Origin of the sequence: Amycolatopsis sp. NPDC051372 (assembly GCF_040682095.1) — a bacterium.
GTDB lineage: Bacteria > Actinomycetota > Actinomycetes > Mycobacteriales > Pseudonocardiaceae > Amycolatopsis.
Map to the genome: position 1 here is coordinate 1 of NZ_JBFBAF010000054.1, position 45,966 is coordinate 45,966.

The 45,966-nt window shown below is 71.7% G+C and carries 49 protein-coding genes and 1 pseudogene; 39 read left to right on the top strand and 11 right to left on the bottom strand.

Annotated features, from left to right (window positions below; genetic code table 11):
• Positions 1 to 314 precede the first annotated feature (314 nt).
• The 4 genes from AB0M56_RS47265 to AB0M56_RS47280 form a co-directional block, all read right to left on the bottom strand.
• Complete coding sequence (locus tag AB0M56_RS47265; protein ID WP_364189238.1) at positions 315 to 1,130, bottom strand: serine hydrolase domain-containing protein; 816 nt, start codon at positions 1,128 to 1,130, stop codon at positions 315 to 317.
• A gap of 198 nt (positions 1,131 to 1,328) precedes the next feature.
• Positions 1,329 to 1,598 carry an HPr family phosphocarrier protein gene (locus AB0M56_RS47270; RefSeq protein ID WP_364189241.1) on the bottom strand — a complete coding sequence of 90 codons (270 nt, stop codon included), beginning with the start codon at positions 1,596 to 1,598 and terminating at the stop codon, positions 1,329 to 1,331.
• A 31-nt stretch (positions 1,599 to 1,629) separates the two neighbouring features.
• Positions 1,630 to 2,868: a PTS transporter subunit EIIC gene (locus AB0M56_RS47275; protein ID WP_364189244.1), complete on the bottom strand. Its 1,239-nt coding sequence runs from the start codon at positions 2,866 to 2,868 to the stop codon at positions 1,630 to 1,632.
• On the bottom strand, positions 2,865 to 3,674 hold the full coding sequence (locus AB0M56_RS47280; RefSeq protein WP_364189246.1) for a GntR family transcriptional regulator: 810 nt from the start codon (positions 3,672 to 3,674) through the stop codon (positions 2,865 to 2,867). Before AB0M56_RS47280 ends, AB0M56_RS47275 begins: the two co-directional genes overlap by 4 nt.
• A 165-nt stretch (positions 3,675 to 3,839) precedes the next feature.
• Between AB0M56_RS47280 and AB0M56_RS47285 the strand changes: the two genes are divergently transcribed.
• Both AB0M56_RS47285 and AB0M56_RS47290 read left to right on the top strand, forming a co-directional pair.
• On the top strand, positions 3,840 to 4,151 hold the full coding sequence (locus tag AB0M56_RS47285; protein ID WP_364047580.1) for a PTS glucose/sucrose transporter subunit IIB: 312 nt from the start codon (positions 3,840 to 3,842) through the stop codon (positions 4,149 to 4,151).
• Complete coding sequence (locus AB0M56_RS47290) at positions 4,148 to 4,603, top strand: PTS glucose transporter subunit IIA (protein ID WP_364189249.1); 456 nt, start codon at positions 4,148 to 4,150, stop codon at positions 4,601 to 4,603. Before AB0M56_RS47285 ends, AB0M56_RS47290 begins: the two co-directional genes overlap by 4 nt.
• 78 nt (positions 4,604 to 4,681) lie before the next feature.
• Here AB0M56_RS47290 and AB0M56_RS47295 read toward each other — a convergent pair whose 3' ends face one another.
• The gene (locus tag AB0M56_RS47295; RefSeq protein WP_220238452.1) at positions 4,682 to 5,119 is read right to left on the bottom strand and encodes a Rieske (2Fe-2S) protein; all 438 of its coding nucleotides are present in this window, start codon (positions 5,117 to 5,119) and stop codon (positions 4,682 to 4,684) included.
• A gap of 128 nt (positions 5,120 to 5,247) precedes the next feature.
• Between AB0M56_RS47295 and AB0M56_RS47300 the strand changes: the two genes are divergently transcribed.
• From AB0M56_RS47300 to AB0M56_RS47345, 10 genes and pseudogenes are all read left to right on the top strand, one after another.
• A complete protein-coding gene (locus AB0M56_RS47300; protein WP_364189252.1) occupies positions 5,248 to 5,652 on the top strand; it encodes a hypothetical protein in 405 nt (134 codons plus the stop codon).
• Between the two features lie 42 nt (positions 5,653 to 5,694).
• Entirely contained in the window at positions 5,695 to 6,180 is a 486-nt protein-coding gene (locus AB0M56_RS47305; protein ID WP_364189255.1) for a sigma-70 family RNA polymerase sigma factor, read from the top strand.
• Positions 6,177 to 6,332 (top strand): annotated as a pseudogene (locus tag AB0M56_RS47310) (zf-HC2 domain-containing protein); the annotation flags it as partial. The gene AB0M56_RS47305 and the pseudogene AB0M56_RS47310, both read left to right, overlap by 4 nt.
• 1,891 nt (positions 6,333 to 8,223) lie before the next feature.
• Positions 8,224 to 8,976, top strand: a complete 753-nt coding sequence (locus tag AB0M56_RS47315; protein ID WP_364189258.1) for a prepilin peptidase — start codon at positions 8,224 to 8,226, stop codon at positions 8,974 to 8,976.
• Between the two features lie 45 nt (positions 8,977 to 9,021).
• Positions 9,022 to 10,209, top strand: a complete 1,188-nt coding sequence (gene aroC / locus AB0M56_RS47320; RefSeq protein ID WP_220238453.1) for a chorismate synthase — start codon at positions 9,022 to 9,024, stop codon at positions 10,207 to 10,209.
• The gene (locus AB0M56_RS47325) at positions 10,206 to 10,730 is read left to right on the top strand and encodes a shikimate kinase (RefSeq protein WP_364189261.1); all 525 of its coding nucleotides are present in this window, start codon (positions 10,206 to 10,208) and stop codon (positions 10,728 to 10,730) included. The genes aroC and AB0M56_RS47325 overlap by 4 nt, the downstream gene beginning before the upstream one ends.
• Before the next feature lie 57 nt (positions 10,731 to 10,787).
• Positions 10,788 to 11,897, top strand: a complete 1,110-nt coding sequence (aroB, locus tag AB0M56_RS47330; RefSeq protein WP_364189264.1) for a 3-dehydroquinate synthase — start codon at positions 10,788 to 10,790, stop codon at positions 11,895 to 11,897.
• Positions 11,894 to 12,325 (top strand): type II 3-dehydroquinate dehydratase, encoded by a 432-nt coding sequence (aroQ, locus tag AB0M56_RS47335; RefSeq protein ID WP_364189267.1) that lies wholly within the window; start codon positions 11,894 to 11,896, stop codon positions 12,323 to 12,325. The genes aroB and aroQ overlap by 4 nt, the downstream gene beginning before the upstream one ends.
• Positions 12,322 to 13,245: a GNAT family N-acetyltransferase gene (locus tag AB0M56_RS47340; RefSeq protein WP_364189270.1), complete on the top strand. Its 924-nt coding sequence runs from the start codon at positions 12,322 to 12,324 to the stop codon at positions 13,243 to 13,245. The genes aroQ and AB0M56_RS47340 overlap by 4 nt, the downstream gene beginning before the upstream one ends.
• Positions 13,246 to 13,266: 21 nt before the next feature.
• Positions 13,267 to 14,796: a beta-xylosidase gene (locus AB0M56_RS47345; protein WP_364189272.1), complete on the top strand. Its 1,530-nt coding sequence runs from the start codon at positions 13,267 to 13,269 to the stop codon at positions 14,794 to 14,796.
• Here AB0M56_RS47345 and AB0M56_RS47350 read toward each other — a convergent pair.
• Positions 14,720 to 15,313: a B-4DMT family transporter gene (locus AB0M56_RS47350; protein ID WP_364189274.1), complete on the bottom strand. Its 594-nt coding sequence runs from the start codon at positions 15,311 to 15,313 to the stop codon at positions 14,720 to 14,722. The genes AB0M56_RS47345 and AB0M56_RS47350 overlap by 77 nt on opposite strands.
• Positions 15,314 to 15,449: 136 nt before the next feature.
• Here AB0M56_RS47350 and AB0M56_RS47355 point away from each other — a divergent pair, with 136 nt between their 5' ends.
• The 3 genes from AB0M56_RS47355 to nusB are packed head-to-tail and all read left to right on the top strand — an operon-like array spanning position 15,450 to position 17,613.
• On the top strand, positions 15,450 to 16,547 hold the full coding sequence (locus AB0M56_RS47355) for a Xaa-Pro peptidase family protein (RefSeq protein WP_364189277.1): 1,098 nt from the start codon (positions 15,450 to 15,452) through the stop codon (positions 16,545 to 16,547).
• A gap of 44 nt (positions 16,548 to 16,591) precedes the next feature.
• Positions 16,592 to 17,155, top strand: a complete 564-nt coding sequence (gene efp, locus AB0M56_RS47360; protein ID WP_364189280.1) for an elongation factor P — start codon at positions 16,592 to 16,594, stop codon at positions 17,153 to 17,155.
• Entirely contained in the window at positions 17,155 to 17,613 is a 459-nt protein-coding gene (gene nusB, locus AB0M56_RS47365) for a transcription antitermination factor NusB (RefSeq protein ID WP_364189283.1), read from the top strand. The genes efp and nusB overlap by 1 nt, the downstream gene beginning before the upstream one ends.
• Positions 17,614 to 18,004: 391 nt before the next feature.
• Here the strand turns inward: nusB and AB0M56_RS47370 are convergent, their stop codons facing one another.
• Positions 18,005 to 18,493: a helix-turn-helix domain-containing protein gene (locus AB0M56_RS47370; protein ID WP_003096372.1), complete on the bottom strand. Its 489-nt coding sequence runs from the start codon at positions 18,491 to 18,493 to the stop codon at positions 18,005 to 18,007.
• 261 nt (positions 18,494 to 18,754) lie between these two features.
• Between AB0M56_RS47370 and pyrR the strand changes: the two genes are divergently transcribed.
• From pyrR to AB0M56_RS47440, 14 genes are all read left to right on the top strand, one after another.
• Positions 18,755 to 19,372, top strand: a complete 618-nt coding sequence (gene pyrR / locus AB0M56_RS47375) for a bifunctional pyr operon transcriptional regulator/uracil phosphoribosyltransferase PyrR (protein WP_364189286.1) — start codon at positions 18,755 to 18,757, stop codon at positions 19,370 to 19,372.
• Entirely contained in the window at positions 19,369 to 20,304 is a 936-nt protein-coding gene (locus AB0M56_RS47380) for an aspartate carbamoyltransferase catalytic subunit (protein ID WP_364189289.1), read from the top strand. Before pyrR ends, AB0M56_RS47380 begins: the two co-directional genes overlap by 4 nt.
• A 69-nt stretch (positions 20,305 to 20,373) precedes the next feature.
• The gene (locus tag AB0M56_RS47385) at positions 20,374 to 21,660 is read left to right on the top strand and encodes a dihydroorotase (RefSeq protein ID WP_364189292.1); all 1,287 of its coding nucleotides are present in this window, start codon (positions 20,374 to 20,376) and stop codon (positions 21,658 to 21,660) included.
• Positions 21,660 to 22,175 (top strand): transporter, encoded by a 516-nt coding sequence (locus AB0M56_RS47390; protein WP_364189294.1) that lies wholly within the window; start codon positions 21,660 to 21,662, stop codon positions 22,173 to 22,175. The genes AB0M56_RS47385 and AB0M56_RS47390 overlap by 1 nt, the downstream gene beginning before the upstream one ends.
• Positions 22,172 to 23,305: a glutamine-hydrolyzing carbamoyl-phosphate synthase small subunit gene (carA, locus tag AB0M56_RS47395; RefSeq protein WP_364189297.1), complete on the top strand. Its 1,134-nt coding sequence runs from the start codon at positions 22,172 to 22,174 to the stop codon at positions 23,303 to 23,305. The genes AB0M56_RS47390 and carA overlap by 4 nt, the downstream gene beginning before the upstream one ends.
• Positions 23,305 to 26,619, top strand: a complete 3,315-nt coding sequence (carB, locus tag AB0M56_RS47400; RefSeq protein WP_364189300.1) for a carbamoyl-phosphate synthase large subunit — start codon at positions 23,305 to 23,307, stop codon at positions 26,617 to 26,619. Before carA ends, carB begins: the two co-directional genes overlap by 1 nt.
• Positions 26,616 to 27,461 (top strand): orotidine-5'-phosphate decarboxylase, encoded by an 846-nt coding sequence (pyrF, locus tag AB0M56_RS47405; protein WP_364189303.1) that lies wholly within the window; start codon positions 26,616 to 26,618, stop codon positions 27,459 to 27,461. The genes carB and pyrF overlap by 4 nt, the downstream gene beginning before the upstream one ends.
• Before the next feature lie 107 nt (positions 27,462 to 27,568).
• The gene (mihF, locus tag AB0M56_RS47410; RefSeq protein ID WP_003096398.1) at positions 27,569 to 27,886 is read left to right on the top strand and encodes an integration host factor, actinobacterial type; all 318 of its coding nucleotides are present in this window, start codon (positions 27,569 to 27,571) and stop codon (positions 27,884 to 27,886) included.
• Complete coding sequence (gene gmk / locus AB0M56_RS47415; protein WP_364189305.1) at positions 27,883 to 28,545, top strand: guanylate kinase; 663 nt, start codon at positions 27,883 to 27,885, stop codon at positions 28,543 to 28,545. The genes mihF and gmk overlap by 4 nt, the downstream gene beginning before the upstream one ends.
• 23 nt (positions 28,546 to 28,568) lie before the next feature.
• Positions 28,569 to 28,820, top strand: coding sequence for a DNA-directed RNA polymerase subunit omega (gene rpoZ / locus AB0M56_RS47420; RefSeq protein WP_220247522.1), 252 nt, complete (start codon positions 28,569 to 28,571; stop codon positions 28,818 to 28,820).
• Positions 28,813 to 30,051, top strand: a complete 1,239-nt coding sequence (gene coaBC, locus AB0M56_RS47425; RefSeq protein ID WP_364189308.1) for a bifunctional phosphopantothenoylcysteine decarboxylase/phosphopantothenate--cysteine ligase CoaBC — start codon at positions 28,813 to 28,815, stop codon at positions 30,049 to 30,051. Before rpoZ ends, coaBC begins: the two co-directional genes overlap by 8 nt.
• An 81-nt stretch (positions 30,052 to 30,132) precedes the next feature.
• On the top strand, positions 30,133 to 31,335 hold the full coding sequence (gene metK, locus AB0M56_RS47430) for a methionine adenosyltransferase (RefSeq protein ID WP_364189311.1): 1,203 nt from the start codon (positions 30,133 to 30,135) through the stop codon (positions 31,333 to 31,335).
• 207 nt (positions 31,336 to 31,542) lie between these two features.
• On the top strand, positions 31,543 to 33,681 hold the full coding sequence (locus AB0M56_RS47435) for a primosomal protein N' (RefSeq protein WP_364189314.1): 2,139 nt from the start codon (positions 31,543 to 31,545) through the stop codon (positions 33,679 to 33,681).
• A 586-nt stretch (positions 33,682 to 34,267) separates the two neighbouring features.
• A complete protein-coding gene (locus tag AB0M56_RS47440) occupies positions 34,268 to 34,822 on the top strand; it encodes a GNAT family N-acetyltransferase (RefSeq protein ID WP_364189317.1) in 555 nt (184 codons plus the stop codon).
• A gap of 1 nt (position 34,823) precedes the next feature.
• Here the strand turns inward: AB0M56_RS47440 and AB0M56_RS47445 are convergent, their stop codons facing one another.
• Both AB0M56_RS47445 and AB0M56_RS47450 read right to left on the bottom strand, forming a co-directional pair.
• Positions 34,824 to 35,951, bottom strand: a complete 1,128-nt coding sequence (locus AB0M56_RS47445; protein ID WP_364189320.1) for a hypothetical protein — start codon at positions 35,949 to 35,951, stop codon at positions 34,824 to 34,826.
• A gap of 1 nt (position 35,952) precedes the next feature.
• On the bottom strand, positions 35,953 to 37,017 hold the full coding sequence (locus AB0M56_RS47450; protein ID WP_364189323.1) for a helix-turn-helix transcriptional regulator: 1,065 nt from the start codon (positions 37,015 to 37,017) through the stop codon (positions 35,953 to 35,955).
• 251 nt (positions 37,018 to 37,268) lie between these two features.
• On the opposite strand from AB0M56_RS47450, the gene AB0M56_RS47455 reads away from it, so the two are divergent.
• From AB0M56_RS47455 to AB0M56_RS47470, 4 genes are all read left to right on the top strand, one after another.
• Positions 37,269 to 37,898 (top strand): hypothetical protein, encoded by a 630-nt coding sequence (locus AB0M56_RS47455; protein WP_364189326.1) that lies wholly within the window; start codon positions 37,269 to 37,271, stop codon positions 37,896 to 37,898.
• A gap of 19 nt (positions 37,899 to 37,917) precedes the next feature.
• The gene (locus tag AB0M56_RS47460) at positions 37,918 to 38,580 is read left to right on the top strand and encodes a Crp/Fnr family transcriptional regulator (protein WP_364189329.1); all 663 of its coding nucleotides are present in this window, start codon (positions 37,918 to 37,920) and stop codon (positions 38,578 to 38,580) included.
• 84 nt (positions 38,581 to 38,664) lie between these two features.
• Complete coding sequence (locus AB0M56_RS47465) at positions 38,665 to 38,994, top strand: hypothetical protein (protein WP_364189332.1); 330 nt, start codon at positions 38,665 to 38,667, stop codon at positions 38,992 to 38,994.
• A complete protein-coding gene (locus tag AB0M56_RS47470; RefSeq protein ID WP_364189335.1) occupies positions 38,991 to 39,212 on the top strand; it encodes a hypothetical protein in 222 nt (73 codons plus the stop codon). The genes AB0M56_RS47465 and AB0M56_RS47470 overlap by 4 nt, the downstream gene beginning before the upstream one ends.
• A gap of 146 nt (positions 39,213 to 39,358) precedes the next feature.
• On the opposite strand, the gene AB0M56_RS47475 is transcribed toward AB0M56_RS47470, so the two are convergent.
• Positions 39,359 to 39,814 (bottom strand): GatB/YqeY domain-containing protein, encoded by a 456-nt coding sequence (locus AB0M56_RS47475; protein ID WP_364189338.1) that lies wholly within the window; start codon positions 39,812 to 39,814, stop codon positions 39,359 to 39,361.
• A 95-nt stretch (positions 39,815 to 39,909) separates the two neighbouring features.
• Here AB0M56_RS47475 and fmt point away from each other — a divergent pair, with 95 nt between their 5' ends.
• From fmt to AB0M56_RS47490, 3 genes are read left to right on the top strand one after another with little or no spacing between them, the layout of a single operon-like run.
• Complete coding sequence (fmt, locus tag AB0M56_RS47480; protein ID WP_364189341.1) at positions 39,910 to 40,836, top strand: methionyl-tRNA formyltransferase; 927 nt, start codon at positions 39,910 to 39,912, stop codon at positions 40,834 to 40,836.
• Entirely contained in the window at positions 40,833 to 42,257 is a 1,425-nt protein-coding gene (locus AB0M56_RS47485) for a transcription antitermination factor NusB (protein WP_364189343.1), read from the top strand. Before fmt ends, AB0M56_RS47485 begins: the two co-directional genes overlap by 4 nt.
• Entirely contained in the window at positions 42,254 to 42,757 is a 504-nt protein-coding gene (locus AB0M56_RS47490) for a flavoprotein (protein ID WP_220238481.1), read from the top strand. Before AB0M56_RS47485 ends, AB0M56_RS47490 begins: the two co-directional genes overlap by 4 nt.
• A gap of 48 nt (positions 42,758 to 42,805) precedes the next feature.
• On the opposite strand, the gene phoA is transcribed toward AB0M56_RS47490, so the two are convergent.
• Positions 42,806 to 44,191: an alkaline phosphatase gene (gene phoA / locus AB0M56_RS47495; RefSeq protein ID WP_364189346.1), complete on the bottom strand. Its 1,386-nt coding sequence runs from the start codon at positions 44,189 to 44,191 to the stop codon at positions 42,806 to 42,808.
• Positions 44,192 to 44,361: 170 nt separating this feature from the next.
• Here phoA and rpe point away from each other — a divergent pair, with 170 nt between their 5' ends.
• From rpe to AB0M56_RS47510, 3 genes are all read left to right on the top strand, one after another.
• Positions 44,362 to 45,048, top strand: coding sequence for a ribulose-phosphate 3-epimerase (gene rpe / locus AB0M56_RS47500; protein ID WP_220238483.1), 687 nt, complete (start codon positions 44,362 to 44,364; stop codon positions 45,046 to 45,048).
• Positions 45,049 to 45,140: 92 nt separating this feature from the next.
• The gene (locus tag AB0M56_RS47505) at positions 45,141 to 45,746 is read left to right on the top strand and encodes a riboflavin synthase (protein WP_364189353.1); all 606 of its coding nucleotides are present in this window, start codon (positions 45,141 to 45,143) and stop codon (positions 45,744 to 45,746) included.
• Positions 45,747 to 45,776: 30 nt separating this feature from the next.
• Positions 45,777 to 45,966: 3,4-dihydroxy-2-butanone-4-phosphate synthase (locus AB0M56_RS47510; RefSeq protein ID WP_364189350.1), on the top strand; the 190-nt coding region annotated here is incomplete at its 3' end.

A 45,966-nucleotide genomic window follows, 5' to 3' on the forward strand; every position in this document is an offset into this window, starting at 1 on the left:
GGTGACGTGTTGTCAAGGCGGGAAAGCGTGCCTTGACAACACGTCGCCGGCCGCAAGGAGGCTTCGGATCGGGGTGCCGGGGTGGGGCTGGGTGCGGGTTCCGTCGCGTGGGTGGGTGGCGGTTGCGGGGGTGGACGGGGCCTGGGTGGGGGGTGAGTCGGGCAGGTGGGTGGCGGTGGAGAGGTGTGCGCCGGGCCTGCGTGGGTGGTGAGTTGGGTGCGCGGCCGGCGGTTGGATGGGGGCCAGAGCGGCCCGATGTGGCGTTGGGTGCGTCGAGCGCCAACGAATGCAGCTTTGGGTGCGTTGGGGGTGTGTCAGGCCTTCAGTTCGGCCAGCACCGCATCCGTGAACGGGGGCCACACCTCGGCCGCCCACGGGCCGAACGAGCGGTCCGCCAGGGCGACGCAGGCGTGGCCCGCTTCAGGGTCCACCCAGAGGAAGGTGCCGGACTGGCCGAAGTGGCCGAAGGTGCGCGGGGAGCTCGCGGAGCCGGTCCAGTGCGGGGACTTGTGGTCGCGCAGCTCGAAGCCGAGACCCCAGTCGTTGGGTTTCTGGTAGCCGAAGCCGGGGAGGACGCCGTTCAACCCCGGAAACGCGACGTCCGTGGCGGCGGCGAGGGTGGAGGGCGCGAGCAGCTTCGGGGACTGCAGCTCGGCGGCGAAGCGCAGTAGGTCGTCCACAGTGGACGCGGCGCCGGAGGCGGGGGAGCCGTCCAGTGCCGTGGCGGTCATGCCGAGCGGGTCGAGCAGGGCTTCGCGCTGGTAGTCGGCGAAGGCGATGCCGGAGTGTTCGGTGAGGGTTTCGGCCAGGACCTCGAAGCCGGCGTTGGAGTACAGGCGCCGGGTGCCAGGCGGGGCCATCTCCTTGTGCGCGTCGAAGGCGAGGCCGGAGGTGTGGGCGAGCAGGTGCCGCACGGTCGAGCCCTCGGGGCCGGCGGGCGTGTCCAGCTCGACCACGCCCTCCTCGAGCGCGATGTGCGCCGTGTACGCGGTGAGCAGCTTGGTCACCGACGCCAGCCGGAACACGCGGGCGGAATCGCCGCGGCGGTCGCGCACCGCGCCGTCGGCGGAAACCACCCCGGCCGCGGCGTGGTCCACCGGCCACTTGTCGATGAGGCGCAAGCTGTCCATGCCCCCACCTTACTGTGCTGCTTGTTGCCGATCCGACCACAGTCACGGCGGAAACCGTTGGCAGGCGCGGTGACTTCCGGTTGGGTGTCCGCCTCCTTTTGGTCGGATCGGCAAGCACCATGGAAACGCGCGAAGGGGCCACCCGGCGCCGGTTTCCCGGCGACGGACGGCCCCTCGCGGCTGCCCCTGGAGCGGTACCTACTGAGCGTCGAGATCCGTGGCGACGAGCTCCGCCACCGCGTCGATCGCGGCGTCGGCGCCCTCGCCCTCGGCGCTGATGACCACCTCGTCGCCGAACCCGGCGGCGAGCGTCATCAGGTTGAGCACGCTGCCGGCGGCCACCGGGTCGCCGCCGGCCTTGGCGATGGTCACCGCGACGGATTGCGCCGCGGCCGCCTTGGCGACCAGCGCGGCCGGCCTGGCGTGCAGGCCCACCTTGCTGGCCACGGTGACTCGTTTCTCCGGCATGGTCGTCCTCTCTCGGTTTCTGCTGGTGAGCTTACTTCGCGGCCGTGCGGTCGAGGTCGGCCTCGATCGTGTCGTCCTCACGGCCCGGGGTGCGCATGTTCCACTTCGTGATCACGAACCGGAACACCACGTAGTAGATGACGGCGAAGACCAGGCCGATCGGGATCAGCAGCCACGCCTTGTGCGCGGTGTCCAGCGACGAGTTCAGGGCGAAGTCGATCGCACCGCCCGAGAACGAGAAGCCGAGGTGGATGCCCAGCGCGTTGCACACGGCCAGCGAGACACCGGTCATGATCGCGTGGAAGATGTAGAGCGGCCACGCGACGAACATGAACGCGAACTCGATCGGCTCCGTGACACCCGTGATGAACGAGGTCAGCGCCGCCGAGATCATGATCGAGCCCACGATCTTCTTCTGGCCCGGCTTCGCGGTCTGCCAGATCGCCAGCGCCGCGGCGGGCAGGGCGAACATGAAGATCGGGAAGAAGCCGGTCATGAACGTGCCGGAACCCTGCACGTGGCCGAAGAAGTTGTTGAGGTCGCCGCCGCCGAAGATGAACCACACCGGCACGTTGAGCAGCTGGTGCAGACCGATCGGGATGAGCAGGCGGTTGAGCACGCCGTAGATGCCGCCACCGATCACCGGCGAGCCGACGACGGCCTGGCCGATGGAGTTGATGCCGTGGTCGACGTACTTGAAGAGCAGGCCGAAGATCACGCCGAGGATGATCATCGAGAACGCGGTGATGATCGGCACGAACCGGCGGCCGCCGAAGAAGGCGAGCCAGCTCGGCAGCTTGATCCGGTAGTAGCGCTGCCACAGCAGGGCGGCGACGATACCGCTGATCACACCGGTCAGCACGCTGTAGGGCCAGTGGATCGGCGCGCCCTCCCAGCCGGGCTTGTAGCCCTCCTGGCTGCTGATCGGGGCGATGGCCTGGATGACCTTGTTGAACACGACCCAGCCGACCACCGCGGCGACGGCGGTCGAACCGTCGCCCTTGCGCGCGAAGCCGACCGCGATACCGATGGCGAACAGCAGGGGCAGCCAGTCGAACAGGCCACCGCCCGCGGCACCGATCACAGCCGCGACCTTGTCCCAGCCGAGGCCAGTCTTGCCGAACACGTCGTCCTGGCCCAGCCGGTTGAGAAGACCGGCGGCGGGCAAGACGGCGATGGGCAGCATCAGGCTGCGGCCGAAGCGCTGCAGCCCGGCGAGCCCGCCGCCGCTCTTCTTGCCCTTCGCCCCCTCTGTGGTGGTGGCGCTCATCGTCGGGTACCTCCGTAGTGGGGTTGGTGGCCGGAATCCGGGGTGTTCCGGTCCAACTGCATGGTCACCTGGTAGTGGTCTCCCCGGTACCAGGACGTCATGTCCTCCACCGGCTCTCCGCCTGCGCTGGAGACCCGGCGGAAGACGAGGAGCGGAGTGCCGGTGCGCATGCCGAGCAGGCGCGCCGTCTCGCGATCCGCGGACTCGGCCCACACCGTCTGGTACGCCTGGTCCGGCCGCAGGTCGTAGGCCTCGGCCAGCTGGGCGTACAGGGAACGGGTGAGGTCGAGGTCGAGCAGTCCGGGCGTGCGGCCCGCGTGGTACCAGCCGCGTTCCACGGCCAGCGGCACGCCGTCCGCGCGCCGCAGCCGCACCAGCCGGTGGGCCGCCACACCCTCGGTGAGGCCGAGTGCGTGCGCCGAGGTCACCGGCGGGACCTCGAGCGACGTGGACACCACCTCCGTGGTGGGGGTGAGCCCGCGCCGGCGCATGTCGTCGGTGAAGGACATCAGGTAGAGCTGCAACTCCATGCGGCGCGCGGCGGTGAACGTGCCCTTGCCGCGCACCCGGGCCAGCAGGCCCTCTTCGACGAGCTTGCCGATCGCCGAGCGGACCGTGAGGCGCGAGACACCGTAGCGCTGGGCGAGCTCCCGCTCCGACGGGATCGGCGAACCGGGCGGGAGCTCGCGCTCCACGGACCGGCGCAGGATCTCGCGCAGCTGGGCGTGCTTGGGCGTGGGCCCGTTGATCACCCGCTCCACCCGGTCGACGCCGTCGGGCGGCGGGACGTGCGCGGCAGCGCTCATCGGTGTCACCCTCCTCGTGTCGTCGCACCGGGCGACCGGTGCTCGCGTCTTCGCCGGAAGATTGGTACGTTCCGGTCTAGACCAATGATTCCGATGGGGCAGGATGCTCCGCCTCGCGAGCGGGTGTCAACCACCGTTATGCGTTCGTGGCCTGCGGCGACGTGCATGCCGACGAACGGCGTAGTAGTGGTGGAGCGCACTGGCTCACGTGGGGAACCAACGGGAAACGAGGAGGCCGCGATGGCGGATGACAGGCCTGAGAAGATTCTCGCGGCGCTCGGCGGCGTGGACAACGTCGTCGAGATCGAAGGCTGCATCACGCGCCTTCGCTGCGAGCTGGAGGACACCAGCCTCGTCGACGAGGCGGCGCTCAAGGCCGCCGGTGCGATGGGCGTGGTGAAGATGGGCTCCGCGGTGCAGGTGATCGTCGGCCCCGAGGCGGACACGATCGCCAGCGACATCGAGGACCTGATGTGAGCCTCGAGATCCTGAGCCCCGTCGCGGGCGAGGTCGTCGCGATCACCGAGGTGCCCGACCCGGTGTTCGCCGAGGCGATGGTCGGCCCCGGCATCGCCGTGAAGCCGAGCGGCGGGCGTGCCGACGCCGTCGCGCCGGTGGACGGCACCGTCGTGACCCTGCACCCGCACGCCTTCGTGGTGGCGACCGAGGACGGGCGCGCCGTGCTGGTGCACCTCGGCATCGACACGGTGAAGGAGAAGGGCGAGGGCTTCACCCTCCACGTGGTCAAGGGCGAGTCGGTGCGCGCCGGCCAGCCGGTGATCGGCTGGGACCCCGAGGCCGTGGCGGCCGCCGGGTACTCGCCGATCGTGCCTGTGGTCGGGCTCGACGCCCAGGCCGACGTGCTCGCGGGCCTCGAGCCCGGGCGCACGGTCGCGGCGGGCGACCCGCTGTTCAGCTGGAGCGGCTGAGGCTTTCCACGTCGAAGGGCCCCTTGGACGGTGATCGTCCACAAGGGGCCCTTCGCGTGCGTTGGGTGGTTTACGTCGTCAGGCGGTGACGACCTCTCCGTTGTCGACCTTCACGTTGATCTTCGGCAGCGGCTTCTCGGCCGGGCCGTTCTTCACCGCGCCCGTGAGCGAGTCGTACACCGACCCGTGGCACGGGCAGTGGATCTCGGCGCCCTGCGGCGGGTTCACGGTGCAGCCCTGGTGGGTGCAGATGGCGCTGAAGCAGTTCACGGTTCCGGCGGTCGGCTGGGCCACGATCACGTCCTGGCCGTCGGGGGTCTTGGCGGACTTCGCCTGGCCGACGGGCACGTCGGACAGCGCGATCACCTTCCCGCCGGGCTTGGGGGCGTCGCCGCCCGAGGAGCCCGAGTCCGAGCCGGCGCCACAGGCCGCGAGGGCGACGGTGCCCACGGCGACGCCGGCGACGGCGGCCCCGGTGGTGAGAACGGAGCGGCGGGTGTGCAGTTCGGCAGTCATGCCCCTACTAACGAGATGATCGCCCGGCTGGTTCACCCGTTCACCGCAAAGCGTTGTCCGGTGAACCGGATCGCCCGTGTCTCCGTGTAATGGGGGAGTGGGATTCAGACGGGGTGAAGGAGAACATCATGCTGGCCAACTGGATGCGAGGGTTGGGCGCGATCGGGCTGGTCGGGTCCGCCGCGGTCCACTTCTACCTGTACTTCGGCAGCGGCTACTCGGACATCGCCGTGGTCGGTCCGCTGTTCCTGGTGAACGGGATCGCCGGGATCGTGATCGCCGTCGCGCTGCTGTTCTGGCACCACTGGGTGCCGCCGTTCTTCACGCTCGGCTTCGGCGGCGTGACGCTGCTCGCGTACCTGCTGTCGGTGACCGTCGGCTTCTACGGCATGCACGACCAGTTCAACAGCCAGTTCGAGTACTGGGGCGTGGTCACCGAGGCGCTGTGCGTGATCTGCGGCCTGGTGCTGCTGGTGCAGGAGGTGCGCGCCAGGCAGTCTTCCGGCGGGCACGCGGTGCCGGCCGGACGCTGACCGGGGCTTGCCGTGGGGAGGAGCGACGTCGAGGACCAGCTGATGCGCACGCTGCACGAGGAACACGCGGCCGCGCTCTGGTCCTACGCCCTGCACCTGACGGGCGGCAACCGCAACCACGCGGAGGACGTGGTGCAGGAGACGCTGCTGAGGGCGTGGCGGCACACCGACGTGCTGGACCAATCACAGGGTTCGGCCCGCGCGTGGCTGTTCACGGTCGCGCGCCGGATCGCCATCGACGGGTGGCGGTCGGCGACCTCGCGCTCGGAGGTCGTCACCGACGCTCCGCCCGAGCGCGCGGTGGCCGACGGCACCGAGCGGGCCGTGCAGGGGTGGCTGGTGGCCGACGCGCTCGGCGAGCTCTCGGTGCGCCACCGCGAGGTGCTCGAACTGTGCTACTTCCAGGGGTACTCGGTGGCCGACGCTGCCCACCGCCTGGGAATTGCCGAGGGGACGGTGAAGTCCCGCACGCACTACGCGCTACGGGCGCTTCGCCTGGCTTTGGAAGAGCGGGGGGTGACGCAGTGACCGCCGACGAGTTCGCGACCTACGACGCCGCGTACCTGCTCGGTGCGCTGTCACCGGAGGACCGGCAGGCGTTCGAGGAGCACCTCCAGGAGTGCGACCGGTGCGCCGCCGCGGTCCGCGAGCTGGCCGGGCTCCCGGGTTTGCTCGCGCAGACCAGGGGTGGTTCGCCGGGGGGAGCCTTCGGGCCCGGCGAACGTGACGGCGGCGGCACGGGGACGCCGTGGGATCCGGGGCCGGTGCCCGATCTGGTGATCGTGCCGGGTTCGAAGCCGGTTTCGCGGTCGGTGTCGGAGCCGGTTCTGCCGGAGCCGGATTCGCGGTCGGCGCCGGGACCGGATGTGGCGGGTTCGCGAGGGCCGGGCTCGGTTGCGCCCGATGTGCCGGTGCTGGGCTCGGTTGTGGCGGGCGGGCCGGGCTCGGATGTGCCGGGTGTGCCGGGATCGGGCTCGCGGTCGGTGCCCGACCTGCGGGCGACGTCTTCGACGCCGGGTTCGGATTCGCGGTCCGCGCCAGGACCGGATCTGGCGGGTTCGCGAGGGCCGGACTCGGATGCGCCCGATGTGCCGGTGCTGGGCTCGGTTGTACCGGGTGTGCCGGGATCGGACGCGCTGGATGTGCCGGTGCTGGGCTCGGATGCGCCCGATGTGCCGGGCTCGGATGTGCCGGGTGTGCCGGGATCGGGCTCGCGGTCGGTGCCCGACCTGCCGGCGACGTCCTCGACGCCGGGTTCGGATTCGGTTTCGGAACCCGATCTGCCGGCTGTGCCGTCGATGCCGGACCTGCCCGCTGTGCCTTCGGTGCCGGGCTCGCTCGCGCCGGGCTCTCAGGCGATGCCGGACTTGCTGCCGGTGCTGATGCGGAAGGTTCGGCGCCGCCGGCGGATCCGGAACGGGGTGACCGGGGGAGTGGCCGCGCTGGCCGTCGCGGCCGGGGTGGCTCTGGCGGTGTCTGTTTCGCTGCCGGACGTGTCCCCGCGGCCCGCCGCGCCCGCTGTCGCCGCACCACCGCCCTCGCTCGCCATGTCGGCCCTCGGCGAATACCCGATCCAGGCCGCGGCCCGCATCGACTCCCAGTCGTGGGGCACCGAGGTCGAAATGTCCTGCAGTTACCGCGGCGGCAAGGGCGGGGACTACTCGCTCGTCGCCCTCGGCCGCGACGGCACCGAGGCCGAACTCGCCACCTGGAAGGCCCTGCCGGAGAACACGGCCAAGGTCGTGGTGGGCACGCCGATGAAGTCCCAGGACATCGCGTCTCTGGAGATCCGGAGCGTACGGACGGGGAAACCGTTGATGCGCCTGGTTTATCCATGACTCGCTGACTCGCTGACTCGCTTCGACCCACCCCGAATGTGGCGTTGGCTGCGTTCCACGCACCGAACGCCGCATGGGGTGCGCCCAGTGCACCGAACGCCGCATCGGGGCGCTTGGCGCGACCTCCGGATGCGGTGAGTGGCTGGCTCGAGTTGTTGGCGCATAGTTGCTGGCCGGCTCGGGTTGCTACCGCGGCCGAGGGCCGGGGCGGCTCGATTCGTGGTGCAGCTTCGCTCGGCTCGGGTTACCGCCGATCTGGCCCGCGGCGATCTCGGGCGGCAGGGTCGCCCGCCGGTCGCGGTGGCGGCGGAGGCTCGCGGTGGCGATTCCTGGCACGGCGATCTATGCGGGTTGTGGCCGCGCGGGCGCCGGCCAGACGTGGTGTCAAGCGGCTCAGGTGGTCTGCACCGAACGCCGCATTGGGCGCTTGGCGCGACCTCCGGATGCCGTGAGTGGCCGGCTCGATTTGTTGGCGCGTACTTGCTGACCGGCTCGGGTTGTTACCGCGCGGCCGCGGGCCGGGTGGGCTCGGTTCGCTGTCTGCCGGCCGGTTCGGGTTCCCCGGTCGAGTGAATCGAGCGGGTTTTCGGCGCGAGCGGTCCACTCGCGACAGGCGCGGCTTGGCGTGGCGGGCGGGCGCTGCGAACGTGGGTGCATGTCCTGGGGAATGGTCGTTGTGGGTGGGGCGGTGGTGCCCCTCCTGGTGTGGTTGCTGAGACGGGCGGGTGCGCCGGTGTCGCCGGTCGTGGCTGTCGTCGTGGTGGTGGCTGCGCTGCTCGTCGTCGTGTGGCGGTGGCGGGAGGGGCGCTGGGCCCAGTGGTGGTGGCCGGTGCCGTGGGTGCTCACGGTGGTCGGGGTGCCGTTGTGCCTGGCGGATGTCCGGCATCGGAGGTTGCCGGATGTGTTGACGTTGGCGGCGTATCCCGTAATGGCGACCGCACTGACCGTCGCCGCCATGAGCGGGGGCGGGGCGACGCTGCTCGTGAGCGCGGCGGAGGGCGTGCTCGTGTTCGGTGGTGTCCACCTCGCCGTCCACCGGGTCGGGCCGGCGCAGCTCGGGGCGGGAGACGTGAAGCTCGCCGGCGTGCTCGGCGCGGTGCTGGGTGCGCTGGGCTGGGCGTCAGTGGCGGTCGCGGCGGTGGCGGCGGCCGGCCTGAGTGCCGTCGTGGCCGGGGGAGCGCAGGTGAAGGCCATCGCCGAGCGGGTGCGTCGTACCGGACCGCCGAGCGGGCAGCCGGCGTCGGCCGCCTCGCCGAAGGGCATATCCCGCGCAGGTAAGCGTCCCGCATCGGCTACCTCACCGAACGACGCGCCGGGCGGACATCCGGCATCGGCCACCAACGAGACATACCCACCACAAGCCAGGGACGGGCCTTACGCCCGACGGGCGATTCGGTGTGGTGTGCCCCACGGGCCGGCGTTGGTGGTCGCGGCCTGGACGTGCGCTGTGTTCCCCGGGGTGGGTTCGGGGGTGGTGCCGAGCTGAGGGGCTGCTGGTCAGGCGCCCCGCGAGCCGTGACAGGATTGCCGGGTGTTGCGCTGGATCACCGCAGGAGAATCGCACGGACCCGCCCTCGCCGCTGTGCTCGAGGGCCTGCCCGCTGGTGTGGAGGTGACCACCGGAGACCTCACCGCGCAGCTCGCGCGGCGCCGCCTCGGGTTCGGTCGCAGCCCGCGCATGGGGTTCGAGACCGACCACGTGCAGTTCCTGGGCGGCGTCCGCCACGGGATCTCGCAGGGCGGCCCCATCGCGGTGCAGATCGAGAACGCCGAGTGGCCCAAGTGGGAGCAGGTCATGGCGGCCGACCCCGTGGACCCCGAGGTGCTCGCCGGCCTGGCGCGCAACGAGCCGCTCACGCGGCCGCGCCCCGGCCACGCCGATCTGCCCGGCATGCAGAAGTACGGCTTCGACGAGGCCCGTCCCGTGCTGGAGCGCGCGAGCGCCCGCGAGACGGCGTCGCGCACGGCGCTGGGCACGGTGGCGCGCAACTTCCTGCGCCAGCTGCTGGGCGTGGAGGTGCTGAGCCACGTCGTGTCGATCGGCGGTGCCGACGCGCCCGAGGGGCCGCTGCCGCAGCCGGGTGACCTGGCCGCGATCGACGAGAGCCCCGTGCGGGCGTTCTCGGCCGAAGGCACCGAGGCGATGGTCGCCGAGGTCGACGCCGTGCGGAAGGCGGGCGACACCGTCGGCGGCGTGATCGAGGTGCTCGCCTACGGGCTGCCGCCGGGCCTCGGCTCCCACGTGCACTGGGATCGCCGCCTCGACGCGCGCCTGGCGGGCGCGCTCATGGGCGTGCAGGCCATGAAGGGCGTGGAGGTCGGCGACGGCTTCACCACCGCGCGGCGCTGGGGCAGCCAGGCCCACGACGAGATCGACCGCGGCACCGGCCCGGTCGGCGTCACGCGCCGCTCCAACCGCGCGGGCGGCCTCGAAGGCGGCATCACCAACGGCGAGCCCCTGCGCGTGCGCGTGGCGATGAAGCCGATCTCGACCGTCCCGAAGGCGCTGTCCACGGTGGACGTGCGCACGGGCGAGCCGGCCGTCGCGATCCACCAGCGCTCGGACGTGTGCGCCGTCCCGCGGGCGGGCGTCGTGCTCGAGTCCGTGGTGGCGCTGGTGCTGGCCGACGCCGCGCTGGAGAAGTTCGGCGGCGACTCGCTGGCCGAGAGCAAGCGCAACGCCGAGGGCTACCTGAAGGCGCTCGAGGAGCGCTGGTGAGCCCCCGCGCCGTGGTCGTGGGACCGCCGGGCTCCGGCAAGAGCACGGTGGGCCCGCTGCTCGCCGAGACGCTCGGGGTGGCGTTCCGCGACACCGACGACGACATCGTCGAGCGTGCCGGCCGCGCGATCTCCGACATCTTCGCCGAGGACGGCGAGCCGGCGTTCCGCGCGCTCGAAGCGCAGGCCGTCGCCACCGCCCTCGACGAGCACGACGGCGTCCTCTCCCTCGGCGGCGGTGCTCCGCTGAGCCCGGAGACGCGGGCGCTGCTGGCGAAGCACACGGTGGTGTTCCTGAACGTCGGCCTCGCCGCCGGTGTGCAGCGCACCGGCCTGTCGAGCGCGCGTCCGCTGCTCGCGGGCGTGAACCCGCGCGCCACGTTCAAGTCCCTGCTCGACGCGCGCCTGCCGGTGTACCGGGAGGTGGCGACCGTCGAGATCGAGACCGACCAGCGGACGCCCGCCGAGGTGGTGGCCGCCGCGGTCGCCGCGATCGAACCGGCCGAAGTCCCCAAGCAGTAGGACGCTGAGCAACACAGACCCGGAGTGCCACAACTCCAGGAGTAGTGAGGAAAACCCGTGTCCCAACCCGTCCGGATCCGCGTCGCGACCGCGCACCCGTACGACGTGCTCGTGGGCCGCGGCCTGCTCGCCGAGCTCACCGCGCAGCTCGCCGACGCGTCGAAGATCGCGCTGATCCACCCGCCCACGCTCACCGCCACGGCCGAGGCCGTGCGCGAGGAGCTCGCCGAAGCGGGCCTCGACGCGCATCGCGTGGAGATCCCGGACGCCGAGGACGGCAAGGCCTTCTCCGTCGCGAGCTTCTGCTGGGAGGTCCTCGGCCGGATCGGGCTCGACCGCCGCGGCGTGGTCGTGGGTCTCGGCGGCGGCGCCGTGACGGACCTGGCCGGCTTCGTCGCCGCCACCTGGATGCGCGGCGTGCGCCTGGTCAACGTGCCGACGACGCTGCTCGGCATGGTCGACGCGGCCGTCGGCGGCAAGACGGGCATCAACACCGAGGCCGGCAAGAACCTCGTGGGCGTGTTCCACGAGCCGAGTGCCGTGCTGGTCGACCTCGCGACGCTGGAAACCTTGCCCCGCAACGAACTCGTGGCCGGCATGGCCGAGGTCGTGAAGACCGGCTTCATCGCCGACCCGCGCATCCTGGAGTTGATCGAACAGGATCCCGAAGCCGCCCTCGACCCGACCGGAGACGTGCTGGCCGAACTGGTCCGCCGCTCGATCCAGGTCAAGGCCGACGTCGTCGCCGCCGACCTGCGCGAGTCCGACCTGCGCGAGATCCTCAACTACGGCCACACCCTCGGCCACGCCATCGAGCGCCGCGAGCGCTACCGCTGGCGCCACGGCGCGGCCGTGAGCGTGGGCCTGGTGTTCGCCGCCGAGCTCGCCCGCCTCGCCGGGCGCCTCGACGACGAGACCGCGGCGCGCCACGCGTCGGTGCTGAAGCTGATCGGGCTGCCGACCACCTACGACGCCGACGCGCTGGGCCAGCTCATGGAAGGCATGAAGGGCGACAAGAAGACCCGTTCCGGCGTGCTCCGGTTCGTGGTCCTCGACGCGCTCGCCAAGCCCGGCCGCCTCGAAGGCCCGGACCCGGCGCTGCTGGCCGCCGCGTACTCCGCGGTCGCGGCCGACGCCCCCAAGAGCGGCGGGAGCGTTCTGCTGTGAAGGTCTTCGTCTTCAACGGCCCCAACCTCGGCCGCCTCGGCAAGCGCGAGCCCGCCGTCTACGGCTCGACGACCCACGACGACCTCGCCGCCCTCTGCGTGAAGACGGGCACCGTGCTCGGCCTCGACGTCGAGGTGCGCCAGACCGACCACGAGGGCGAGCTCGTCGGCTGGCTCCACGAGGCCGCCGACGGCGGTCACCCGGTCGTGCTCAACGCCGGCGCTTGGACGCACTACTCGATCGCCGTGCGCGACGCCGCCGCGCAGCTGTCCGCGCCGCTGATCGAGCTGCACATCAGCAACGTCCACAAGCGCGAGCAGTTCCGCCACCACAGCGTGCTCTCCGACGTCGCCACCGGCGTGATCGTGGGGCTTGGCGTCGACGGCTACGGCCTCGCGCTGCGCTGGGTGGCAGCGAACGCGAAGTGACTCAGGAGCTCACCACCGGCCGGCTCCGGCTGAGGGCTCTGACCGAGGCCGACACCGACGCCGTGGTCGCGGTGTTCACCGACCCGGAGATGAGCCGGTTCTTCGCCGCCGACTTCTCCGACCCCGACCAGGCCCGCGCCATGGTGGCCCGCCGCCTCGCCTACGACGGGCCCGAAGGCCAGGGCCACTGGGTGGTCGAGCACGAGGGCGAAGTCATCGGCGTCGCCCATCTGCGCCCGTCGTCCGAGCTGCCCGGCGACGTTGCCGAGCTGGGGTACTTCGTCGCCGCGAAGCACGCGGGGAAGGGCTTCGCCACCGAAGCCGCCCGCGCGCTCGTGGAGCATGGCCTCGCCACGCTGGGCCTGCCCGCCGTGTGGGCGCTCGTCCACGAGGACAACGCGGCCAGTCTCGCGATCACCCGCCGGCTCGGCTTCCTCGACGTCGGCTCCGGCGTGCACTACGGCGACGTGCACCGCGTGCTCGTCTCGCTGCCCACCGCGCACGGCCGGCCGCACCACCTCGAGCTCTGGGTCCACGACCTCGCGCGCGCCGAACGCAGCTGGGGTTGGCTGCTGGGCCGGCTGGGGTGGCGCGAGTTCCAGCGCTGGCCCGACGGCGTCAGCTGGCGCCTCGGCCCCACGTACCTCGTGGTGGAGGCCTCACCCGCGATGGCCGCCGGACCGCACGAACGCCTTCGCCCCGGCCTCAACCACCTCGCCCTGCACGTCGCCACCCGCGCCGAGGTCGACGAGCTCGCGGCCGGCGGGCCCGGCTGGCGGCCCTTGTTCGCGGACCGTTTCCCCTACGCGGGCGGGAAACCGCACTACGCGGCCTACCTCGAGAACGACGACGGCTTCGAGGTCGAGCTTGTTGCCCTCGAACTCCCGCGAGACGGGGACGCGTTCACCCAACCGGGTTAGGACTGGTTAGACTCGACCATCATGCACCCGTTTCGTGGCGGGGTTCGGCGACCCGCGCGAGCCCTGTTCGCCCTGGCGTTGTCGGGGGTCGTGGTGGCGGGCTGCAGCGACAGCTACGCGCAGACCCAGGCCGACGGACCCGACCACGGCGGCATCGCGGGCGGCAAGCCTGCTCCGGCGAAACCCCCGCGCGTGGCGAACGTCCCCCTGGAGACCGCGAAAGCCCGCCAGAGCAACGGAGTGGTCGCCGCCGGAGCCGCCGACGCGGTCTACAACTACGGCCCCACGGCGATGGTCGAAAACGGCAAAACCCGCCTGTGGTGGTGCAGCCAGTACGGCAGCGCGGCCCCGCCCGGCGACGACATCCTGTACGCCGAGGCGCCCTCGGCCGACGGTCCCTTCACCGGACCCGGTGGCGGCGCGCCGATCGCGGTCCTGTCCGGTTCGCCCGGCGGGTTCGACGGCGTGCACACGTGCGACCCGTCCGTGCTGCGCGTCGGCGGCACCTACTACCTGTACTACACCGGCGCGGCGGGCGACCACGCGCTCGGCAACGCCATCGGCCTCGCGACGAGCCCCGACGGCGTCCACTGGACCCGCGCGGCGGGCGGCCGGCCGATTCTCGGGCCTTCGCACGACGTGCACCGCGACAACGTCTACGGCGCCGGCCAGCCCTCGGTCGTGTTCCTCGACGGCTGGTACTACCTCATGTTCACCGACACCACCGGCCGCGCCGCCGGCTGGAACGGTGCCGGCCAGTTCGTGATCCGCTCCCACGACCCGGCGTTCGGCAGCGGCGTGGAAGCGCTGGGGGACAAGGGTTTCGCGCCCGTCGCTGGCACCGCCACGCCGCGCGAACGCTCGGTGGTCGACGGGTTCAGCGCCGACCTCGAATGGGTCGGCGCGCTCGACGCGTTCGTGATCGCCCACGAGACCGCGGACGGCACCACGCTCACCTTCTGGGACAAGGACTTCACCCTCCAGCCCTACACACCGCTGGTGATCCCCGGCGCGTGGAAGGAAGGGCCCGGCCTCATTCGCCGCCCGGACGGCCACGCCCCGACGTCGGTCACCGATCCGTGCGGCACCGTCTCGTTCGACGTCGTGCGCGCGACCACGATCGGTTCCGCGGGCGCGCCGACGAGCCTGAAGCACTTCGGGCTCGACGTGCAGGGCGCCGGCGGCTGCTCGAGCCCCGACCGCCTGACCACGACGTTCGACGGTGTCGCGATGCCGTCACCGGACCGCCGCATGGACCTGTTCCGCCGCGGGGTGCGCATCCGCGTCGACCGCCGCTCGGTCGCCGCCGCTTTGGCCGGCGAAGTGGTGGACCGGCCGCTCACGCCCGTCGCCGGGTTGCCCGTGAAGACGACGCTGAAGTCCGGCACGAACGTGGTGCACTCGTACGGCCACGGGTACGGCGTGGTGCTCGGCAACGAGCTCTACGGCCTGCCCGACACCACGATCGTGGACCTCAACGGGGCCGCGGTGACGGAGACCGACCCGCGACAGTGGGACGCCTACGCGCCCGGGCTCCCGCTGGGCGGCTGACGGGCGACGGCTTCGGCCGCGGCGCGCCGGCCGGCTCGGCCTCCGGCAGCTCCAGCTGACCCGACTGGCTGCCCGAGCCGTCGTCCTCGTCGTCCTCGGGTTCCGGCTCCTCGTCCTCCGGCGCCGGCCGCCGCACGCGTGAGCCGACGAACAGCCCCAGCCCGGCCGGCACCAGCACCAGCAGCGCCGAGAACGCGGCACCCCCGGTGAGCGCCGCGCCCAGCTCCGACGTGCCGGTCTGGTCGACGAACACCGCGCGCCCGATCACGTACAGGATGCCGGAGACGACGCCGGCCACCAGCGACGCGATGAACCAGGCCCGGCCGCGGTCCGGCTTGCCGCGCCAGCCGTCGATCGCGCTCCACAGCGCCGCGACGCCCACCAGCACGGCGAGGGCGACGGACGTGATCACCGTCTGGTCGGTCGGGTGGAACACGGACCACTTGGCGAGCAGCGTCATGGCGGCGGCGTGGACGACGGCCATGACCAGCCCGCGAGTCAACCAGGCACCCAGCATGGACGGAGTGTAGGTGCCACCGGGTGAACGCCGTGTGGTCCACCCGGAGCAGCGGCTCCGGGTGCCCGGCCGCTTGCGGACAGTGACCGCCGCGAGCGTCCCCGGACCACGCGATCCGCGTGGCTAAGCTGGCCGGGTGCCTGAAACCCACGCTCACCGTCGCGGCGCGCTGCGGTCCCTGATCACCGATTCCGGGGTCGACGCGCTGCTGGTCACCGACCTGCTCAACATCCGCTACCTCACCGGGTTCACCGGGTCGAACGCCGCGCTGCTCGTGCACGCAGGCGGCGAGGCGCAGACCGTGTTCTGCACCGACGGCCGCTACACGACCCAGTCGGCGTCCGAGGTGCCGGACCTCGAACGCGTGATGGGCCGCGCCAGCGACCGAGTGCTCGCCGACTTCGCGGCCCGTGCCCACTCGACCTACGGGCGCACCGGGTTCGAGAGCCAGCACGTGAGCGTGGAAGACCACGAGGCGCTCAAGGTGCGCTTCGACAAGGTGACGCTGGTCCGGACGCCCGGGCTGATCGAGCAGCTGCGCGCGGTGAAGGACGAGATCGAGGTCGCGGCCCTGCGCTCGGCCTGCGCGGCGGCCGACCGCGCGCTCGCCGACCTGCTGGCGTCCGGCGGCCTGCGCGCCGGGCGCACCGAGCTGGAAGTGGCACGCGACCTGGAGAACCGCATGCTGGAGCACGGTTCGTCGGAGCCGTCGTTCGCCACGATCGTGGCCGCCGGGCCCAACTCGGCGATCCCGCACCACCAGCCCACCGGCGCCGAGCTGCGCGAAGGCGACTTCGTGAAGATGGACTTCGGCGCGACGGTCGACGGCTACCACTCCGATATGACCCGCACGTTCGTGCTTGGCAAGGCCGCCGACTGGCAGCGCGACCTCTACGACCTGGTCCACCGCGCCCAGGCGGCCGGCACCGCGGCCGTGTTCCCGGGCGCCGACGTGTCCGACGTGGACGCCGCGGCCCGCTCGGTGATCGCCGCCGCGGGCCGCGCGGAGGAGTTCGCGCACGGCCTCGGCCACGGCGTCGGGCTCGAGGTGCACGAGGCGCCCAGCCTCGCTACCACGGGCGTCGGTACACTGTCCGCCGGTATGGCGGTCACCGTCGAGCCCGGCGTCTACCTCGCGGGGCGCGGTGGCGTGCGCATCGAGGACACGCTCGTCGTGCGGGACTCCGGGCCCGAACTCCTCACCCTGAGCACCAAGGACCTCGTGGCCGTCTGAGACGGGCCGCGGACGAAGAGATCGACACAGGAGACCGAAAGCTCGTGGCCACCACCAACGACCTGAAGAACGGGCTCGTCCTCAACCTCGAGGGCCAGCTCTGGACCGTCACCGCGTTCCAGCACGTCAAGCCGGGCAAGGGCGGTGCGTTCGTGCGCACCACGCTCAAGCACGTGCTGACGGGGAAGGTCGTCGACAAGACCTTCAACGCCGGCACGAAGGTCGAAACGGCCACCGTGGACCGCCGGAACATGACCTACCTGTACAAGGACGGTCAGGACTTCGTGTTCATGGACGGCGACACCTACGACCAGATCACGGTTCCGGCCGAGGTCGTGTCGGACAACGCCAACTACATGCTCGAGAACACCGAGGTCCAGGTCGCGGTGCACGAGAACGAGGCGCTCTACATCGAGCTCCCGACCTCGGTCGAGATCGTCATCCAGCACACCGACCCAGGCCTGCAGGGCGACCGCTCCACCGGCGGCACCAAGCCGGCGACGCTCGAGACCGGCGCCGAGATCCAGGTCCCGCTGTTCGTCTCGACCGGCGAGAAGATCAAGGTCGACACGCGTGACGGCCGGTACCTCGGCCGCGTCTCGAACTGATGGCGGACAAACAGAAGCCGCACCCGAACCGCGGCGGTGCGATCAGCAGGCGGCAGGCCCGCCGGCGTGCCGTCGAGATGCTGTACGAAGCTTCGCAACGCGGCACCGACCCGGTCACGCTGCTGGCCGACCGGGTCGGGTCCACCGAGGTCGACCCGGTCGCCGACTACACGATCACCGTCGTGGAGGGCGTCACGACCCACCGCGAGCAGGTCGACGAGCTGCTGGCCGAGCACTCGCAGGGCTGGACCCTGGACCGCATGCCGCCGGTCGACCTGGCGGTGCTGCGGGTGGGCGTCTACGAGATGCTCTGGTCCTCCGACGTGCCCGACCCCGTCGCGATCGACGAGGCCGTGGGCCTGGCGAAGGAGCTCTCGACCGACGACTCGCCGCGCTTCGTCAACGGCGTGCTCGGGCGCATCGGGACGATCGCCGACCGCCTGCGGGCCGTGCTCTGACCCGCTGACTTCGGAGTCGAAAACAGCCGAAAACCGCCGAAGGCCGCGAGCTCCGTACTGGAGCCGCGGCCTTCGGCGTTGTGCTGGTGTCCCCAGGAAGCCTCACGAGTGGGGTCCGGAAGAGGTCTTCGTCACACCGAGCGTGGCAGAGCCGGCGCCGGGCCGTGCTCGAGCCCGCTCGGGCGTCACCCGGTGACCCGGGTTCACCGTCACGGCAACCCGGAAGCGCTAGCCCGAACGGGTCACGCGCCGGAACGGCAGACGCGGGTGCGAGGGGACGGCCGGGGTGGTGTTGATCACCGTCCGCAGCCGGTCCGGCGGTGTCCGAAGCTCGGTGGGTGTTTCCGGTGCCCCGCCGAAAACACCCACCGCGTCGGGCAACCGCCGCCCATCAGTCTTCTTTGGACGGACGGGCCTCGGGCGGCAGGACGCCCCAATCGATGAGCTGTTCGGTGAGCTCACCGGGGGTCATGTCGTAGATGATCGCGAGCGAGCGCAGGTCCTCGGTGCGGATGGAGAGCACCTTGCCGTTGTAGTCGCCGCGCTGGCTCTGGATCGTGGCCGCGTACCGCGCGAGCGGGCCGACCTTCTCCGCGGGCAGCTGCTGGAGCCGCTCGAGGTTGATCACGATCTTCGTGGCGGGCTCGGCACCCGAGGGCACACGGCCCTCCGGCAGCAGTTCGACCACCGGTACACCGTAGAAGTCGGCCAGTTCGGCCAGCTTCTGGACGGTGACGGCGCGGTCGCCACGCTCGTACGAGCCGACGACGACGGCCTTCCAGCGGCCGCCCGACTTCTGCTCGACGCCGTGCAGGGACAGACCCTGTTGCTGGCGGATCCCGCGGAGCTTGGCCCCGAGCGCCTTGGCGTAATCGCCCATCTGGTGGTTCTCCGTTTCCTCACCCCCACGCCGGTCGTGGTGACCGGTCAGGGGACTCCTCGAGTCGAATACTCAGAGTAATGGTTACGCATAGTTGTCACCAGGTCAAGCAGAAGGTCTCCGTACCTGGTCGCGGACGTGGGCACACCACCCGGAAGGCTGATTGACCGCTCCTGCTACTGTCGGTGCGATTTCCCGGCACGAGCTGGGAGTCGACGTCCTTTAAGGACCCGTCCAGAGAGGCGGGGAAGGAGGTCCGCCTTGTCGTCACGTCCGCGTGGCGCGGCGGAACCGGTCGGGGAGCGCGAGCTTCTTTCGGCCGGCGATGTCGCGCGCACCATCGCCCGGATGGCCCATCAGGTCATCGAGAAGACCGCACTCGGTGCGGGTACTTCGGGCGATGCCTCATCCGCACCACTCGCCCCACCCGTGTTGCTGGGCATCCCCACGCGCGGTACTCCGCTGGCCAACCGGCTCGCCGGGAAGATCGGCGAGTTCTCCGGGGTCGTTCCCCCGACGGGGGCCCTCGACGTCACCCTGTACCGCGACGACCTGCGCCGCCGTCCGCCGCGCGCGCTCGAGCAGACGCAGCTGCCGCCCGGCGGCATCGACGACCGGGTGGTGATCCTGGTCGACGACGTGCTGTTCTCCGGCCGCACCATCCGCGCCGCCCTCGACGCCCTGCGCGACCACGGCCGCCCGCGCGCCGTGCAGCTGGCCGTGCTCGTCGACCGCGGCCACCGCGAGCTGCCGATCCGCGCCGACTACGTCGGCAAGAACGTGCCCACCGCGCGGGCCGAGGGCGTGTCCGTGCTGCTGTCCGAAACGGATGGGCGCGACGCGGTTCTGCTCCGCGCGCCGGAAGGAGAATCCCGGTGAAGCACCTGCTCGCCACCGACGGTCTGGACGCCGACACCGCCACGGCCGTCCTCGACACCGCCGACGAGCTCAAGCACACGCTGCTCGGCCGGGAGGTCCGCAAGCTGCCGACCCTGCGCGGCCGCACGGTGATCACCCTGTTCTACGAGAACTCCACCCGCACGCGCGTGTCGTTCGAGATCGCCGGGAAGTGGATGAGCGCCGACGTGATCAACGTCTCGGCGTCGAGCTCCTCGGTGAACAAGGGCGAGTCGCTGCGGGACACTGCGCTCACGCTCGCCGCCGCGGGCGCCGACTGCGTGATCATCCGCCACCCCGCGTCGGGTGCGGCCCACCGCCTGTCGGGCTGGCTCGCCCCGGCCGGCACCGCGGTGGTCAACGCCGGCGACGGCACCCACGAGCACCCCACGCAGGCGCTGCTCGACGCCGCGACCCTGCGCGAGCGGCTCGGCTCGCTGAAAGACCGCCGGGTGGCGATCGTCGGCGACGTGCTGCACAGCCGCGTCGCCCGGTCGAACATCCACCTGCTGAGCACCCTCGGCGCGGAGGTGGTGCTCGTCGCGCCGCCGACGCTGCTGCCCGTCGGGGTCGAGACGCTGCCGGTCACGGTCTCGCACGACCTCGACGCCGAGCTGCCGGCCGTCGACGCCGTGATGATGCTGAGGGTGCAAGCCGAACGGATGCACGGCGGGTTCTTCCCGAGTTCGCGCGAGTACTCGATCTCCTACGGGTTGTCCGAGCGGCGCCAGCGGCTGCTGCCGGACCACGCCGTGGTGCTGCACCCCGGCCCGATGCTGCGCGGGATGGAGATCGCCTCGGCGGTCGCCGACTCCCCGGCCTCGGCCATCACCGAACAGGTCCGCAACGGCGTCCACGTGCGCATGGCGGTCCTCTACCACCTCTTGGCCAGTGAAGGAGGCAACCGTGACTGACAATCGATGCCTTACCGGTCGCGGTTGCCGACCGGGTGCGGATGTCCCGCAAGACACAGGAGCCGCAGCGTGAGCTTGGTGATCAAGGGCGCCCGCCCGTACGGGGAGGGCGAACCGGTCGACGTCCTGATCCAGGACGGCGTGATCACGGCCATCGGTGCCGTCGAGGTCCCCGAAGACGCCGAGGTGGTCGAAGCCGGGGGCCAGGTGCTGCTGCCCGGGTTCGTCGACCTGCACACCCACCTGCGCGAGCCCGGTCGCGAGGACACCGAGACCATCGAAACCGGCTCGGCCGCGGCGGCGCTGGGCGGCTACACGGCCGTGTTCGCCATGGCCAACACCGACCCGGTGGCCGACAACGCGCTCGTGACCGACCACGTGTGGCGCCGCGGGCAGGAGGCCGGCCTGGTCGACGTGCACCCGGTCGGCGCCGTCACGGTGGGGCTCAAGGGCGAGAAGCTCGCCGAGCTCGGCACGATGGCCAAGGGCACCGCCGCCGTGCGCGTGTTCTCCGACGACGGCGTGTGCGTGGCCGACCCGCTGCTGATGCGCCGCGCGCTGGAGTACTCGACCGCGCTCGACGCCGTGATCGCGCAGCACGCCGAGGAGCCGCGGCTCACGGTCGGCGCGCAGGCCAACGAGGGCGAGAACTCCGCCCGCCTGGGTTACCCGGGCTGGCCGGCTTCGGCCGAGGAGTCGATCGTCGCGCGCGACTGCCTGCTCGCGTTGCACGCCAAAGCGCGCCTGCACGTCTGCCACGTGTCCACCTCGGGCACGGTCGACGTCCTGCGCTGGGCGAAGGACCGGGGCACCAAGGTGTCGGCCGAGGTCACGCCGCACCACCTGCTGCTCACCGACGAACGCCTGGCCACCTACGACCCGGTGAACAAGGTGAACCCGCCCCTGCGCACCGGCGGCGACGTCGAGAAGCTGCGCGCCGCGCTGGCCGAGGGCGTGATCGACTGCGTTGCCACCGACCACGCGCCCCACGCCGTGCAGGACAAGGACACCGAGTGGAGCGCCGCGCGCCCGGGCATGCTGGGCCTGCAGACCGCGCTCTCGGTCGTCGTCCGTGCGATGGTGGAGCCGGGCCTGCTCGACTGGCGCGGCGTCGCCCGCGTGATGAGCGAGCGGCCCGCCGCGATCGGCAACCTGCCCGACCACGGCCGCCCGCTCGAGGTCGGCGAGCCGGCGAACCTGACCCTCGTCGACCCCGGTGCGGAGTGGACGGTGCGCGGGGCTGAGCTCGCGAGCATCTCCGCGAACACCCCGTACGAGGGAATGCGGCTGCCCGCCGTGGTGACGGCCACCGTGCTGCGCGGGCGGATCACCGCGCGCGAAGGGAAGATCTGCTGATGGAACGGTTCCTCCTCGTGCTGGGGATCGTCGTCTTCTTCCTCCTGTGCCTGTGGGGCATGTGGGTGGGCTGGCGGCGCAAGTCGCGCTCGCAGAGCGCGCAGGTGCCGCCGTTCCCGGGAATTCCCGGGGATCCCGGTGAGATCGTGCTGGAGTCGGCCGGGCTCTACGTCAGCACCACCACCGCCGGCAACTGGCAGGACCGGGTCGTCACGCGGGGCGCGGGACTGCGCACCGGTGCGGTCTGGCGCCTGCACCCGGGCGGCATCGCGGTGGAACGCGGCGGCGCGCCTGACTTCTGGATCCCGCGCGAGGCGGTCACCGGGATCCGCCGCGACTCGAAGATCGCCGGGAAGGTGATGGGCACCGACGCGCTGCTCGTCATCACCTGGCGCCTGGGAGACGCCGATCTCGACACCGGTTTCCGCGGCGACGACCTCGACGACTATCCACAGTGGATCGAACAGCTTTCCCCCGACAACTCGGATCACGACATCAAGGGAGGTGCCCAGTGAGCACCGCGAACGGCACTCGCGTCCCCGCCGCCCTGGTTCTGGAGGACGGCCGGGTCTTCCGCGGCGCGGCCTACGGCGCGCGCGGGCGGACGCTCGGCGAGGCGGTGTTCTGCACCGGCATGACCGGCTACCAGGAGACCCTGACCGACCCGTCCTACCACCGGCAGATCGTGGTGCAGACGGCGCCGCAGATCGGCAACACCGGCTGGAACGACGAGGACGACGAGTCGGCCCGCATCTGGGTCTCGGGCTACGTGGTGCGCGACCCGGCCCGCACGCCGTCCAACTGGCGCAGCAAGCGCGGCCTCGACGAGGAGCTGGCCCGCCAGGGCATCGTCGGCATCTCCGAGGTCGACACGCGCACGCTCACCCGCCACCTGCGCGAGCAGGGCGCGATGCGCGCGGGCGTGTTCTCCGGCGACGCGCTGGGCAGCGACGAGCAGATGGTGGCCGAGGTCCTGGCGAGCCCGCAGATGAAGGGCGCCGACCTCGCGGGCGAGGTCTCCACGGACAAGCCCTACGTCGTCGAGGCACGAGGCGAACGGCGCTTCCGCGTCGCCGCGCTCGACCTGGGCATCAAGTCCAACACCCCGCGCCTGATGACGCAGCGCGGCATCGAGGTCCACGTGCTGCCCGCCGCGACCACGGTCGAGGAGCTGCTCGCGGTCGAGGCCGACGGCGTCTTCCTCTCCAACGGCCCGGGCGACCCCGCGACCACCACGCACGCCACCGCGCTCACGAAGGCCGTGCTGGAGCACGAGATCCCGCTGTTCGGCATCTGCTTCGGCAACCAGATTCTCGGCCGCGCGCTGGGGCTGGGCACGTACAAGATGCGCTACGGCCACCGCGGCATCAACATCCCGGTGATCGACGTGGCCACCGGCCGTGTCGCGATCACGGCGCAGAACCACGGCTTCGCGCTCGAAGGCGAGCCCGGCCAGCGGTTCGAGTCGCCCTACGGCGCCGCGCAGATCAGCCACTACTGCCCCAACGACGACACCGTCGAGGGCGTGCGCGCCTTCGACGTACCGGCGTTCTCGGTGCAGTACCACCCCGAAGCCGCGGCCGGACCGCACGACGCGGCGCCCCTGTTCGACGAGTTCGTTGAGTTGATGGAGAAGAAGGCCTGATGCCGAAGAGGACGGACATCCAGCACGTGCTGGTGATCGGCTCCGGGCCGATCGTGATCGGGCAGGCCGCCGAGTTCGACTACTCGGGCACGCAGGCCTGCCGGGTGCTGCGGGCCGAGGGCCTGCGCGTGAGCCTGGTGAACTCGAACCCGGCCACCATCATGACCGACCCCGAGTTCGCCGACGCCACCTACATCGAGCCGGTCACGCCGGACTTCGTGGAGAAGGTCATCGCGCAGGAACGGCCCGACGCCATCCTCGCGACGCTGGGCGGCCAGACGGCGCTCAACTGCGCGGTCGCGCTGCACGAGCGCGGCGTGCTCGAGAAGTACGGTGTGGAGCTGATCGGCGCCGACATCGACGCCATCCAGCGCGGTGAGGACCGGCAGAAGTTCAAGGACATCGTGCGCACGATCGGCGCCGAGGTCCCGCGCAGCCGCGTCTGCAACACGATGGAGGACGTGCGCGCCACCGTCGCCGAGCTCGGCCTGCCGGTCGTGATCCGGCCGTCGTTCACCATGGGCGGCCTCGGTTCCGGCCTGGCCTACACGCCCGAGGAGCTGGAGCGCCTGGCGTCCACCGGCCTGAGCGAGTCGCCGGTCACCGAGGTGCTCATCGAGGAGAGCGTGCTCGGCTGGAAGGAGTACGAGCTCGAACTGATGCGCGACAAGAGCGACAACGTCGTGGTCGTCTGCTCGATCGAGAACGTCGACGCGATGGGCGTCCACACGGGCGACTCCGTCACCGTCGCGCCCACGATGACGCTCACCGACCGCGAGTACCAGGTGATGCGCGACGTCGGCATCGCCGTGCTGCGCGAGGTCGGCGTGGACACCGGCGGCTGCAACATCCAGTTCGCGATCAACCCGGACGACGGGCGCATGGTCGTGATCGAGATGAACCCGCGGGTGTCCCGCTCGTCGGCGCTCGCGTCGAAGGCCACCGGCTTCCCGATCGCCAAGATCGCCGCGAAGCTCGCCATCGGCTACACGCTCGACGAGATTCAGAACGACATCACCGGCGAGACCCCGGCGGCCTTCGAGCCGACGCTCGACTACGTCGTGGTGAAGATCCCGCGCTTCGCCTTCGAGAAGTTCCCCGGCGCGGACCCGACGCTCACGACCACCATGAAGAGCGTCGGCGAGGCGATGTCCTTCGGCCGGAGCTTCCCCGAGGCGCTCGGCAAGGCCATGCGGTCGATCGAGACCAAGGCCACCGGCTTCTGGACGCTTCCGGACCCCGAGGGCGTGACGATGGAGTCCACTTTGGACTCGCTGCGCGTGCCGCACGAGGGCCGGCTGTACGAGGTGGAGCGGGCGCTGCGCCTGGGCGCCACCGTCGAGCAGGTGCACGAGGCCAGCGGCATCGACCCGTGGTTCGTGGACCAGATCGCGCTGATCGGCGAGGTCGGGTCCGAGGTGCGCGACGCGCCGGTGCTCGACGGCGAGCTGCTGCGCCGCGCCAAGCGCACGGGCCTGTCCGACCGCCAGATCGCCGCGCTGCGCCCCGAACTGGCGGGGGAGGACGGCGTGCGCTCGCTGCGCCACCGCCTCGGCGTGCGGCCGGTGTTCAAGACCGTGGACACGTGCGCGGCCGAGTTCAAGGCGGACACGCCGTACCACTACTCGGCCTACGAGACCGACCCCGCGGCGCAGTCGGAGGTCGTGGCGCAGGGTGACAAGCCGAAGGTGCTCATCCTCGGCTCCGGTCCGAACCGGATCGGGCAGGGCATCGAGTTCGACTACTCCTGCGTGCACGCCGCGATCGCGCTGCGCGAGGCCGGGTTCGAGGCCGTCATGGTCAACTGCAATCCCGAGACCGTCTCCACCGACTACGACACCTCCGACCGCCTGTACTTCGAGCCGCTGTCCTTCGAGGACGTGCTCGAGGTCGTGCACGCGGAGCAGCAGTCGGGCACCGTCGCGGGCGTGATCGTGCAGCTCGGCGGCCAGACCCCGCTGGGGCTCGCGAAGCGCCTGGCCGACGCCGGCGTGCCGGTGGTCGGCACGCCGCCCGAGGCCATCAACCTGGCCGAGGACCGCGGCGCGTTCGGCGAGGTGCTCGGCGACGCCGGGCTGCCGGCGCCGAAGTACGGCACGGCGACTTCGTTCGAGGGCGCCAAGCGGATCGCCGACGAGATCGGCTACCCGGTGCTCGTGCGGCCGTCCTACGTGCTCGGCGGGCGCGGTATGGAGATCGTCTACGACGAGGAGACCCTCGCCGGCTACATCCGCCGCGCCACCGAGGTCACGCCCGAGCACCCGGTGCTCGTGGACCGCTTCCTCGACGACGCGATCGAGATCGACGTCGATGCCCTGTTCGACGGCGAGGAGCTCTACCTCGGCGGCGTGATGGAGCACATCGAGGAGGCCGGCATCCACTCCGGTGACTCCTCGTGCGCGCTGCCGCCGATCACGCTCGGTGCCACCGACCTCGAAGAGGTGCGCCGCTCCACGGAGGCGATCGCCCGCGGCGTGGGTGTGCGCGGCCTGCTGAACGTGCAGTACGCGCTCAAGGACGATGTGCTGTACGTGCTGGAGGCGAACCCGCGCGCCTCGCGCACGGTGCCGTTCGTCTCGAAGGCCACCGCGGTGCCGCTCGCGAAGGCGGCGGCGCTGGTGATGACCGGCTCGACGATCAAGGACCTGCGCGCCTCGGGTGTGCTGCCCGCGGAGGGCGACGGCGGCCGGATGCCGGCCGACTCGCCGGTGGCGGTCAAGGAGGCCGTGCTGCCGTTCCACCGGTTCCGCACGCCGGAGGGCCACGGCGTGGATTCCTTGCTGGGCCCGGAGATGAAGTCCACGGGCGAGGTGATGGGTGTGGACGTGTCCTTCGGGAAGGCGTTCGCGAAGTCCCAGAGCGGGGCGTACGGCTCGCTGCCGACGTCCGGGCGCGTGTTCGTCTCGGTGGCCAACCGCGACAAGCGCTCGATGGTCTTCCCGGTGAAGCGGCTGGCGGACCTCGGGTTCGAGATCCTGGCGACGTCCGGCACCGCCGAAGTGTTGCGGCGCAACGGAGTCGACTGCACGGTGGTGCGCAAGCACTACGAGGGCAGCACCGAAGCCGAGCCCAACATCGTGGACGTGATCCTCGCCGGCGGCGTCGAGATGGTCATCAACACGCCGTACGGGAACAGCGGCCCGCGCATCGACGGCTACGAGATCCGCACCGCGGCGGTTTCGCGCGACATCCCGTGCATCACCACCGTGCAGGGCGCGGCGGCGGCCGTGCACGGCATCGAAGCGCTCATCCGGGGTGACATCGGGGTGCGCAGCCTCCAGAGCCTCCAGGCGGCCCTGAAGGCCACGACGTGAGCGGGCAGCGGTTCGGGGCCCGGCTGGCGAAGGCGGTCGCGGAACGCGGGCCGCTGTGCGCCGGCATCGACCCGCATCCGGGCCTGATCGAGTCCTGGGGCCTGTCCCTGGACGTGAGTGGTCTGGAACGGTTCGCGCTGGGCGCCACGGAGGTCCTGGCGGCCGCGACGGCGATCGTGAAGCCGCAGTCGGCGTTTTTCGAGGCGTTCGGCCCGCCCGGCGTGGCGGTGCTCGAACGCGTCGTGGACGCGGCCCACGACGCCGGTGCGCTCGTGCTGCTCGACGTCAAACGCGGCGACATCGGCTCCACAATGGCGGCCTACACGGCCGCCTACGTGGCCGAGGGGGCGGCGTTCAAGGCCGACGCGGCCACGGTTTCGCCGTATCTCGGGTTCGGCGCGCTCGATCCCGCCGTGGCGGCCGCCACGGCGGCGGGTACCGGCCTGTTCGTGCTCGCGCGCACGTCGAACCCGGAGGCCCACGCGCTGCAGAGCGCGCGGCTGGCGGACGGCCGCACGGTGGCCCAGAGCATCGTCGACGCGGCCGCGGACCACAACGCCGGTGCCGAGCCCCTCGGCGACGTCGGCGTGGTCGTAGGAGCCACGATCAGCCCCGGTGAGCTGGACCTTTCCCGGCTCGCCGGGCCCGTGCTCGCGCCCGGGTTCGGCGCCCAGGGGGCAACTGTGGCGGACTTAAGGGCAGTCTTCGGGCCCGATCTGCCGGGGGTGCTGCCGGCGTCTTCGCGCGACCTGCTGCGCCACGGTCCGGACCCCGAGGCCATGCGCCGCGAGGTCGTCCGGGTCACGGCGCTGCTGGGCCGCACAGCCGAAAAAGACCAATAGCAGGCCCCGGAATCGGCCTCCACCAGCCACCCCCGCATTGTGGCGCCTGCTCAAGGGTGGGTACCGTCGCGTCACCCACCCAGATTTGAGAACTACCGGAGGAAAACGTGGCACTTCCCCAGCTGACAGAGGAACAGCGTGCTGCGGCGCTGGAGAAGGCCGCCGCCGCCCGCCGCATCCGTGCTGAGCTGAAGGAGCGGCTGAAGCGGGGCGGTACCACTCTGGTCGACGTGCTGAAGCAGGCCGAGGAGAACGAAGTCCTCGGCAAGATGAAGGTTTCGGCCCTGCTCGAGGCTCTCCCCGGCGTCGGCAAGGTTCGTGCCCAGCAGACCATGGAACGACTGGAGATCGCGCCCAGCCGCAGGCTCCGCGGACTCGGCGACCGGCAGCGCAAGGCGCTGCTGGCCGAGTTCAGCGGAGAGTGAGCGGCGTCGGTCAGGACTACCCGGTGATCCGGGGCACCGACCGCGACGGTGAGCCGGTGGCGGGGGATACCTCCCGGCACCGGCTCACCGTCGTCTCGGGGCCTTCCGGGGTCGGGAAGTCGAGCGTGGTGGGGGAGCTGCGCAGGCTCGAACCGGACATCTACTTCAGCGTCTCGGTCACGACGCGGAAGCCGAGGCCCGGAGAGGTCGACGGGAGCCACTACCACTTCGTGGAGCGGGCCGAGTTCGACCGGATGGTCGCCGACGGGCTGCTGCTGGAGTGGGCGGAGTTCGCGGGCAACTGCTACGGCACGCCGCGCGAGCCCGTGGAGCGGGCACTGGCGGCCGGCCGGCCCGCCGTGCTGGAGATCGAATTGCAGGGCGCGCGGCAGGTCCGGGCGGCCATGCCGGAGGCCCGGCTCGTGATGCTGATGCCGCCGTCGTGGGACGAGCTGGTCGGCAGGCTCACCGGGCGTGGCACGGAATCCGAGGCCGCGGTGCAGGCCCGCCTCGCCGAGGCGGAACGCGAACTGGCGGCCGCGGGCGAGTTCGACGTCCGGCTCGTGAACGCCGACGTGGGGGCCGCCGCGGCGCGGTTGCTAGACTTGATTACCGGTGGCGATTCCTCTGCCGCCGATATCCTGGACGATACGGAGTAGCACGAGTGGCTGTTCAACAGGCGATGCTGGAAGAGCTCGAGGGCATCACCAACCCGCCGATCGACGACCTGCTCGAAAAGGTCTCCTCGAAGTACGCGCTGGTGATCTACTCGGCCAAGCGCGCGCGTCAGATCAACGACTACTACGCCCAGCTGGGCGAGGGTCTGCTGGAGTACGTCGGCCCCCTCGTGGAGCCGGGCCCCCGCGAGAAGCCGCTGTCGATCGCGCTGCGCGAGATCCACGGTGGCCTGCTCGAGCACACCGAGGGTGAGTGACACCAAGCCCAGGATCGTCCTGGGCGTGGGCGGCGGCATCGCCGCCTACAAGGCCTGTGAGGTCCTGCGAGGCCTCACCGAGTCCGGGCACGACGTTCGCGTGGTGCCCACCGAGGCCGCGCTGAACTTCATCGGCGCGGCCACCTTCGAGGCCCTCTCGGGACACCCGGTGCACACCGGGGTGTTCACGGAGGTGCCCGAGGTGCAGCACGTTCGCGTCGGCAAGGAAGCCGACCTCGTGCTGATCGTCCCGGCGACTGCCAATCTGCTGGCCAAGGCCGCGCACGGCATCGCCGACGACCTCCTCACCACGACCCTGCTCACCGCCCGGTGCCCGGTCGCCTTCTTCCCGGCGATGCACACGGAGATGTGGGAGCACCGGGCCACGCAGGACAACGTGGCGCTGCTGCGGTCGCGCGGCATGGTCGTGACCGAGCCCGCCGCCGGGCGCCTCACGGGCGTCGACACCGGCAAGGGCCGGCTGGCCGACCCGGCCGAGATCGTGGACCTGGCCCGCCTGTTGCTCGACGAGCCCCGCGCGTTGCCGCGCGACCTCGAGGGCCTGCGCGTGGTCGTCTCCGCGGGCGGCACGCGCGAGCCGCTGGACCCGGTCCGCTACCTGGGCAACCGTTCGTCGGGCAAGCAGGGTTTCGCACTCGCGCGCGTGGCCGCGCAGCGTGGTGCCGACGTGACGTTGATCGCCGCCCACACCGTCGAGCTGCCCCAGCCCGCCGGTGCGCGCGTGGAGCGCGTGTCGAGCGCGGAGGAGCTGCGCAAGGCCGTGCACGCGGCCGCCGCGGACGCCGACGTGGTCGTGATGGCCGCCGCCGTCGCCGACTTCCGGCCGGCCACGCGGGCCGACTACAAGATCAAGAAGTCCGACGACTCGCCCGACCCCGTGATCACCCTCGACCGCAATGCCGACATCCTCGCCGAGCTGGTCCAGGGCCGTCGCGAGGGCCAGACGGTGGTCGGGTTCGCCGCCGAGACGGGCGACGAGCACGGCAGCGTGCTCGACCACGCGCGCACGAAGCTGCGGCGCAAGGGCGCCGACCTGCTGGTGGTCAACGCGGTGGGCGACGGCAAGGCGTTCGGCACGGAGGACAACTCCGGCTGGCTGCTGGCCGCGGACGGCACCGAGCAGGCGATCCCGCTCGGCGCGAAGGCGCGGCTCGCGGCCACTGTGTGGGACGCTGTAACAAGCTTGCGCGAACGTCGACTCCAGCACTAGGCCTTCTGGGTAATGTAGGGCCGTGTAAGGGGTACCTAAGTTCGCGGGTACCGAGCCGAAACCGAGGGAAGTGACGAGGTCGTGACTGCGTCCACCAAAAGGCTGTTCACGTCGGAATCGGTGACCGAGGGCCATCCCGACAAGATCTGTGACGCCATCAGCGACTCGATCCTCGACGGCCTGCTCACCAAGGACCCGCGCAGCCGGGTCGCCGTCGAGACCATGATCACCACGGGCCAGGTGCACGTGGCCGGCGAGGTGACCACCGAGGCCTACGCCGACATCCCGACCATCGTGCGGGACGTGATCCTGCGGATCGGCTACGACTCGTCGGCCAAGGGTTTCGACGGCAACTCGTGCGGCGTGAACGTGGCGATCGGCTCCCAGTCGCCGGACATCGCGCAGGGCGTCGACACCGCATACGAGTCGCGCGTCGAGTCCGACGAGGACGAGATCAACCGCCAGGGCGCCGGCGACCAGGGCCTGATGTTCGGTTACGCGTGCTCGGACACGCCCGAGCTGATGCCGCTGCCGATCGCGCTGGCCCACCGACTGTCGCGTCGGCTGACCGCGGTCCGCAAGGACGGCGTGCTGCCGTACCTGCGCCCGGACGGCAAGACCCAGGTCACCATCGAGTACGCGGGTGAGCAGCCCGTGCGTCTCGACACGGTGGTCGTGTCCACGCAGCACGCCGACGGCATCGACCTGGAGCAGATGCTGGGCGTCGACGTGAAGCAGCACGTGGTGGAGCCGGAGCTGGCCGAGCTGGGTCTCGACACAGCCGGCACCCGCCTGCTGGTCAACCCGACCGGCCGCTTCGTGATCGGCGGCCCGATGGGCGACGCCGGCCTGACCGGCCGCAAGATCATCGTCGACACCTACGGCGGCATGGCCCGCCACGGCGGTGGCGCCTTCTCGGGCAAGGACCCGTCCAAGGTCGACCGCTCCGCGGCGTACGCGATGCGCTGGGTGGCGAAGAACGTGGTCGCCGCCGGGCTGGCCGGGCGCGTCGAGGTGCAGGTGGCCTACGCGATCGGCAAGGCCGCGCCGGTGGGGCTGTTCGTGGAGACCTTCGGCACCGAGACGGTGGACCCGACGAAGATCCAGGACGCGATCAGCGAGGTCTTCGACCTCCGTCCGGCCGCGATCATCCGCGACCTCGACCTGCTGCGCCCGATCTACGCGCCGACCGCCGCGTACGGCCACTTCGGCCGCACGGATCTCGACCTGCCGTGGGAGAGCACCGCGCGGGCCGACGCGCTGCGTTCGCTGGCGGGCGCCTGAGTTTTCCGGTAGTTCTGGCTGCCGGCGAAGGGCTCCTGGGGGAATCGGATTCCCCCAAGGAGCCCTTCACTGCTTTGCGGCGGCGGCACGCTCGAACCACCTGTCCACCGCACCCCGACGCGGCATGGGGTGCGGTGGGCGCACCGAAAGCGGCATTGGGGCGTTCTGGCGGCGGGACCGTCGGTGGGGTCTGGTAGAGATCTCGGGGTGAGCAGCTCCGAACCCGCCCCGCTGTGGGACCTCCCGGAGCCTTCGCGCTCCGCCTCGGAGCCGAAGGCCTCCTCACCGCGCGCCGGAAAGCCGGCGGCCGTGGCCAGGAAGGCAGGCAATGCGGCCGCGAAGAAGGCTCCGTCGCGCAAAGGGGCGCAACAGCCGGCGCCCGAGCTGCCCGTGGCCAAGATCGTGGTGGACATCCCGCTGGCGCACCTGGACCGGACGTTCGACTACCAGGTGCCCGACAAGCTGCACGAGGCCGCGGTGCCGGGTTGCCGCGTGCGCGTGCGGTTCGCGGGGCAGCTCGTCGACGGCTACCTCGTGGAGCGCACGGACACCACGGAGTACGAGCGGAAGCTGGCGTACCTGGAGCGCGTCACGTCGAGTGAGCCGGTGCTGCCGCCTTCGCTGCACGCCGTGTGCCGGTCGGTGGCCGACCGCTACGGCGGCACCCTGTCCGACGTGCTGCGGCTGGCTTTGCCGCCGCGGCACGCCAAAGCCGAGGCCGAGCCCGCTTCCGAACCGGCGCCGTCGCCGGACGTGCCGGACGTGTCGGCGTGGTCGCGGTACCAGTGGGGTCCGGCGTTCCTGGACGCCGTGGCCGACGGCAAGCCGGCCAACGCGGTGTGGCAAGCCCTGCCGGGCGAGGACTGGCCGCGCCGGCTCGCGGAGGCCGCGGCGGTGGCGGCGTCGTGCGGCCGGGGCGCGGTGCTCGTCGTGCCGGACCACCGGGACCTCACGCGGGTGCACGAGGCGTGCGCGGCGCTGATGGGCGAGGACGCCGTGGTGGCGCTGATCGCCGGGCTCGGGCCCGCGGAGCGGTATCGGCGCTGGCTCGCCGTGCTGCGTGGCGGTGTCCGGGTCGTGGTGGGCACGCGCGCGGCGATGTTCGCGCCGGTGGCCGACCCGGGCCTGTTCGTCGTGTGGGACGACGGCGACGACCTGCACCTCGACCCGCACGCGCCTTACCCGCACGTGCGCGACGTGCTCATGGACCGCGCGCACGCCACGAAGTCGTCGCTGCTGGTCGGCGGTTTCGCGCGCACGGCGGAGGCGCAGCTGCTCGTGGAGTCGGGCTGGGCGCAGGCCGTGCTGGCCGACCGCGCCGAGCTGCGCGCGGCCGCCCCGCGCGTGACGCCGGTGGGGGAAGACTTCGACGTCGCCCGCGACGAAGCCGCGCGCGTTGCCCGCCTGCCCGCGGTGGCCTTCGAGGCGGCGCGCCAGGCGTTCGCCGCCGGGCTCCCGGCGCTGGTCCAGGTGCCCCGGCGCGGCTACGTCCCGGGCCTGGCCTGTGGCAACTGCCGCACGCCCGCGCACTGCCGCCGTTGCGCCGGTCCGCTGGCGCTGCCCGGCGGCTCGGTGGACGGCGCGCCGAAGCCGCCCGCGTGCCGCTGGTGCGGCGTGCCGGAGACCGCATTCCGTTGCCAGGCTTGCGGTTCCGTGCGGCTGCGCGCGGTGATCGTGGGCGCGAAGCGCACGGCGGAGGAACTGGGCCGGGCCTTCCCGGGCGTCCCTGTGCGTACATCCGGCGCGGCCGAGGTGCTGGCGACGGTGCCCGGACGCCCCGCGCTGGTGGTCTGCACCCCCGGAGCCGAACCCGTCGCCGAGGGCGGCTACGGCGCCGCCCTGCTCCTCGACGGCTGGGCCCTGCTCGGCCGCCAGGACCTGCGCGCAGCCGAGGAAACCTTGCGTCGCTGGATGGCCGCGGGCGCCTTGGTGCGCCCGGCCGCTTCGGGCGGCCGGATCGTGGTGGGCGCCGAGGCCGGCCTATCCGTGGTCCAGGCCCTGGTCCGCTGGGACCCGGCCTGGCACGCCGCCTTGGAGCTCGGCCAGCGCCGCGAACTGGGCTTCCCGCCCGCCATGCGCATGGCCAGCGTCGAAGGCACGCCCGACGCCGTCGCCTCCGTCCTCGACGACCTGCCCCTGCCCGACACCGGCGAAGTCCTCGGCCCCGTCCCCCTGGGCGACTTCGACGCCGACGGCAACGCCTCCCGCGAACGCGCTCTGGTCCGTGTGGCGCGGCCGGAGGGCAAAACGCTGGCCGCTCTGCTCCACGACGCCGCGGCCCGCCGCGACGCCCGCAAGGCGGCCGAGCCGGTGCGGATTCAGCTGGATCCGCTGGAGCTGATCTAGACGACGGCTTGAGCGGGGACTTGCCCCGCTCTGTGGCTGCGCGGTCCGGCGGGCGTGGCTTCCCGAGGGGAAGCTCGGGCTGCGTTGTGCTGTCAAACGGCGGCGCGCCGGGGTGCCCGCAAGGCAGCGGAGCCGGGTGGGGATTCGGCTGTGCTTGAGTTGCTGGGTGGGCGGCCTTGCCTTGCTCTGTGGCCTGCGCGGTCTGGCGGGCGTGGCTTCCCCAGGCAGCTCGGGCTGCCTTGCTCCACGAAACAGCGGCCCGGCGAAGTGCTCGAAGGAGCGCTGATCCGGCGCGGATCCGGCTGGATCCGCCGGCACCGTCCGGGCCGGCTTGGGTGGTGCAGTCCTCTCCCACACCCCGGGCGAGGGGCACCGGACGACGGTCGAAAGGTCGGGTTCGTGAACGTTGTTCGGACCACTGCCCGGCCGGCCCGTTTCGTTTCGGCCTTGATCGGGCATGTGGAAGGCGGTCGGGGGAGGGCCCGGCGGGTTGAAGCACGCCCGCGGCGCTGCTCCGTGCGCGCGCCGGGACTGCTCCTTTCGCTGGCTGCGCGCTTTCGCCGGGTCCCCCTACGCTGGAGGCGCGATGTTCAGGACCGATCCGCGCGACGCCGACGGCTGCCCGTCCGGCGAAGGGGAACCCGCGGCCGAGGCGATGATCCGGGCCGCCGAACCGACCGACGTCAAGGCGCTGAGCGTCGCGCTCGGCGCGGAAGAGTACTTCGCCGACCGGCTCGGGCGGCAGGCCGAGGGGCTGGGCGTCCTGTTCACCGCGTGGTGGGCGGATCGGCCGGTCGGGGCCCTGTACCTGTGGCTCGAGGACGCCGAGGAGCCGCCTATCCGCAGCCGGCTGCCGGGCGTCCCGCTGCTGACGCACGTGGAAGTCCTGCCGGCCGCGCGCAACCGCGGCGTCGGCCGGGCGCTGGTCCGCGCGGCCGAGGGCCTGCTGGCGAGCCTCGGGCACCGGCGCGCCGCGTTGGCCGTGCGCACGGACAACGCGGACGCGGCCCGGCTGTACGACCGCCTGGACTACCAGGACTGGGGGCACGGCACGGTCGTCTGCTACGCCGAGCACTTCCTCCCGGACGGCCGCACCGTGTCCGAAGCCGAGCTGTGCCACGTGCTGGTGAAGACCCTCTGAGTCAGCTCCGCAGCACGAGGTCGGCGATGCCGAGGGTCTGGAACGCGGCATCCACGTCGCCGGTCACGTGCTGGTCGTGCAGGCCGGCCACGTGCGCGCACCACGTCACCCGGTCTTCCTGCCACGCTCGCAAGAAATCCGCGCACAGCTCCGGCGTGATCATTTCCTCGTTGCGGCGCAACGCGGTGCGCAGCGCTTCGGTCATGTTGTCGCGCCTGACGAAATCCAGCCCGGCCGCTTCGGAAACCTGGAGCAGCGCCGTGCGGATGAAGTTCCGGCGGACCTCGAGGAACCTCTTCCAGTAGCCCTCCGTCGCGGCTTCGAGGCCGAGACCCTGGTCGAGTAGGCCGTAGACGCCCTCGGCGAGCGTGTCGCCCAGTTCCTCGGACTCGGCCCGGACCTGGTTGTACGGGTCGTACTCCGCCTGGTGCGCGCTCCCCGTGAGCGCGGTCGGCCGCAGCCTTCTGTCGCCCAGCAGGAAGAACCAGTCCTCGTTGTAGAGGTCCGGGAAGAACGAGTCGAAACACCGCTCGCCCACGACCAGCGCACCGCCGCCGACGAACGTGTCCTGCCGCCCGCCCGACTCACGGTAGGCGTGGCACACCACGGAGTTGTCCGGCATGCCGGTGTTCGTCAGGCCGACGGCCGCGTGGTCGCCCAGCAGACCCGAGGCCTCGCGCAGGTCGGTGGGCCGGGGCAGTGTGATGTCGTCGTCGAGGAACAGCACGCGCTGCCAGCCTGCGAGGCCGGCGACGAGCAGGCCCAGGTTGCGTTTGAGGCTGGTGTCGGCGCCGCGGAGCAGCCTGTGCTCCCGCAACAGCTGAGACGCGGCGAAGTCGGGCAGGACACCCGGGGGGAGCCCGTCGGTGTCGATCGCGAAGGCCCGCACCCTGGCTTGCTTCGCCGCCAGCACGACCCGGTCGGCGCTCGCCTTCTGGCTGCAGAGCAGCAGCACCGGCGCGTCGAGCTCCCGGGCGATGGTCCAGGTGTGGTCCAGCGCGTGCTCGTCGCGGCCGTTGGGCACGACGATCGCGTCCAGCTCGGCCTGGGGAGTCCTCCCGGTACAGACCTCGGCCAGCAGGCGCCGGTGGGTGGAGTGCTGCGCCGGCGCTCCGACGGCAGTGATCATCTCAGCTCGTTTCTGGCCATTCGTGCAGCCGGTGCTCCGCCAGCGTCCAGTCGGGGGTGAGCCCCTGGTTGTTGAAGATGGGCACGCGGCTGATGATGCTGAAGGAGTCCGCGTGGGCGAATCGCGCTTCCAGGTGGGCCTGGTTGCGATCGCGGAAACGCGGGTCGGTCAGCGCTCGCACGGCTCCGAGGGTTCCCCGGCCGTACATCCCGTTGCACACGGTGACGGTGCGTTTGCGGTTGAGCGGGTTGACTCCGTGGTAGAAGAGCGCGACGTCGGCGACGAGGGTGTCGTCGTCTGACGTCTGGGCTTTGAAGGTTTCGGTCGTGCCGTCCGTGCGGGTCACCTCGAAGCTGCCCGGCACGTCCTGGCCGGGGCCGCCCCGGCCGATCTGCCGCACCGGCGCGTCGATCAAGTTGAGCAGCTCGCGGGTCTGCGGGTTGAAGTCGACGCCGCCGAGCAGCACGAGGTGCGCCGTGTAGTCCTTGGGGCGCAGGGGGACCCGGGGATTCGCGGTGCGGAAGGAGACGTTGCTGGTGGGATTGCAGGCCCGGATGTGGCCGTACAGCTCGATCAGCGCGTCCGGATCGGCGTAGCTGAAGAGCCGGGAGTAGTCGGGACTGGCAGGATCCGCGTAGCCGATCCGCATTTCTTCGGGCAACTGCGCGTCGACGATCACGACGTCTTCGTTCGGCGGGAACCGCCAGACGTTGCCCGGCGCGAAATCGGCCGAGCCCGTGGCCTCGTGGGAGCCGCCGCGCAGCGCGGTCAGTTCGGCGAGCAGGTCCTCGCGTCCGCGCTGCTCCTGCTCGGTGAGCTGCTCGGCCGCCAGCAGGCGGAACGACTGCCCCTCGATCGACCGGCGGGTGGCGAAGAACGTGGCGTACGCGTCGAGCCGGAGCATGGGCGGCGACACCGGGTTGCTGGTGTTCTCCCATGACGAGAGCAGCGTGTTGCTCACCCCGAACACGTCGGCGAGCTGGCGTTGGGTGATCTGCACCCCGGGCCAGGTCTCCTTCCGCAGCGCGCGGAGGCGTCCGGCGAGGGCGGGGCTCGGCTGGGACACGACTTCAGACCTTTCAGTGAAGTCCACTGGAATGCGAGTGACGGAGATTGTACACGGAGAGTACTGACCCGGCTTGAGGGGCTCGCCGGGACCGTTCCAGCGGGTGAGTAAGGGGTTGTTCAGTCCGCGGATCGGCAAACTCTTAGGGAGAACTTAAGTCTAAGGCCCTGTTCAGGTTCAATCACAGCCTCTATAGTTCGATCTATGGAAGTCTACTGGATTTCAGGAACCACCTGAACAGGGGGTCGGCCATGGACACCAGTGTTTTGCACGTGCCACTGCATCGAGCGATCGTGGTGGTCGACATCGAGGGGTCGACCACCCGCACCAACCCCGCTCGGGCCCGGCTGCGCGCGATTCTGTTCGACCTGCTCGACGAGGCGTTCCGCGCTGGGGGGATCGCGGAGGGGTTCCGGGACCCCTTCGTTGACCGCGGCGATGGCGCGTTGTGCCTGGTCCGGCCGGTCGACGAGGCGCCGAAGACGGTCCTGCTCGCCGAGGTGGTGCCCGCCCTGGCGGAGCTGCTCGCGCGGCACAACGACGACAGACCCGACGAGGCCTTCCGGCTCCGGGTCGCGATCCACGCCGGCGAGGTGCACTACGACCTCCACGGCCCTTACGGCGAGGACGTAGACCTCGCCTGCCGGCTGCTCGACGCCGCCGACCTGCGGCGCCGGCTGCGCACTGCCGACGGGCCGCTCGCGCTGGCCGTCTCCGAGGCCATCCACTGGTCGGTGGTCCGCCACGACTACGACGGCATCGACCGCACCGCGTTCACCGACGCGTTCCACGTGCGGGTGGGCGGCAGACGGATGCGGGGCTGGCTCCGCACCGCCGACTGGGCCGGGGCCGGCAGCCCCAGGACGGGGCTCACCGCCTGACGAGCCGGGAGGTGACCCCGTGGAGACGACCGGATTCTGGCCGGCGCTGGGCGAGGCCGACCGCGGCAAGGTGGCGGAGCTGGCGGTCCGCCGCACTTACCGCCGGGGCGACGTGGTGTGCCGCGAAGGCGACCGGGCCGCGGTGGTGGTGCTCCTGCTCTCCGGCCATGTCCGGATCACCAACGCGACTTCCGACGGCCGCGAGATCGTGATCGCCGTGCGCGGCGCGGGCGACGTGGTCGGCGAGCTCGGCGCGATCGACGGCGGCCCGCGCTCGGCGACCGTGGCGGCGCTGGACGACCTCGACGCGCTCGTCCTGCCCGCCGCCCGCTTCGCCGCGCTGTGCCGGCGCGAAGCGGCGATCTCCTGGGCGTTGCTGCTGGTCGTGGCCGACCGCATGCGCGACATCGGCCGGCAGCGGCTCGACGTCGGCGGCGGCACGATCACCCGGCGCGTCGCGGCGCAGCTGATGCAGCTGGCCGTGCAGCACGGGGTGCGCCGGGGCGACGACATCGTCATCGCGATCCCCGGCACCCAGGCCGAACTCGCGACCACCGCGGCGGTTTCGCGCGAATCGTGGGCCCGGGTGACGCGGGAACTGCGCCGGCTCGGCGTGCTCAGCACCGCGCGCGGACAGGTCGTGATCCACCGGTTCGCGGAACTGGGCCGGCTCGCTCGCTGAACTTTGCCCGAACGTGTCTGCAGACACAGATTTCCCTGCGCCACAGGGGAATCCTGGTAGCACACACTCACGACGGAGGCAGCCATGGACCCGTTTCTTCCCGCCCCGCAACCGATTCGCTGGCGCCGCGGGGTCTACGCGGCGGCGCTGGTGATCCCGTTCACCGTGATGCAGCTGTGGGCGCTGCTGGTGCTCTTGAGTCTCGCCGACTTCAGCGGCCTTGTCGTACAAGCGGTTCTGGTGCTCGTGCTCGGCTCGGCGGTCTCGCTCGCCGTCGGCTGGCGGTGGGCCTGGCGCCTGGGTTCCGAACGCCGGCGCGCCCTCGAAACCCGCCGCGAGTTCGAGGCCTGGCGTGATGCCGCGCACGAAATCCCGCCGGCCGAACGGATCGGCGCCGGGCGAGGCCGTCGATGAGCGCGCTGGCGGCCGCCGCCGGCGAGAGCGGCCCCGACACGTCGACGGTCGTGCTGGTGATCGCCCTCGTGCTGTTCGTCGTCGCGGTGCGGATCGTGCGGCGGATCGTCGGCTTCGTCGTGAAGACCGCCGCGGCGGCCGCCGCGCTCGCGGGCGTCGTCATGGCGGTCGGCGGCCTCGGCGGACTGACGACCCTGGCCGTCATCGCCCTCCGGTAGGCCGCCCTCGTTCCCTGCCACACCACGATTCCCGGGCGGCCGGGAACCCGGTCCCGCACACGGCGGGGACCGGGTTTTCTCTTTTCGGCAAAGGAATCCACCTGACGACCTCGCCTTCGCGCAATGCGTTGGCCGGTGACAATCGCTCAACCGGCCAGCTGCTTCTTCACCTCCGCCGCCACCCGGCCACCTTCCGCGCGCCCCGCGACCTTCGGCTGCACGGCCTTCATCACGGCGCCCATCCCCGCCATCCCGGACGCGCCGGTCGCCGCCACCGCGTCCGTGACCAGTGCCGTCAGTTCCTCGTCCGACAGCTGCGCAGGCAGGTAGCCCGTGAGGATCTCCGCCTCGGCGCGCTCCTTGTCGGCCGATTCGGCCCGGCCGGCGCCTGCGAAGGCCTCGGCGGCGTCGCGGCGCTTTTTCACCTCGCGGGTGATGATCTTCTGCACCTCGTCGTCGGAGAGCTCGCGGTGGGTGTCGCCCGCGGTTTCCTCGTAGCCGATGGCCGAGAGAGTGAGCCGCAGGGTTGCGGAGCGGAGCTGGTCGCGCGCCTTGATGGCGGTGGTGAGGTCGTCGTGGAGGGTCTGCTTGAGCGTGGTCATCCCCCGATCCTGGCACCACCGCCGCGGCGACGCGCGGGTCTTCTAGACTCGACCGTGATGTCCAACCAGTACGAATCGCTTCCGGAGGTGCGGTGATGAGGCTCGTTTTCGCCGGTACCCCCGAACCCGCGGTGCCCTCGCTGCGCGCTCTGCTCGAATCCGGCCGCCACGAGGTCGTCGCGGTGGTGACGCGCCCCGACGCCCAGGCCGGGCGCGGCCGCCACGTCGTGCGCTCGCCCGTCGGGGCGCTCGCCGACGAGCACGGCATCGAGGTGCTCACGCCCGCGCGCGCCGGGGACCCCGCGTTCCTCGCGCGCCTCACGGAGCTGGCGCCCGACGCGTGCCCCGTCGTCGCATACGGGGCGCTGCTGCCGCAGTCCGCGCTCGACATCCCGGTCCACGGCTGGGTGAACCTGCACTTCTCGCTGCTGCCCGCGTGGCGCGGCGCCGCGCCGGTGCAGTCGGCGATCCGCGCGGGTGACGAGATCACCGGCGCCAGCACGTTCCGCATCGTCAAGGAGCTCGACGCCGGTCCCGTCTTCGGCGTCGTCACCGAGAAGATCGGCCCGGCGGACACCTCGGGCACGCTGCTGGGCCGGCTCGCCGAGTCGGGCGCGCACCTGCTGCTGTCCACCATGGACGGCATCGAGGACGGCACGCTGCGGGCCGTCGAGCAGTCCGCCGACGCCATGACCTACGCGCCGAAGGTGACGGTCGAAGACGCTCGCGTATCGTTCGCGGACCCGGCCGCGGCCGTCGACCGGCAGATCCGCGCGGTGACGCCGGAGCCGGGCGCGTGGGCGGAGTTCCGCGGCGAGCGCTTCAAGCTGGGGCCCGTCACGGTGGTCGACGAACCGGGCCCGCCGCCGGGCGAGCTCGTGGTCGAGCGCAAGCGCGTGCTCGTGGGCACGGCGACGAAACCGGTGCGGCTGGGCGAGGTCCAGGCATCGGGCAAGAAACGGATGGCGGCCACCGACTGGGCGCGCGGTACACGGATCGAAGAGGGAGAGCGCCTGCGGTGAACGAGCGTGGGGAACGGCGGCCGTCGAGGCCGCAGCGGGGCCGGCCGGCTCCGCGCAAAGAGGGACCGCGCCGTCCGCCGGAGGTCGATCCGGCTCGCCAGGTCGCGTTCGACGTGCTGCGCGCGGTGCGCGAGAAGGACGCGTACGCGAACCTCGTGCTGCCGCAGCTGCTTCGTGAACGTCGCATCTCCGGCCGCGACGCGGCGCTGGCCACGGAGCTCACATACGGCGCTTCGCGCGCCCAGGGCCTGCTCGACGCCGTGATCGGCGCCTGCGCCGAGCGGCCGATCGAGAAGACGGACCCGGTGGTGCTCGACGCGCTGCGCCTCGGCGTCTACCAGCTGCTGCGCACGCGCATCCCGGAGCACGCGGCCGTCGGGTCCACTGTGGACCTCGTGCGCGCCGAAGCCGGTTCGTGGGCAACTGGCTTCGCCAACGCGATCCTGCGCTCGGTGTCCGCAAAGGACGAACAGGCCTGGCTCGACGAGCTGGCGCCCGACGAGTCGGCCGACCCGATCGGCTCGTACGCGCTGCGCACGGCGCACCCGCGCTGGGTCGCGCGCTCGTTCGCGGAAGCGCTGGGCGACAAGGGCGCGGAGCTGAAGGCGGCGCTCGAAGCCGACGACGCCCGCCCCGAGGTGCACCTGGTCGCGCGCCCCGGCGAGATCAGCGCCGACGAGCTGGCCGCGATCACGGGCGGCGACGTCGCCCCGTACTCGCCCTACGGCGTGCGCCTACCCGCCGGCGCCGGTGACCCGGCCGACGTCGAGCCGGTGCGCGAACGCCTCGCCGCAGTGCAGGACGAGGGCAGCCAGCTGTGCGCGATCGCCGCCACGAAGGTGCCGCTCGAAGGCTCCGACGAACGCTGGCTCGACCTGTGCGCCGGCCCCGGCGGCAAGGCCGCGCTGCTCGGCGCGCTCGCGGCGATCACCGGCGCGACCGTGGACGCCGTCGAGAAGGCCCCGCACCGCGCGAAGCTCGTGGAGAACGCGACGCGCGGCCTGCCGGTCAAGGTGCACGTCGCCGACGGCCGCGAGTCCGGCCTCGAACCGGGCTACGACCGCGTGCTCGTCGACGCGCCGTGCAGCGGCCTCGGCGCCCTGCGGCGGCGGCCGGAAGCCCGCTGGCGCCGCAAGCCCAGCGACGTCTCCGACCTCACCAAGCTGCAGGGCGAGCTGCTCACGGCCGCGCTGGACCTGGTCCGGCCGGGCGGTGTGGTCACCTACGTCGTGTGTTCGCCGCACCTCGCCGAGACCGAGGGCGTCGTCGGCGAGATCGCCCGCCGCACCAAGTCGGAAGTCCTCGACGCACGCGAGTTCTTCCCGGGCGTGCCGCAGCTCGGCGACGGCCCGTACGTGCAGCTGTGGCCCCACCGCCACGGCACCGACGCGATGTTCTGCGCCACCCTGCGCAAACCGTGAGAGACCTCGGCCTGGTCGCGAGCTCGTGCGGTGGGCTGGACACCCGGTTCACCGCCGAGCTGGCCCGCCCCGCCGCCACGCGCGGCTGGCGGCTCGCGGTCACGCTGACGCCCGTCGCCCACCGCTGGCTGGAGGCGACGGGCGGGCTGACCGAGCTGGCCGCCACCACCGACCTGCCGGTCCGCAGCGTCTCGCGCCTGCCCGGCGAGCCGCGCCCCCACCCGGACCCGTCGGTGTTCCTCTTCGCCCCCGCGTCGGCCAACTCCCTGGCCAAACTCGCCCTGGGCATCGCCGACAACCAGGCGCTGACCCTGCTCGGCGACGTCCTCGGGGCGCCCGGGATCACGATCGTGGTGGCGTACCAGATCCAGGACACGCGGGTGCACCACCCGGCCTGGCAGCGTCACCTGGACACGCTGAAGTCGGCGGGTGTCCGCCTCCACCGCCTCGACCCCCGGCGGCCCTGGTCGGAAGTCCTCGACCTGCTGCCCGGCGCATGAGAAACGGGTGTGCCCCCGGAAACCGGGGACACACCCGTCAGCAGAACGTCAGCGCAGGTGCAGCGCGCGCTTCAGCGTCGAGAACACGTCCGTCTGGTTGGTGAGCCCGACGATGTTCGCGGCCTGCGGCCCGTAGCCCGCGATGCGGACCTGGGTGCCGGTGTGCGACTGCGAGCCGCCCGTCTCGGCGGTGCCGTAGGCGATCGTCATGTTCGAGCCCTCGTTGGTGACCAGCGCCGCGGTCAGGCCCGGGGTGGCGGTGGGCTCCACGATCTGGCTGCTGTGGCCGTGGTCGGCCGTCACGAGCACGAGCGTGTCGCGGTGGCTGCGGGCGTACGCCAGGCCCGCGGCGATCGCGGAGTCGAAGTCGACCGTCTCGCCGATCTGGCCACACGGGTCGGCCGCGTGGTCCTGCTTGTCGATGCTGGCGCCTTCGACCTGCAGGAAGAAGCCCTTGTCGCTGTGGCGGTCGTCGAGCAGCTCGATCGCCTTGCGGGTCTGGTCGGCGAGCTTCGGCTGGGTCTTCGGCAGCGCCGCGTTCGGGGTGCAACGGGACGGCTTCGTGCCGCCGTGGACCGCGGCCGGGCCGGTCCAGTTCACCGACATGTTGTTCTGCGCGAACAGGCCGAGAACCGGCTTGCCCTTCTTCGCCTTCGCCAGATCAGCCGCGGTGTTGACGACGTTGTAGCCGGCCGCCTTCGCCTGGTCCAGCACGGTCTTGCCCTTGAACTTGCCGGCCGTCACCTTCTGGTCGAAGAAGGCCGCGCCGCCACCCAGCAGGACGTCGGGGCGGGTCTGCACCAGCTGCTCGGAGATCGAGCCGGCGCCACCGTTCTCCTTGGCGTTCTGCGCGCACTTGGCGGTCGTCTCGACCGGGCCCTTGCAGTCGCGGCTGACCACGTGGGAGCCGAGCACGGCCGGGGTCGCGTCCTGGACCTCAGCGGTGGTGACGTCACCGGTGCGCAGGCCACCGCGCTTGGCCAGCTCCAGAATCGTCGGCACGGGGTTGCCGTACGCGTCGACCGAGATCGCGCCGTTGTAGGTCTTGGTGCCGGTGGCCCAGCCGGTGCCGGACGCGGCCGAGTCGGTCACGTAGTTCGGCTTGGCGGGGTTGTTCTGCTCCACGGCGTACGTGGTGTAGTCGCCGGTCAGCGGCAGCTCGTCCATCGCGAGCCGCCCGGCCGCGCCGCGCTCGTAGTTGCGCGCCGCTGTGATCTCCGACTGGCCCATGCCGTCGCCGATGAACAGGATCACGTTGCGCGCGGTGCCGCCCTGGATCGCGTTGCGGACGTCTTGCGTGCGGTCACCCGCGGAGGCCGTGCGCGACGTCGCGGTGTCCGAAGTCGCCAGGGCGACCGGGGCCGCGGCGATCAGCGCGGCGCCGAGCGCGCCCGCGGTCAGCCACTTGCGGCGGCCGGCGAAGAGCGTTCTCATGCAGTTTCTCCTCGGATGGTGATTAATCCGGAAACTCCGGCACGGGCTATTAGTTCGTGTGCATGTGTTCCGCGTGCATCATCCGGATGATCGATGGATGTCCGAAAAGAGAACACCGGGCCGCCGCAGCCGGTTCACGACGGTTAACAGGCCCGACCTAGACTCGGGGCGTGGCCGATCGACCCCTCATCGCACCCAGCATCCTGTCCGCGGACTTCGCCCGGCTCGGCGAGGAGATCGCGGCGATCGCGCACCCGGGGGAGACCCGCGCCGACTGGGTCCATGTGGACGTGATGGACGCGCACTTCGTGCCCAACCTGACGCTCGGGCTGCCCGTGGTCGAGGCGCTGCTGAAGTCCACCGACGTGCCGATCGACTGCCACCTGATGATCGACGACCCGGATCGCTGGGCGATCGGTTACGCCGAGGCCGGCGCCTACAACGTCACGGTCCACGTGGAAGCCGCGAACGACCCGGTGAAGCTCGCGAAGGACCTGCGTGCGGCGGGGGCGAAGGCCGGCCTGTCGGTGAAGCCCGGCACCCCGATCGAGCCCTACCTCGAGACCCTCAAGCACTACGACACGCTGCTCGTGATGTCCGTCGAGCCCGGGTTCGGCGGCCAGTCGTTCATCCCCGATGTGCTGGAGAAGGTGCGCACCGCGCGCCGCCTCGTCGACACCGGCCACCTCAAGCTCGTGGTCGAGATCGACGGCGGGATCAACGCCGAGACCATCGAGCAGGCCGCCGAAGCCGGCGTCGACTGCTTCGTCGCCGGGTCCGCTGTCTACGGAGCGGACAACCCGGGCCTGGCGGTCGCGGCGCTGCGTGAACAGGCCGCGCGCCACCGCGCGAACTGACCCCGCGCCCGGGGAAGCTTCGGGGTGCGGGCGGGTGTTGGATGGAGGGATCACCGGGTTCGGACGGTGACGGCGGCGAGGAGGCAGCAGCAGTGTTCACCGGGATTGTCGAGGAAATCGGCGAAGTCACCGCGGTCGAGCAGGGCACGAACATGGCGCGGCTCACGGTGCGTGGCCCCCTGGTCACGTCCGACGCGAACCACGGCGACTCCATCGCCGTCAGCGGTGTGTGCCTGACGGTCGTGGACGTCTCGGAGGGTGGGTTCACCGTCGATGTGGTGAACGAGACACTCGCCCGCTCCAGCCTCGCCAAGGTGGCCGTGGGCGACGCCGTGAACCTCGAGCGCGCCACCCCCGCGGGCGGCCGGCTCGGCGGGCACATCATGCAGGGCCACGTCGACGGCACGGGCGTCTTCCTGTCCCGCGACGACACGGGCGTGACCACGTTCGCCCTGCCCACGGGCCTGGCGAAGTACGTCGTCGAGAAGGGCTCGATCGCCGTCGACGGTGTGTCGCTGACTGTGGCTTCGATCACCGACGAGCAGTTCTCCGTGGCGCTGATCCCCACCACGCTCGAGGCCACGACGCTGGGCCGGCGCGAGGCGGGCGACCTCGTGAACCTCGAAGTGGACGTCGTCGCGAAGTACGTCGAGAAGCTCGCGATCCCACATCTGGCCGCGAGCGCGCACAATGTCTGACGTTCGGTCCGACGGTACGAAGGAGCAGCCGTGAGCGAGACGAAGGCGGCCGAGCCGCGGACGGGCTGGACGCCCTGCGGTGCCGGCACGGTGTTCGACGCGGACGCCATCGAGGCGGCGGTCGCGGACATCGCGGCGGGTCGTGCGGTGGTGGTGGTCGATGATGAGGATCGTGAGAACGAGGGCGATCTGATTTTCGCGGCGGAGAAGGCGACGCCGG

Bases quoted from the DNA above. Each gene is read 5' to 3' on its own strand.
- AB0M56_RS47265 (WP_364189238.1), bottom strand. From the start codon at position 1,130: ATGGACAGCTTGCGCCTCATCGACAAGTGGCCGGTGGACCACGCCGCG.
- AB0M56_RS47270 (WP_364189241.1), bottom strand. From the start codon at position 1,598: ATGCCGGAGAAACGAGTCACCGTGGCCAGCAAGGTGGGCCTGCACGCC.
- AB0M56_RS47275 (WP_364189244.1), bottom strand. From the start codon at position 2,868: ATGAGCGCCACCACCACAGAGGGGGCGAAGGGCAAGAAGAGCGGCGGC.
- AB0M56_RS47280 (WP_364189246.1), bottom strand. From the start codon at position 3,674: ATGAGCGCTGCCGCGCACGTCCCGCCGCCCGACGGCGTCGACCGGGTG.
- AB0M56_RS47285 (WP_364047580.1), top strand. From the start codon at position 3,840: ATGCCGACGAACGGCGTAGTAGTGGTGGAGCGCACTGGCTCACGTGGG.
- AB0M56_RS47295 (WP_220238452.1), bottom strand. From the start codon at position 5,119: ATGACTGCCGAACTGCACACCCGCCGCTCCGTTCTCACCACCGGGGCC.
- AB0M56_RS47300 (WP_364189252.1), top strand. From the start codon at position 5,248: ATGCTGGCCAACTGGATGCGAGGGTTGGGCGCGATCGGGCTGGTCGGG.
- AB0M56_RS47305 (WP_364189255.1), top strand. From the start codon at position 5,695: ATGCGCACGCTGCACGAGGAACACGCGGCCGCGCTCTGGTCCTACGCC.
- AB0M56_RS47345 (WP_364189272.1), top strand. From the start codon at position 13,267: ATGCACCCGTTTCGTGGCGGGGTTCGGCGACCCGCGCGAGCCCTGTTC.
- AB0M56_RS47350 (WP_364189274.1), bottom strand. From the start codon at position 15,313: ATGCTGGGTGCCTGGTTGACTCGCGGGCTGGTCATGGCCGTCGTCCAC.
- nusB (WP_364189283.1), top strand. From the start codon at position 17,155: ATGGCGGACAAACAGAAGCCGCACCCGAACCGCGGCGGTGCGATCAGC.
- AB0M56_RS47370 (WP_003096372.1), bottom strand. From the start codon at position 18,493: ATGGGCGATTACGCCAAGGCGCTCGGGGCCAAGCTCCGCGGGATCCGC.
- AB0M56_RS47390 (WP_364189294.1), top strand. From the start codon at position 21,660: ATGGAACGGTTCCTCCTCGTGCTGGGGATCGTCGTCTTCTTCCTCCTG.
- carB (WP_364189300.1), top strand. From the start codon at position 23,305: ATGCCGAAGAGGACGGACATCCAGCACGTGCTGGTGATCGGCTCCGGG.
- rpoZ (WP_220247522.1), top strand. From the start codon at position 28,569: ATGCTGGAAGAGCTCGAGGGCATCACCAACCCGCCGATCGACGACCTG.
- AB0M56_RS47440 (WP_364189317.1), top strand. From the start codon at position 34,268: ATGTTCAGGACCGATCCGCGCGACGCCGACGGCTGCCCGTCCGGCGAA.
- AB0M56_RS47445 (WP_364189320.1), bottom strand. From the start codon at position 35,951: ATGATCACTGCCGTCGGAGCGCCGGCGCAGCACTCCACCCACCGGCGC.
- AB0M56_RS47455 (WP_364189326.1), top strand. From the start codon at position 37,269: ATGGACACCAGTGTTTTGCACGTGCCACTGCATCGAGCGATCGTGGTG.
- AB0M56_RS47465 (WP_364189332.1), top strand. From the start codon at position 38,665: ATGGACCCGTTTCTTCCCGCCCCGCAACCGATTCGCTGGCGCCGCGGG.
- AB0M56_RS47470 (WP_364189335.1), top strand. From the start codon at position 38,991: ATGAGCGCGCTGGCGGCCGCCGCCGGCGAGAGCGGCCCCGACACGTCG.
- AB0M56_RS47475 (WP_364189338.1), bottom strand. From the start codon at position 39,814: ATGACCACGCTCAAGCAGACCCTCCACGACGACCTCACCACCGCCATC.
- fmt (WP_364189341.1), top strand. From the start codon at position 39,910: ATGAGGCTCGTTTTCGCCGGTACCCCCGAACCCGCGGTGCCCTCGCTG.
- phoA (WP_364189346.1), bottom strand. From the start codon at position 44,191: ATGAGAACGCTCTTCGCCGGCCGCCGCAAGTGGCTGACCGCGGGCGCG.